The sequence below is a fragment of the Achromobacter pestifer genome (assembly GCF_902859625.1).
In the GTDB taxonomy this organism is placed as follows: Bacteria; Pseudomonadota; Gammaproteobacteria; order Burkholderiales; family Burkholderiaceae_B; genus Achromobacter; species Achromobacter pestifer.
Window position 1 is genome coordinate 112803 of record NZ_CADIJX010000008.1, and the last position, 50211, is coordinate 163013.

Here is a 50211-nt window from a genome sequence, read left to right on the forward strand (position 1 = left end):
GGCCAGCAGGGTCTGCGCTTGATCAAAATCCAGCATGGGTCAGTTGTCTTCTGGTTGAGGCTTGAAATGCGTGGCGAAATTGCAGGGCCGATGGCTGCTGTCGAGCTGTTCGCGCAGGATCTGCGCCCAAGCGGTTTCGCACGCATTGTTGGAACCGGGCAGGCAGAAGATCAGCGTCTGATTGGCTGAACCCGCGAACGCACGCGACTGGAGGGTGGAGCTGCCGATCTCGGTGTAGGAAATCTGGCGGAACAGTTCACCGAAGCCGGGGATTTCGCGGTCCAGCAGCGGCAGGATGGCTTCCGGCGTGTGGTCGCGATGCGAGAAGCCCGTGCCGCCCGTCGTCAGGATGATCTGCACTTCGGGGTCGGCGATCCAGTCGCTGATGACGCGGCGGATCTGATAGATGTCGTCGCGGACGATATCGCGGCGCACGCATTGGTGGCCAGCATGCGCCAGGCTGTGGGCAAGCAGGTTGCCAGACGTGTCGTCCCCCGCGCTGCGGGTGTCGCTGACGGTCAGCACGGCGCAAGCCAGCGACAGGGGGATGGGGCTTTCTTCGCTCATGGGTGTTCCTTCTTCGAAGCAGTGTCTGCATCCCAGGCATCCGTACGGTCCTGGTCGGATTGGCGCTGTTCGACCCAGAAGCTGTCGCCGCCCGAAAGCGTCTCGCGCTTCCAGAAGGGCGCGCGGGTCTTGAGCGCGTCAATGATGAATTCGCAGCCGCGGAAGGCGTCGCCACGGTGCGCGCTGGCCGCCGCGACGAACACGATCTGGGCATTGCGGGACAAGGCGCCCACCCGGTGCACGATCACCGTGCCGTCCAGGTTCCAGCGGTCGCGGGCGGTCGCGGCGATGGCTTCAAGCTCGCGTTCGCACATGCCGGGATAGTGCTCAAGAAAGAGCGTGTCGGTGGGCGAATCGGGCGCGTAGTCGCGTACATAGCCCACGAAGGTGACGATGCCGCCCACGCCGGGGCCTGCGCTCGCGCGGAGCGCAGCCGTCAGCGCGGCGCCGTCGAAATCGGCTTCCTGGACGCAGATCATGGCGCTCAACCTCCGGTCACGGGTTCAAACACCGCAACCTCGTCGCCGGGGCGGATCGGGGCAGTGGGCTTGGAGTGAGTTTGGTTGATGGCCAATTTCAGGCGCGAGGCGGGTGCCAGCTGGGGATAACGTTCGCCCAGCGCGGCCAGCAGTTGCGCGCCCGTGGATTCGCCATTCAGGGGCCAGTTTTCCGTGCGCTTGCCGACAAGCTCGGCCACGCGGGCGAAGTACAGAAGATTAATCGTTGCGCCATTCACCGCTTTTTCCTCCCGCCTTGTACTTAAGGCGTACTTGTTCGACCACGATGCCTTTGTCCGCGGCCTTGCACATGTCGTAGATGGTCAGCGCGGCCACGCTGCATGCCATCATGGCTTCCATTTCCACACCCGTTTTGTAGCTGGTGCGGCAGGTGGCCAGGATGTCGATGCGGTGCGCGGCATCGTCCAACGAGAAGTCGATGCCGACAAACGCCAGGGGCAGGCTATGGCACAGCGGAATCAGCTCGGCGCAGCGCTTGGCGGCCAGAACGGCGGCCACGCGCGCGGTGTTGAGCACTTCGCCCTTGCCTCGGCCCGGCTGAGTCAGCAGACCGTAGGCCACCGCGTTCATGCGCACGCTGGCGGTGGCGATCGCGACGCGCTCGGAATCCGTCTTGGCGATGACGTCGACCATGCGGACCTGGCCGGATTCATCCAGGTGACTCAAGGTGGGGGTGGAGGGTGGCATGGGAATCGGGATCGAGAATTGTTAATGTTTGAAAAGAGCGGTCCCGGCTGGCCGGGAGGGGCCGCTGTTACGCCTATGATAGACGAGCGCTAACCGGGGCGCGATAATCGCCTTCAACTCGTATCAGGAGACTCGCGATGCCCTTGCGGATGCCCAAGCTTCGGTTCACCCGCCGCGCCGGCAAGATCCTTCTGGGCATCGTGGCGTTCGCACTGATCCTGTGCGGCATTGCTGCCTGGCAAGTTCCCAAAGTCCTGCATAACGTCCTGACCGGGGACGTCTCAAAGATGATCGGCCGTGAGATTTCCGTCGGCAAGATCAGCTTCAACCCGTTCACCCTGACTGTCCGTGCCCGCGACCTGGCGGTGGCCCAGCCCGGGTCGCAGACGCCGTTGCTGTCGTTGTCCGAACTGGATGCCAGTGCGGCGTGGAGCTCCCTGTTCTGGTTCGCGCCGGTTGTCGATCGTTTGACGCTGCGTCAGCCTAACATCGCTATCGTTCGCGAAGACGTCACGCGCTTCAATTTCTCTGACATACAGCAACGAGTGGCCGAAATGACGGCCGCTCAGCCCGCCGAACCGCCCAAGCCGGATGCCGGCCCACCCCGGTTTTCGCTGAACAACATGGTGATCGAAGGCGGCACCATCACGCTGGACGACAAGGTCACGGGCCGCAAGCAGGTCATCGATGAATTGGGCGTGGGCGTGCCGTTCATCTCCACCTTCGGTTACGCCACCGATATCGACGTGCAGCCGCGGCTGCACCTGCGCATCAACGGCAGTCCGTTCGACCTGACCGGCGTGGCCCGCCCGTTCGACAAGGTGCCGTCTTCGACGCTGCGTGTCGCGTTCAATGGCCTGCAACTGGAGAAGTGGGCGGACGTCTGGCCGATGCCGCTGCCGTTCAAGCTGGACAGCGCGCTGTTGGACTCCAATCTGCAAGTCGTGTTCGAGCAACCCAAGGATGCGCCGCCCAAGATCCGCGTGGTGGGCGACCTGGGCCTGCGGCGCTTCGATCTGCGCGACACCGCTGGCGAAGGCCTGATCGCCTGGAGCGCCCTGACCGTCTCCCGACTGGAACTGGAGCCAATCGCGCGCCAGGTGTACGTGGGCGAAGTGGGGCTGTGGGCGCCGCAGATCAACGTGCGCCGCTACGCCAATGAGCACCTGAACTGGCAGGACGTGGTTGCCAAACTGAAGGAACTGGGCGGCGTGGCGCCGGAAGAAACGCCGGTGGCCGATAAGCTGAGGCGGGATGTCGGATTGAAGGTGGCGCCGAAGGCCGATGCGTCAAAGACGCCCGCCCAGGCCACGGCACCCGCTGAAACGCCGCCGGCTGCTCCCGCCGCCACCACCCCAGCCACCCCAGCCACCCCAGCCACCCCAGCCACCCCAGCCACGCCCGCCACGCCTGCCACAGCGGCTGCCTCCGCGCCGGCCAGCCCGGACGCCACCGTTCCGCCGGCACCGCCTGCCGCCCCGGCGGAATGGAAGGTCACGCTGGATGCCTTCAACCTGCATGAGGGCGAGCTCTACATCACCGATGCGATCAGCAAGCTGGACTACGTGATGACCGGCATGGCCGTGACGGTGGAAGGCGTGACGATTCCAGAGGTCAAGGACCAGCCCGTCAACCTGTGGTTGACCGTGGACAACAGCACCGATGGGGGCTGGATCCGCGCCAAGGGGCCGTTGGTCTTGAAGCCGCTGTCGCTGGAATTGGGCGTGAAATTGGGAAATGTGGCCTTGGCTCCCTTGGCGCCCGCGGTGCGCAGCGTGGCTCCGATCGTGCTGCTGGATGGCCGTCTGGGCGCGACGGCGCAGGTGCACGTGCTGGAGAAGAACGGCGTCGTGGATGCTTCCGCAACGGCCGTGCAGGCTGACTTGGCTCAATTCAAGGCGCGCGACGAATCGCTCAAGCCCGCGCTGGACATTGCCTTGCAAACGCTGCACGTCACCGCTGACCGGCTGGCGATGGGGCCTGGACAAACCAATTTCACGCTGGCCGCCGCGGGCATTCAAGGCAACGGCAAGCTGGATCTGAAAGGCATGTTCACGCCGCAACCGCTGACGCTGAAATCGTCCGTGGACCTGTCCGAACTGAACGTCGCATCCTTTGCGCCATATGCGGCTTCCAGCCTGAACGCCACGGTGCGTGCCATCACGCTGGGGGCGAAGGGCGATGTGGACTTTGCCGCTGCCGCGGGCAATGCGCCGATGAAGGTCAATTGGAAGGGCGGTGTCGAGGTCACGGGCGTCGACCTGCAAGATCGGGTCAACAACGACGACTTCCTGAACTGGAAGCGGCTGGGCTTTTCCGGCATGGACATCTCGGTGGCGGGCGACAAGATCGGTGCCAAGCTGGGCGACATCGCGCTGGAAGACTTTTACGGCCGGATCCTGCTGAATGCGCAGGGCCGCCTGAATGTCATGGACCTGGTGGCAGCGCCTGGGCAGGCGGGCGGCTCCATCACGCAAGATACGCAGACGCCGGGCAGACAGGCCGCTCCCCCCGCGCCGACGCCCGCCGCCAAGAGCAGCGCCAGCGCCGGCATGCCGGATATCTCGGTCAACAGTGTCACGCTGTCGCGCGGCCGCATGACGTTCACCGATCGCTTCGTCAAACCCAATTACGTGGCCGAGCTCTCGGCCATCGAGGGCGCGATCACGGCGGTGTCGTCCACCAATCCGCAGCCCGCCAAAGTCAAGGTCACGGGCCGCGTGTACACCACGGCGCCCCTGTCGATCAGCGGCATCGTGCAGCCCTTCGCCAAGTTCCTGACGCTGGACCTGAAGGCGTCGGCCAAGGGCGTGGACCTGCCTCGCTTCAATACCTATTCGGCCAAGTACGTGGGCTATCCGATCAAGCGCGGCAAGCTCTCGGTGGACCTGGAATACAAGATCAAGGACCGGGCGTTGCAGGCCTCCAACCACGTGGTGTTGAACCAGCTGACCTTCGGCGACAAGACCAACAGTCCGGATGCCACCAAGTTGCCGGTGTTGCTGGCCGTGGCGCTCTTGAAGGACTCGCGCGGCAATATTGACATCAATCTGCCGATCTCCGGTTCCCTGGACGACCCTGAATTCTCGGTGGGCGGCATTGTGGTGCGCGTGCTGTTGAATCTGGTGGTCAAGGCCGTGACGTCGCCGTTCAGCCTGTTGGCCTCGGCCTTCGGCGGCGGCGAAGAATTGTCCTATGTGGAATTCGCGCCGGGCAGCGCGGTGTTGACCGACGATTCCGTTCAGCGCATCGACACGCTGATCAAGGCGTTGACGGATCGTCCGGCGCTGAAGATGGACATCAGCGGCCGCGCCGATCCCAAGACCGACATGGAAGGCCTGCGTCAAGCCTGGGTCGACGGCCAGATCCGCGCCGCCAAGGCCGCCGCCACCACGCCGCGCGGCAAGAAGCCCAGTGCGGCAGGCGTGCAGGTGTCTGCCGCCGAACGGACCAAGTATCTGGAAGAGGTCTACGACGATACGGACATCAAGGACAAGCCGCGCAATTTCATCGGCATGTCCAAGTCTGTTCCTGCGGACCAGATGGAAGCAATGCTGCGCAGCGTGGCGCCGGTGGGTGACGAGCAGTTGCGCCAACTGGCGGATGCGCGCGCGCAGGCGGTGTATGAGAAGTTGCAAGCCCAGGAAGGACTCGCGGATCGAGTGTTCATCGTTGCGCCGCAGCTGGACGCGGACGGCATCAAGGACGAGGGGCAACCCTCGCGCGTGGACTTCTCCCTGAAGTGAAACCAGCAGGTCATCGGGGGTACGCGCCGCGTCCCCCGGCCACGCTTTTGCCAGGAGATTTTCAATGAAAGATCAGGACGCGCACTTCGACAGCCTGCTGCCGCCTCTGCGGCTGGACCGGCGAGGCTTCATTGCCACGACGGTGGCCGCGGGCTTTTCGCTGGCGGCCGGCACGGCCGTCGCCCAGACGGCGATAGCCACGGACGCCAAGGGGTTGTTGGCGGGCAAGATTGATATCCCGACGGCGGATGGCAAGATGCCCGCGTATCGCGCGGCGCCACAAGGCAAGAAGGGCCTGGCCACGGTGATTGTGGTGTCGGAGATTTTCGGCGTGCACGAGTACATTCAGGACGTGTGCCGCCGCTTGGCCCACCTGGGCTATCTGGCCATTGCGCCCGAGCTTTTCGCGCGCCAAGGCGATCCGTCGAAGTACACCGAGATTCCGAAGTTGCAGGCCGAGATCATCGGCAAGGTGCCGGATTCGCAGGTCCAGGGCGACCTGGACGCGACCGCCAAGTGGGCGGCGGCCAATGGCGGCGACGCGGACAAGCTCGGCATCGTGGGGTTCTGCTGGGGCGGCCGCCAGGTGTGGTTGTATGCGGCGCATAACCCGAAGCTCAAGGCGGGCGCGGCGTTCTACGGCCAATTGGCGGGCGAACCCAGCGAACTGAAGCCCAAGTCGGTGCTAAGCCTGGTGAATGATCTGAAGGCGCCCGTGCTGGGGGCTTACGGTGGCAAGGACGCCGGCATTCCGCAGACGGACGTGGACCGCATGCGGATCGAACTGGCCAAGGGGCCGGCGGCGGCGAAGGCGTCCAGGATCGATGTGTACCCAGACGCCCCGCATGCGTTTCATGCGGACTACCGGCCGTCTTATCGCAAGGCCGAGGCCGAGCAGGCGTGGACCCGCATGTTGGATTGGTTCAAGCAGAACGGGCTCTGATCGGGCGGGGCGGTGTACGCCGCCCCTATCCCTTTACCCCTATCCCTTTTCCCTATCTCCTCGCCAGATTCACTGCGCGCTCTCCCCTGGCAGGCCATCGCTGACTTCCGCCAGGGCATTCTTCATGTCCTCGTAGCTCATGACGCGCTCGTTCTGGAAGCTGCCCAGTACGCCCCGGCATCCATCCACGTTCGAGCGCTTCATCTCGTCCATCATGGTTTTGCCTTCGGCCAGGCCCTGTTGATAAAGGGTGTCGTAGCGGTTCGACGAAAAACCGTATTCCTTCGCGTACTGCGTCAGGTTCGTCTTCGACGTGGCCTGGTGCTGGGCCAGATCGGGTTCCGAGGCGCCGCAGGCGCGGGCTGCGCCATTGGAGGCGCCAGCGGCGGTCACGAAGGAATCATATTGGGCTTGTTCGGCGGCGTCGGGTGCGGCCCAGGTCGGAGCGGCGGCGGTGGCCAGAACCCAGGCCAGGCCTGTCAAGATCGTGCGCATTGGTGAATCTCCGCGTGATGCCCGCGAGCCAGCCAGCGGTTCGGACGGGCGAGGGTTACTGCAACATTATGGCAATCAGCCGTTTCCAGGCCGTGAGACTGGAGTGTTGAGTCGTTTCAGACTGTGCATCTTCTTTTCCCGGCGTCTTGCCGGCAGCAGGCCGGCCGCGCAGGAACTATGATGGAGGATGTGAGGCGCTCCTGCCTCAATGCATCACCCCCCAATTATTCTGGAGATCACCATGACGATCAAAGTCGGCGACCGCGTGCCGGATGGCACCCTGACCGAATTCATCGAAACCGAATCCGCCGGCTGCTCGCTGGGTCCCAATGCGTTCCAGGTTGCAGACCTGACCCGCGGCAAGACCATTGCCCTGTTCGCCCTGCCGGGCGCCTTCACCCCGACCTGCTCGGCCAAGCATCTGCCGGGCTACGTGGAGCAAGCTGCCGCGCTGAAGGCCAAGGGCGTGGACGAGATCTGGTGCGTGTCGGTCAACGACGCTTTCGTCATGGGCGCCTGGGGCCGCGAGCAAAAGACGGAAGGCAAGGTTCGCATGTTGGCCGACGGCTCGGCGCTGTGGACCAAGGAACTGGGTCTGGAACTGGACCTGATCGCGCGCGGCATGGGCGTGCGTTCGCAGCGCTACTCGGCGCTGATCGTCGACGGTGTGGTCAAGCACCTGAACGTGGAAGCGGCTGGCAAGTTTGAAGTCAGCGACGCCGCCACGATGTTGTCGCAAGCCTGATCCAACGTAGTTCCTGTTTTACCGCTCAACGCGGCGGGCAGCCTTTTGCCGCCCGCCGCGTGAATGCCAGCAGCGGTTGCCAACGCCATGCTCGCCACCATCTCCTCTTTCTCGTCGCTCTATTTCGCGACCTTGCTGATGCTTATCGGCACGGGTCTGTTCAACACCTACATGGGCTTGCGCCTGACGGCGCAGTCCGTCAGCGAAGTGTGGATCGGCGTTCTGATCGCCGGCTATTACCTGGGTCTGGTGTGTGGCGCGCGGCTCGGTCACCGGTTGATCATCCGCGTGGGTCACATCCGTGCGTTCGTCGCCTGTGCGGCCATCGCCACGAGCATGATCCTGGCGCAGACGCTGGTTGATTCCATGCCGCTGTGGCTGGTGTTCCGTCTGATTTCAGGCGTGGTGATGGTGACCGAATTCATGGTCATCGAAAGCTGGCTCAACGAGCAGACTGAAAACCATCAGCGGGGCCGGGTATTTTCGGTCTACATGGTGGTGTCGGGCCTGGGCACGGTGCTGGGGCAATTGGCGCTGACGGCCTATGCCACCCTGGACCTGCGCCCGCTGACGCTGGTGGCCATGTGCCTGGTGCTGTGCCTGGTGCCGATCGCCGTCACGGCGCGTTCCCACCCGCCCACGCCGCTGCCCGCGCCACTGGATATCCGCTTCTTCATGCGCCGGGTACCGCTATCCATGACGGTGCTGTTCGTGGCGGGCAATCTGTCCGGGGCCTTTTATGGGCTGGCGGCGGTCTACGGCGCCAAGCATGGCTTGTCCACGTCGCAGGCGGCGATCTTCGTGGCTGCGGCCGTCACTGCCGGCCTGTTGTCCCAATGGCCGATGGGCTGGCTGTCCGACCGCATCAACCGTGCCGGGCTGATCCGCTTCAACGCGATGCTGCTGGTGCTGCTGCCTACCGTGATGTGGGGCTGGCTGACCCTGCCGTACTGGGCGCTGGTGGCCATGTCCTGCGTCTTTGGCGTGTTGCAGTTCACGCTGTATCCGCTGGGCGCGGCATTCGCGAATGACCACGTCGAGTCCGAACGCCGCGTCAGCCTGTCTGCCGTGTTGCTCATGACCTATGGCGTGGGCGCTTGTATCGGCCCCATGGTCGCGGGCTTGTTGATGTCGCTGGCTGGTCCCAGCATGTATTACGTCTTCATTTCGGCTTGCGCCTTGATTCTGGTGTGGCAGGTGCGTCCGACGCGCGTCACCGGTGCGCATCAGGTGGATGAAGCTCCCACGCACTTTGTCGCCATGCCCGATACGCTGCAAAGCTCGCCGGCCTCGGCCGTGCTGGACCCGCGCGTGGACCCCGAAAACGATATCGCGATGGAAATGGTGCACCCCGACCCGTCGGCGGCGCCGACGCCTGCGCCCTCAGAACCCACGACTGCCGATGTGCCCGCAGCCGGCGCTGCCGAGCCCCAGGCCGACGACAGCGCCGAGCAAGAGCGCCGCACCGGCACCTGATCTGTCGTCTACCAGGGCGCCATCAGCACGATGGCGGCCAGTGCCAGCGCAATGCCCAGCGCGTTGATGCGTGTCAGCGGTTCGCGGAAGGCCAGTGCGCCAACCAGGGTGCCCAGCGTGATCACCCCCATGTTCATCGACGCAAACACCAGCGCGGGATGCTCGGGCAGCGACTGATGGGCGCGGATGTAGGTCAGGATATTGCCGAAGTTGGCCAGACCCAGCGCCACGCCCGCCAGCACATGCCGGCATTGCCAACGCACCCGGCGGTACAGCAGATAGGCCAGCATCAGCACACCTGACAGGACAAAGGCCAGCAACAAGCCTCCAGCGAAGGCGGTGCCGGCGCGCGCCACCTGCTTGAACAGAATGTCGATGACGCCATAGCCCGCCCAGACCACCAGGGGCCACAGCCAGGCTGCCCGGCTATCCGCGATGCCCTGCGAGGCGGCGGGGCGCCGCAGCAGGCAGGCCAGCGCGCTGAACGCCATCAGGATCGCCGCCAGCTTGCGGCCGCTGATGGATTCACCGAAGAGCAGGAAGGCCGCCAGCAGGGGAATGAAGAGCGACAGGCGTTGCGCGGCGTCGCTGCGCACGATGCCGGCATGGCGCACCGCCACGGCCATCGCCAGGAAGACGCTGGGCAGCAACACGCCCAGCGCCGCAAGCACGAGCCAGGGCGTCTGCGGCGTCACCAGCGTTGCGGGGTCCGGGCGCAGCACGCCCCAGCAGAGCAGGGCGGCCATCGCGTAATTCACGGTGATGGCCTGGCGCACGTCCACGTCGTACCGGCGAGCCAGCTTCAGCAGTACCGCGACGGTGACGCTGCACGCGACGCTTGCCAGCAGATACAGGACGCCAGGTGTCAGCGGCACGTGGCGCCGTCGGCGTGCTGATGTTGATGCTGGGACGCATCGACATGCATCCCCAAGCGTTGCAGCAGGCGCTGGTCGGCTTCCATTTGGGGATTGGCGGTGGTCAGCAGCGCGTCGCCGTAGAACATGGAGTTGGCGCCCGCCATGAAACACAACGCTTGCAGCGCGTCATCCATGGTTTCGCGACCGGCCGACAGACGCACCGCGGCGCGCGGCATGGTGATGCGCGCAACGGCGATGGTGCGCACGAACTCGAACGGGTCCAGGGCTTCGACGTTGGCCAGCGGCGTGCCTTCGACCTGCACCAGATTGTTGATCGGCACCGATTCGGGATAAGGCTCCATGCTGGCCAGTTGGGCGATCAGGCCGGCGCGCTCGCGCCGGGATTCGCCCATGCCCACGATGCCGCCGCAACAGACGTTGATGCCTGCATCGCGCACGCGGTCCAGCGTGTCCAGGCGGTCCTGGTAGGTCCGGGTGGAAATGATCTTGCCGTAGAACTCGGGCGAGGTGTCCAGATTGTGGTTGTAGTAGTCCAGCCCGGCTTCTTTCAGTTGTTCGGCCTGGCCATCGCGCAGCATGCCCAAGGTGACGCAGGTTTCCAGGCCCAGCGCCTTCACCGCCGTGACCATTTCGGCCACGGCCTCCAGGTGGTGCGGCTTGGGGCTGCGCCAGGCAGCGCCCATGCAGAAGCGTTGCGCACCGCCTGCCTGGGCGGCGCGGGCGGCAGTGACGACGTCTTCCAGCGGCATCAGCTTGTCGGCGTCCAGTCCGGTGTCGTAGTGCGAGGACTGAGGGCAGTACGCACAGTCCTCGGGGCAGCCACCGGTCTTGATCGACAGCAGGCTGGACAACTGGATGGCGTTCGGATCGAAATGGGCGCGGTGGGTTTGCTGGGCACGGTGCACCAGATCCATGAACGGCAGCTCGTAAAGCGCGATGACGTCAGCGGCGCTCCAGGCGGGGGCGGGCATGTGCTTGGTCGTCGTCGGAACGGGGATGTAGGCGGTCTGCATGAACGGGCTCCTGTCGGTCTTGCGGGAATCACGCCGCTTGCCGGAAAGCAAGGACGGGATCGGCGGATCGTAAGAAGCTGCGCCGGGTTTGCGCAATGCGGGCCAATGGGCTGGAAATGGAGGGGTTTAACGCGCCAATAAGCGAATATGAAGGATATTGGGCGCCGCCAATGACTAACGCGGCGTCATCTTCGTTGACGCCGCGACCTCGGATATTTTGCTTCCAATTGTAAAATTGGATCTGTCAGGCTTATTTCGAGGCTGGTTTGTCCCGAATACGGGTCGATTCATGGCCAGTGATGCCGCGGTCGCGTGCCCATACGATCGCCGCGCTGCGCCGGTGCACGCCAATCTTGCTGTAGATCGTGGCCACGTGGTTGCGCACGGTATTGCGCGACAGTTTCAGGCTCTTGGCGATGCCATCGTCATCATGGCCCTGGCACAGCAAGCCCAGCACTTCGCGTTCGCGCGTTGTCAGTTGCGCCAGTTCGGCCACGTCGCGGGTGGCGGGGGCGGGCTCGCGCAGTTGCGCCAGTTTTTCGATGATGCCCCGGCTGAACCAGGACGTGTCCTGCATGACGGCCTCGATCGCCGCCAATAGTTCCGTTTCGGAGCGTTTGCGCTCCGTGATGTCCTGCATCACGATCAGCAGACGCGGCTGGCCGCCGATCATCACTGGTTCGGCCGACACCAGGCAGTCCAGTTTGTCGCCGTCCTGCGTGCTTAGCGTGGCCTCGCGGTTGCGTGCGCTTTCGCCGCGCTTCAGGCTGGCGTTCATGCCCTCGTAGGGCTGCAAGCCCAAGTCCGTCAGCGCCTTGCCCGCGCTGTCTGTCGGCGATGCGCCGGTTGCCGCCGCGAATGCCTCGTTGATGTCCAGCACCAGCAGGGTGTCGCCTTCGCATACCGCCATTGGCACCGGAGCCAGGCGAAAGGCTTTGGAGAATCGTTCTTCGCTTTCACGCAGCGCCAGTTCAGTGCGCTTGCGCGCTTCCAGATCGATGAAGGTGAACAGCATGCAGGGCTCGTCCTGCATGTCGATGGGCTGGCCTGCGACCATCACGAATTTCGCGCCGCCGTCCGCCAGTTTCACCACGCCTTCGCGCTGTGTGATGGTTTGGCCTTCATTCAATTTGGCCACCGCGGATTCCTTGTCTTCGCCGCCGTCCAGCACGTCCAGTTCATAAGCTGACTTGCCCAGCACGGTGTCGCGCGTGTAGCCCGTCATTTCCAGAAAGCCCTGGTTCACCTTTACGTAGCGCAGATCGGACAGCCGGCAAATCAGCGCGGGGGCGGGATTGGCGGCGAAGGTGCGCTCAAAGCGTTGTTCGGCGTTCAGGTGCGCGGTCTGGTCGTGCAGGATCAGGACGCGGTAGTCGACGCCATTGCCGCCGTCCAGGTTCAGGCCGCGAGCACGCAGATTCCGCAGAAATTCATCATCGTCCTTGCGGCTCAGATCCAGCAGCAGGTCATCAAATGGCTCGCCGGCGGCCAGTCGGTCCAGCGGGTACTGGCGGGCGGATACGCGGTGATGGTTGCGATAGGTCAGCGTATAGCGCTTGCGATAGCCGGCGGGGGTGCCGCCCAGCTCTTGCAGCGTTTCCACGCCATGCAGTTCTAGTGCGCTGTCGTTGGCCCAGGTGATGGCGCCGTCAGGTTCGAGCACGATGATGCCTTCATTTAACCCCGCGATGATGCTTTGGAGGTGTTGGCGATGTGCTTGGGGTGCGGCGGCGTCTTCGGTCACGTAGGCCTCTTCGGTTCGCATGCATGAGCACACAGGATGAAGGCGCATGACGATGCTGTCCAGAGAGCAAAACGGACGAGTCTTCGCGGTGGGGGAGGAGGGTAGAGAGCGTGGCGGGCGCAGAAAAGCAAAAAGCTCCGGAATCCGGAGCTTCTGCGATGCACTGCCATGTGATCAAGCACAAGGTGCTTGGCGGAGCGGACGGGGCTCGAACCCGCGACCCCCGGCGTGACAGGCCGGTATTCTAACCAACTGAACTACCGCTCCGCAGCGGTGTACTCAACTTCATCACTACACTGCGGTGTCAAGGCAGCTTGGTACTACATGCCAAAAAAGCTGGCGTCCCCTAGGGGATTCGAACCCCTGTACTCACCGTGAAAGGGTGATGTCCTAGGCCTCTAGACGAAGGGGACCTGAACTTGAACAGAACTGCTAAAAACTTTACTACGGTACTGCGTACTGGTGGAGGTAAGCGGGATCGAACCGCTGACCTCTTGCATGCCATGCAAGCGCTCTCCCAGCTGAGCTATACCCCCCAGGGGTCCTATGTTGTTCCGGACTTCAAACAACAAGGTCTCACACTCTATAAAAGCAAAAAGCCCCGAAGACGGAGCTCTTGAAAGACTCAGAGCGAGAGAGCTTTTGGCGGAGCGGACGGGGCTCGAACCCGCGACCCCCGGCGTGACAGGCCGGTATTCTAACCAACTGAACTACCGCTCCGCAGCGGCTTACTCAACTACTTTGTCACTTCAACTGCATTTATCTACTGCGTATTTATGTACTGCTTTACTGCATTGGTACTGCAACTTGCTGCCAGTAAACTGGCGTCCCCTAGGGGATTCGAACCCCTGTACTCACCGTGAAAGGGTGATGTCCTAGGCCTCTAGACGAAGGGGACTTGGACTTGCAAATACTGGTACTACGTTCTTCGCTGTTGACTGGTGGAGGTAAGCGGGATCGAACCGCTGACCTCTTGCATGCCATGCAAGCGCTCTCCCAGCTGAGCTATACCCCCGTTTCTCTAATCAATTCCTGCTACGTTTTACGACTGAAACACACGTTTTATGGTGCGCTTTTTCGTAGTTCGTTGCCGGTTTTGTTTAGTGCCGTTGGCGAAGAAACGAGATTATGCACGAACAAAATGGGGTGTGCAAGTCGCTTGGGGGCAAAAAGCGTAAAACCGGTCAAAAAAAGGGGTCCGGAACGGTTTTTTTGCGCATTTCGTGCGCATTTTCACCACAGAGACATGCCAGGCGATTGGTGCAGATTTCAGGAAAATCAACGACTTGTGCGAATGCTATGGTGAGGATGAAATTTTTTATTCATCATGCGGCTTTCGCGTGAAAAAAGTGTGGTCGCATTCACATGGGCATTCCGGCATGAGCAACAAGACTTCGTTTCCCACTCGGCCGTTGGGGCGCAGCGGCATGGACATCACGCGCATTGGCCTGGGTGCGTGGGCAATGGGCGGCAACGGCTGGGCCGTGGGCTGGGGGCCGCAGGATGACGCGGATTCCATCGCCGCCATTCGCCTTGCGGTGGATCGCGGCATCAACTGGATTGATACCGCGGCGGTATACGGCCTGGGTCACTCCGAAGAGATCGTGCGCCGCGCACTGGCACAGATGGCTCCCGCCGACAGGCCCTATGTCTTCACGAAATGCGGACTTACCTGGTCGGCCGACAATCCGCTGGCGCCACCGCGGCGCACGGGTGCGCCCGCCAGTATCCGGCGCGAAATCGAGGATTCACTGCGACGGTTGGGGATAGAACGCATCGACCTTTATCAGATGCATTGGCCGGCAGGCGACGGCACGCCGATCGAAACCTATTGGCAGGAATTGCTGGACCTGAAGCAGGCGGGCAAGGTGGGCGCCATTGGCTTGTCGAACCACAACCTGGCGCAATTGCAGGACGCCGAAACGGTGGGACATGTGGATTCCCTGCAACCCCCGTTCTCGGCGATTCAGCGCACGGCGGGCGCGGACCTGATTCCGTGGTGCGCTGAGCATGACATCGGCGTCATCGTCTACAGCCCGATGCAATCCGGCCTGCTGACCGGCCGCTTTTCCGCCGAGCGGGCACGTGCGCTTCCGGCGGACGATTGGCGCTCGCGGCATGCGGAGTTCATGCCGCCCAATCTGGCGCGGAATCTGGCGTTGGCCGATGCGTTCAAGCCCATTGCCGAACGGCATGGCACGACCGTGGCGGCGGTGGCTGCCGCGTGGACGTTGGCATGGCCCGGGGTGACCGGCGCCATTGTCGGCGCGCGCAGCGCCGCGCAAGTCGATGGGCTGTTGGGCGCCGCGGAATTGGAGTTGGATGGCGACGATCTGGACGCCATCGCCGAGGCGATCGAACTGACGGGCGCTGGCACCGGGCCGGTGCGCCCGCCGGAAGACAGCGCCAAGCTGCCCGCCAACCTGTTCGCCTGAAACCGGATCAGGCGCGGCGTGTTTTGCGACCGCTGCCAATGGCGGCGATCAGCACCAGGCCCACGAGCGCCAGCGCGATCTTGTCGCCGAAGCGTGCATATGGCGTCAGGCCCGTCATGCCTTGCACGGACACGGGCAGCATGCCGGCTTGCAGCGGGGCAAGTTGCGCGGCGACATGACCCTTGGCGTCGATGGCGGCGGTGATGCCGGTATTGGTCGCCGTCAGCATGGGACGCGCGGTCTCCATGGTGCGTAGCCGACCGATTTGCAGATGCTGGCGCAAGGCCCAGGAATCGCCGAACCAGCCCAGATTGCTGACGTTGACCAGGATGGTCGCACCCGGCTCACCATCGGGGCTGGGCAGCAGCGCCGGCAGCAAGTCGGGGCCGAACAGGTCTTCGTAGCAGATGTTGAAGGCAATATGCTGGCCGCCCACGGCGAAGGGGGTCTGGCGTTCCGCGCCGCGATCGAAATCGCCCAGCGGGATGTTCAGCATGTCCACGAACCAGTGGAATCCTGGCGGCACGTATTCGCCCCAAGGCACCAGATGGCGTTTGTCGTAGCGCATGGTGGTGCTGCCGGCGACCAACTGTTCGACCGGCGTATTGCCGTCAAACCCCATCACGCTGTTGGTATAGCGTTCGCGGCCATTGACGCGGTCGTGCAGGGGTACGCCCATGGCAATGGTGAAGTTGCCTCGGGCGGCCACGCCGCGCCAGGCATCCCAGATGCGCGGATCAAGCTGATCCTGAAACACGGGCAATACCGTTTCGGGCAGGATCACCAATTCCGGCGCGGGGACGCCGGCGGGCGGCGCCATGGCCGTCATTTCCAGGTGGCGCACCAGGCTTTGTTCCAGCAGCGCCGGGTCGAATTTCTGTGATTGTTCAATGTTGCCCTGGATCAGGCGCACATTCAGCGGATCACCGGTGGGGGAAGACCAGTCCACGCGCGATAGCGGCCAACCGGCGACGGCCAGCGCCAACGCAATGCCGGCCGCCAGCGCTTGGCGCGAGTCTCTGGCCTTTTTGCGGGACGGCTGCCAAAGGCTGGCGATGGCGGCAGCGGCGAACGCGGCCACGAATGCCATGCCATGAACGCCCAGTATCGGCGCCCAGCCGGCAATCGGGCTGTCGACCTGCGCATACCCGATGTTCAGCCACGGGAAGCCGGTGAACAGCACGGCGCGCAGCCATTCAAAGCCGGCCCATAGCGCGGCCCAGGCCAAGGTGGCAGACAAGATGCCGGATGGCGTCGTGTCGTTCGTCAATGGGGTGAATCGACGCGCCAGCGCACTGGCCGTGGCAGGAAACAGCGCCAGGAACGAGGACAGGGCCAGCACGCCGGCCACCGCCAGCGGCGCGGCTAGATCGCCATAGCGATGCATGCTGATGTAGAGCCAGTACAGGCCCACGGCATAGGTGACGAAGGCGAACAGCCAGCCGCGCGCCCAGGCCTGCTTGGCCGACGGGGCGGTAAGCGTGACGCGCGCGGCGATGGCAAGCGCCAGGATCTGCGTGATGGCCAGCGCCCAGTCCGGCAAAGGGCCGGGCGCGAAGGTCAGGGCGTGCACGGCACCTGCCAGCGTCAAGCCGGCGGCGCCGCGCAGGAGTCGGCTGCGCGGGGTACGGCTCATGCGTCGTCGTGGGGGCGAGAAGTTTGGGTGGGCGTGTTGCGCTTGACGCGCAGCCAGATGGCGCGGCGGGCATCACCGCGCGCCACTTCCATGCGCAGTCCGTCGAATTCGGCGATATCGCCGCGGCGCGGGATGCGGCCCAACTGGCCTCCCATCCATCCGCCGACGCTGTCGTATTCGTCATCGGGCAAGCGGCAGCCGAACACCTCGTTGAAGTGCGAGATATCCGTGGCGGCCAGGACGCGCCATTGGTTTTCGCCTTCGGGGAAGATCGAGTCTTCTTCGGTTTCGTCGAATTCGTCTTCGATGTCGCCGACGATCTGCTCCAGCACGTCTTCCATCGTGACCAGGCCCGAAATGCCGCCATGCTCATCGATGACGATGGCCTGGTGGTTACGGCTGGCGCGGAACTCGTGCAGCAGCACATTCAGGCGCTTGGATTCCGGGATGAACACGGCGGGACGGACCAGCGTGCGCATTTCGATGTTGGGTTCCAACATGCAGCGCAGCAGATCCTTGGCCAGCAGGATGCCGATGATGTTGTCACGGTCGCCTTCGTAAACCGGGAAACGCGAATGCGCGGTTTCGATGACCGTGGCGACGAGATAGGGGATGGGCTGGGTGACGTCCAGCAGGTCCATGCGCGAGCGTGGAACCATGATGTCGCCGACGGTGCCCTCGGACACGGCCAGCGCGCCCTTGATCATCTTGTAGGACTCGGCGTCCAGCAGGTTGCGGTCGTGGGCGGCTTCCAGAATGGCCTTGATGCCTTCGCGGTCCTCGGGCTCTCGGCGCACAAGGGAAAGCAGGCGGTCTAGAAGGGATTTAGTGGCGGGTTTGGCTGAGCGAGCAGAGGTCGCTTCGGGGGCAGGGTAAGGGTCAGACATCGTCCGGGAGGACAAGTTATGGAGGGGCCAGCATAACCGAAACTGGCTTCCCGTTTGTAACCGCGACCGTGAAAAAGGGGCCAAACGACGTCATCTACGCCTTGCGTGGCGCCATTTTCCGGCAATTTCTAGGGGTAGACCCGCACTGCGGGCCTCCGGTGCCCCGGCTATTGCGCAGTGACGTAAGGATCGGCGATGCCCATCTTCGCCAGCGTGGCGGTTTCCAGCGCCTCCATGCGCTTGGCGTCACGTGCCTTGATGTGGTCGTAGCCTAGCGAGTGCAGCACGCCGTGGACGGTCAGATGGGCGGCATGGTCCAACAGCGCCTTGCGCTGTTCGCGGGCCTCGCGCACCAGCACGGGCACGCACATGACGATGTCGCCGCGCGCGACCCCCACCGGGTCCACGCCGTACTCGAACGTCAGCACATTGGTGGCGTAGTCGCGTTCGCGGAAATCCCGGTTCAGGCGGCGGCCTTCTGCCGTGCCGACCAGCCGCAGACTGAGTTCGGCGGCCGAAAAATCGACCAGACCGTCTTCCGCGGCTGCTGCCAGGGCGCGTTCCGCCCACCGGCGCAGACGCCAGCGGGGCAGACGGGCTTCTTCGATCCCGTACTGGACGGACAGGGACAGATCAGGCTTCATTTTCGGAGGCACGGTCATAGGCGTCGACGATGCGGGCGACCAGCGGGTGGCGCACGACATCGCGGCTGGTGAAACGAGTGGTGGCGATGCCCTGCACGTCGTGCAATACCTTGACCGCGTGAGCCAGGCCGCTGTCCTGCCCGCGGGGCAGGTCGACCTGGGAGGGGTCGCCGGTGATGACGGCCTTGCTGCCGAAGCCAATCCGCGTCAGGAACATCTTCATCTGTTCCGGCGTGGTGTTCTGCGCTTCGTCCAGGATGATGAAGGCATGGTTCAGCGTGCGTCCGCGCATATAGGCCAGCGGGGCGATTTCAATCGTCTGTTTCTCGAACAGGCGTTGCACCTTCTCGAAGCCCATCAGATCGTAGAGCGCGTCATACAGCGGGCGCAGGTAAGGGTCTACTTTCTGGGCCAGGTCGCCGGGCAGGAAGCCCAGGCGCTCGCCGGCTTCGACGGCCGGGCGGGTCAGCACCAGGCGCTGCACGGTGTCGCGTTCCATCGCGTCGATGGCGCAGGCCACGGCCAGCCACGTCTTGCCAGTGCCGGCGGGGCCGACACCGAAGGTGATGTCGTGCTTCAGGATGTTGTTCAGGTAGTCGCGCTGACGCGGCGTGCGTGGACGCAGGTCGCTGCGCTTGGTCCGCAGCGCGATGCTGTCGCTTTCGTCGTCCAAGGCGGGCAGCGGATCGGCTTCCCGCACCTGTTCTTCCTGGGGCTTTTCTTCCTGACGTCCCACGCCGATCTCGACCAGACCCAGTTGGATGTCGTCGACCGACAGGGCGCGGTGCACGGCCTGTTCGTGGAAGCGTCGCAGTACCCGGCCGGCCAGTTCGGCCTGTTCGCCTTCAATGGTGACGCGGCTGCCACGGCGAGAGAGCTTGACGCCCATGCCGTCGGCAAGCTGCCGCAGATTTTCGTCCAGCGGGCCGCACAGATTGGCCAGGTGGGTGTTGTCGCCGTCCAGATTGACGACGGCGGGCATGCTGCGGCGGGCGCGGGAACGGGGAGTGGTCATTCAGTCTCTTGGAGATCGCGGTCCACGTCAGCCACCCGGGCGCGCAACGAATTGGTGTGCGCTTCGGTGATGACGACGTCAACCATTTGTCCGATAAGCCGCGCGGGTGCGGCGAAGTTCACGATGCGGTTGTTCTCGGTGCGGCCCATCAGTTCGTTGGGGTCGCGGCGCGAGGGACCTTCCACCAGCAGGCGTTGGCGCGTGCCGACCATGTTGCGGGCGATGGTGGCCGCCTGTTCATTGATCAGCGCTTGCAGGCGCTGTAGGCGGCGCAGCTTCACGTCCTGCGGCGTGTCGTCCGTCAGGTCGGCCGCGGGCGTGCCGGGACGGCGTGAATAGACGAACGAGAACGAGGTGTCGAAGCCCACGTCCTGGATCAGCTTCATCGTCTTTTCAAAGTCTTCTTCGGTTTCGCCGGGGAAGCCCACGATGAAATCGGACGACAAGGTCAGGTCGGGGCGGGCCGCGCGCAGGCGACGGACCACCGACTTGAATTCCAGCGTGGTGTAGCCGCGTTTCATGCCGGCCAGCACCCGGTCGCTGCCCGCTTGCACGGGCAGGTGCAGGAACGACACGAGCTTGGGCAGGCGGGCGTAGGCGTCCACCATGCGCTGCGTCATTTCCTTGGGGTGCGAGGTGGTGTAGCGGATGCGTTCGATGCCGGGGATTTCGTGCACGTATTCCAGCAGCATGGCGAAGTCGGCGATGTCGTCCGTGCCTTCCATCTTGCCGCGGTAGGCGTTCACGTTCTGGCCCAGCAGCGTCACTTCCTTCACGCCTTGGTCGGCCAGGTCGGCGACTTCGATCAGCACGTCCTCGAACGGGCGCGAGACTTCTTCGCCGCGCGTGTAAGGCACGACACAGAAGCTGCAATACTTGCTACAGCCTTCCATGATCGAGACGAACGCCGTCGCGCCGTCCACGCGCGGGGGCGGCATGTTGTCGAACTTTTCGATCTCGGGAAAGCTGATGTCCACTTGCGAGCGGCCTTCCGAGCGGCGACGCGCGATCAGGTCGGGCAAGCGGTGCAGCGTTTGTGGGCCGAACACCACGTCCACGTAAGGCGCGCGCTTGACGATGGCTGCGCCTTCCTGGCTGGCCACGCAGCCGCCGACCCCGATCACCAGATTCGGGTTCGTTTTTTTCAGGTGCTGCACCCGGCCCAGGTCCGAGAAGACTTTTTCCTGCGCCTTCTCGCGCACCGAACAGGTATTGAACAGGATGACGTCGGCGTCTTCCGGGTTGTCGGTCAGTTCCAGCCCCTGGTCACCGCGCAGCACGTCGGCCATCTTGTCCGAGTCGTACTCGTTCATCTGGCAGCCGAAGGTGCGGATGTACAGTTTGCGGGGAGAGCTGGCGCCGGCGTCTGCGGGGGCGTCCGCGAGGGGGGTAGCAGCGGTGCCGCCGTCGTGCGGAGCGTTCACGCGCGCATTGTCGCGTTTCAGGGAGGTTTCTTGCATGATGGTCGCCGTGACGGGTGTAGATCCCGGGGGCTAAAGAGCTGGAAAGGCGGAATTTTAACCCTTGCGTGAAAATTGTTTCTTGGTCTGGCAGGCGGTCGCCGTTACGATAGCGATCCGGCCAGCTTTCAGCGGCTGGTAAATATTTCTCATTTTCCTTGAGCGGTACCGATGACTCCCAATCCCATGACGCCTCCGGTGGCCGCTCCCGTGACCCCCGCCGCGCCAGGCCTGCCCGCGCCAGACGAAGTCCGTAACCCGTTTTCGCTAGCTACCTGGCTGTCGCTGGGCGTTGCCCTGGCCTTGGTGGCCGGCGCCTGCGCGCGTTGGGTGGATCTGCCGCTGGCCATCTGGATCAAGCAGTCGGTATCCGATGGCGTGAACGAGTCCTTTGAATGGGTCGGGCAGTTGGGTGAAAGCGGCCCGTACATCGGGGTCGCGCTGGCCTTTTACGTCGTGGGCCTGATTGGCCTGGCGCGCGGCTGGCGCAACCCCTTGCGCATGAGCTACGCCAGCATGGCACGCGGCAGCCTGCTGATGCTGTCCACCATGGCGGTGGGTGGGCTGGTGGTGTTGGTGCTGAAGCGATCGGTGGCGCGGGCGCGTCCCGAGTTGTTCTTCGAGAAAGGCATCTACGGCCTGGGCGAATCCTTTTCGCGCGTGCAGCAGTTCAATTCCTTTCCGTCCAGCCACACCTACGCGGCGTTCGCGGTGGCCGTGGTGCTGGGCATCCTGGCCCCGCGCTGGCGCGTGGCCTTCCTGCTGTTGGCGGCGTTGGTCGCAATGAGCCGGCTGGTCAATCTGGACCACTACCTGTCCGACGTGATGACCGCGGCCGGCATCGCCGTGCTGGTCGGCCACGTGCTGGCCCCCCGCGTCTTGTGCAGCAAATACCAATGGCCGCTGCGCGCGCCGTGGCGCTGGTGGAAGAAGGCGTAGGGGCGAATACCGCCCTTGGCCGAGGCCGCAGGCCGCGCTTCGACGCTTCGCAGACGGCTTAGGCGAAGTTGATCACCACGCGCCGGTTGGTGCGGCTTTTCTTTTCGATCTTGGTGACGGCGATGGGGCCGATCTCGGCCGTGTTGCGCACATGCGTGCCGCCGCAGGGCTGGCGGTCGACGCCCGGGATCTCGATGATGCGGATGCTGGCGGTGCCGGCGGGCGGCGCGGCGCCCACGGTGCGGACCAGATCGGGTTGCGCGGCCAATTCCTCGGGCGTGATGCAATTCACGGCGACGTCGGTGCGGGCGTTGATCAGCGCGTTCAGGCGGTCGGTCAGGTCGGTCTTTTCCAGCGTGGATTCGGGCAGGTCGAAATCGATGCGGGCGGAATCGGGCGAGATACTGCATCCCGTCACGGGCGCCGGCACCAAGGAACCCAGCAAGTGCAAACAGGTGTGCAGGCGCATCAGCCGATGGCGGCGGGGCCAGTCGATGGCGACGACAACTCGGTCGCCCACTTGCGGGGCCGTGTCGCCATCCAGCACATGCAGGATGCGTTGGCGGTCGTCGGCGTAGACGGTGTCGCTCAAGGTCAGGACACGGCCGTCCGCTAGCGTAAGCGTGCCGGTGTCGCCTGCTTGCCCGCCGCTGCGCGCATAACAGACGGTTTCGTCCAGTTCGATGCCGTCGGGGCTGACGGCGATGACGGTGGCGTCGCACTGGCCCAGATAGGGTTCGTCATCGAATCGCTTGTACGTGGCGGGCATGGGGAGGTCTCCGGTCTGGGTTGCTGAGTTGTTGTTATGGATGTTCACGCCAGGGTCTTCAGGCCCTGCGGGGTCTCGATCTGCGCGCGCAGGCGCGGTGGCCCGTTGGTCTGTTCAAGGTCGATCAGGGTGTCTGCACCCATCCAGGTCAGCCCCTGGCGCAGTAATCCGGCCTGAGGGTGGCTGCCCGAAAGGCGCACGAGCTTCAGGGGTTGGCGTGGCAGGCTGACGCCGGGGTAGGCATCGACGTCCCATTGGATCAGCGTGGGCAGGAGGCCATCACCCGCGGCATGGCCGGCTTCGCGCCAGGCGGGCAGGCTGCCGTCAGCAGGCACGGTCAGCCGCCAGCGCAAGTCGCCGCGCGTCATGGGGATGACCGGGGCAATGCGGTCGGGATGGTCGGCCTGCATGCGGGTGAGGTCCATCGGCGCATCGACCCGCGCCGCCCAATGTGCCAGAAAGGGGCCTTGCTCCAGGCGGGCCCGCACATCACCCTGGTCCAATCCGAACCAGCGCGGCTGGTCCGGCTGCGGCGCATCCGGATCGATGGCGATCACTTCCAGATAAATGCCGTCCGCCATGCCCAGCACGCGGTTGTGAGTGCCCATGCGCGGGTGAGCGCCGCCGCCCTGGGGCGCGATGCCCAGGATGCTGGCTACGTATTCCGTGCCGCTGGCCAGATCGGCCGCAGCGATGACGAGATGATCGATGGATAGTTTCATGGTGTGCCTATGGTAGCGAAAGCGGGCGCGTTCGTACCCGTACACCGGTAACTGGACGAGCGGTACAGTCGCCGTCAAGCGGTGACGCCTTGGGTTGGGCCATGCGAAGCGGACAGGGCTTCAAAAAGCAAAAACCCGTCGCAAGCGACGGGTTTTGGTTTGAAGCGTCAGGCGGGTCAGGCGGCTTCGCCTTCTTCGCCGTCCTTCTTGACCGGCTTGATCAGGTCTTCGCGCTTGACGCCCATCCACATGGCCAGCGCGGCGGCGACGAACACCGACGAATAGATGCCGAACCAGATGCCGATGGTCAGGGCCATGGCGAAGTAGTGCAGGGTGGGGCCGCCGAAGAACAACATGGCCAGCACCATCATCTGCGTCGAACCGTGGGTGATGATGGTCCGGGAAATGGTCTGCGTGATGGCGCTGTTGATGACTTCGTGCACGTCCGCCTTGCGGTACTTGCGGAAGTTCTCGCGGATCCGGTCCATGATGACCACGGATTCGTTCACGGAGTAGCCCAGCACCGCCAGCACGCCCGCCAACACCGACAGCGAGAATTCCCACTGGAAGAAGGCGAAGAAGCCAAGAATGATGACCACGTCGTGCAAGTTGGCGATCACGCCGGCCACGGCGAACTTCCATTCAAAGCGGAAGCCCAGGTAGACCATGATGCCGATGACCACCACCAGCAGGGCCATCAGGCCGTTGTGCAGCAGCTCCTGGCCCACCTGCGGACCCACGAATTCCACGCGGCGCAGTTCGACGCCGGAATCGGCGGTCTTCAGCGCGGCCATGACGGTTTCGCTTTGGGTGGCCGACGTCTGGCCCTCTTGCAGCGGCAAGCGGATCATCACGTCGTGCGAGGTGCCGAAGTTCTGCACCTGGAAGTCGGTGTAGCCCAGCTTGGACACCACGCCGCGCACGTTTTCAAGCTGCGCCGTCTGGGCGTAGTTGACTTCCATGACCGTGCCGCCGGTGAATTCGATCGACAGGTGGAAGCCGCGGGTCAGGATGAAGAAGATCGCCAGGATGAACGTGACGAGACTGATGATGTTCAGCACCAATGCATGGCGCATGAACGGGATAGTGCGGTGAATACGGAAAAATTCCATTTTTCGCCTTCGGCTTTATCTGTGCCGGGCGGCTAGGCCGCCCGCGCGGATGTTCAGTTGGTCTTCGGCTTCCAGACTTCGCCGATGGAGATCGTGGAGAGCTTCTTCTTGCGGCCGTAGTACAGATTAGCCAAGGCGCGCACACCGACCACCGACGAGAACATCGACGTCAGAATGCCCAGGCAGTGCACCACCGCGAAGCCCCGGATCGGACCCGAGCCGAAGGCCAGCAGCGCCAGGCCGACGATGAGCGTCGTGAGGTTCGAGTCAAGAATCGTGCCCCAGGCGCGTTCAAACCCCTGATGGATCGCTTGCTGCGGAGAGGCCCCCGCGCGCAGTTCTTCCCGTATCCGCTCGTTGATCAGCACGTTCGAGTCAATGGCCATGCCCAGCGTCAGCGCGATAGCGGCGATGCCTGGCAGGGTGAGCGTGGCTTGCAGCATGGACAACAGCGCCAGCAGCAGCAGCACGTTCAGGGTCAGGCCGACCGTGGAGAACACGCCGAACAGGTGGTAGTACAGGATGATGAAGACCGCGATGGCCAGGAAACCGTACAGCGTCGAATGGAAGCCCTTCGAGATGTTGTCGGCGCCCAGGCTCGGGCCAATGGTGCGTTCTTCAATGATGGACATCGGCGCAGCCAGCGCGCCAGCGCGCAACAGCAGCGCGGTGTCGGCGGCTTCTTCCGAGCTCATGCTGCCCGAGATCTGCACTTGGCCGCCCGCGATTTCGCTGCGGATGACCGGCGCCGTGACCACTTCGCCCTTGCCGTTTTCAAACAGCAGGATGGCCATGCGCTTGCCGACGTTGTCGCGGGTGACGTCGCGGAAGATGCGGGCGCCCTTGGAGTCCAGCGTCAGGTGGACGGCGGCCTGCTGGGTTTGCGAGTCGCGGCCGGGCTGGGCGTCTTGCAGGTTTTCACCCGTCAGGACGACCTGGCGGCGCACCAGGATCGGACGGCCGTCGCGGTCGTTATAGCGTTCCAGGCCGAAGGGCACGGTGCCGCCCAGCAGCGCGGCTTGCGCGGTGGGGGTGTCGTCGACCATGCGGATTTCGAGCGTGGCGGTGCGGCCCAGCAGTTCCTTGGCCTTGGCCACGTCTTGCACGCCGGGCAGTTGCACCACGATGCGATCCGCGCCCTGCTGCTGGATGACCGGCTCGGCCACGCCCAGTTCGTTGATCCGGTTATGCAGGGTGTTGATGTTCTGCTTCAGTGCGGAATCCTGCACGCGCTGGACGGCGGCGGGGTTCAGCGCGCCAAGCAGCAACTGCTTGCCGTTTTCTTCGCGTTCGGTGAATTCGAGGTCGGGCAGGCGGGTGCGCAGGGTCGAGATGGCGCGGTCGCGGTCGTCCGTGTTGGCGAACGTGGCGGCAATGCCCATGCCGGAGCGTTCAACGCCGGCTACGTTGACCTTCTGGTCGCGCAGCACCGAGCGCACATCGGCGGCCAGCGAGTCGTAGCGGGCGGTCAGCGCGCCTTGCATGTCGACTTGCAGCAGGAAGTGCACGCCACCGCGCAAGTCCAGGCCCAGGTACATGGGCTTGGGGGCGAACCAGCCCATCGCGCGCATCCACGGAGGCGAGGCGGGCAGCAGGTTCAGCGCCACGGTGTAGTGGGGGTCGTCGGCGACGGTATTGAGGGATTTGTCGATCAGGTCGCGGGCCTGCAATTGCAGGTCGGTCGACGTGAAGCGCGCACGCACGGTGCCGAGCGTGCCATTTTGTTCGTAGTAGACGCCTTCGTTGGGGATCTTGGCGTCCGTCAGGATCTGTTCAACCCGGCTCAGCATGGCCGTGTCCACCTTGATGGTGGCCTTGGCGCTGGAAACCTGGACGGCAGGAGATTCGCCGTAGAAATTGGGAAGCGTGTACAGCAGGCCAATGATGACCGCGATCAGGACCGTAATGTACTTCCAGAGGGGATAGCGGTTCATTGCCGGCTACTTCATGTCAAAGAGATAAGGGGCCGCCCGAGCGGCAAGCGCAACGGGCGGCGGCAGGCGCCATCGTACAAAAGAGCCCGACAGGGCTCCTGTGGGACGCTTACAGGGCCTTGATGGTTCCCTTGGGCAGCACGGTCGAGACCGACGACTTCTGCATGATCACTTCGACCGGCTTGTCGGCCAGTTCGGAGACTTCAACGGTCACGTAGCTGTCGTTGACCTTGGTGACCTTGCCAAGCATGCCGCCGGCGGTGACCACTTCGTCGCCCTTGGCCAAGGCGGCGATCAGGTTACGGTGCTCTTTCTGGCGCTTCATCTGGGGACGGATCATCAGGAAGTAGAGGATCACGAACATCAGGACGATGGGCAGCATGCCCATCAGCGCATTGCCTTCAGGGGCGGCCTGGGCCACGACGAGGCTGGCGGTATCGATAACGGACATTGAATTCTCCTGCGTTTGAGTCTGTTTGGGTTGTTTGTTGCTATGGCTATATTGTTATAGCTGTCTTTTTATGCGCCCATCCCCGCGCGAGCCATGGATAGGGCAAGCCGACTATTGTATATAGGTTATTGCCGGCCTTTCACTAGGGGGGGATCCCAATCAATGGGGGCGATTTTCCATTAGAAAAGCCCCTACCCCGAAAAAGGCCAAATTACTCGATGCCGCGGGCCCGATCCGCCGCGAATTGCGCGCGCCAGGCATTGAAGCGCCCTTCGGCGATCGCTTCGCGCATTTCCTTCATGATAGTCAGGTAGAAATGCAGGTTGTGCAGCGTATTGAGCCGCGCGCCGGTGATTTCGTTCGCGCGTTGCAGATGGTGCAGATAGGCGCGCGAGAAATGGCCGCAGGTATGGCAGGCGCAGCTGGGGTCCAGCGGCCGGGTGTCGTCCCGGTACTTGGCGTTGCGGATCTTGACGTCGCCGAAACGGGTGAACAGCCAGCCGTTGCGGGCGTTGCGGGTGGGCATCACGCAGTCGAACATGTCGACCCCGCGTGAGACGCCTTCGACCAGGTCTTCCGGCGTGCCCACGCCCATCAGATAGCGGGGGGCCTGGGCGGGAAGCTTGGGCGTCACGTGCGCCAGGATGCGCATCATGTCTTCCTTGGGCTCGCCCACCGACAGGCCGCCGATGGCATAGCCGTGGAAACCGATGTCTTGCAGGCCTGCAAGGGACTCGTCGCGCAGCGATTCGTACATGCCGCCCTGAACAATGCCGAAGAGCGCGTTGGGATTGCCCAGCCGGTCGAATTCCTCGCGCGAGCGGCGGGCCCAGCGCAGGGACATGCGCATTGACCGGGCGGCTTCTTCCGTCGTGGCAGGGCGGCCATCGATTTCATAGGGCGTGCATTCGTCGAACACCATCACGATGTCGGAATTCAGCGACCGTTGGATGCGCATGGATTCTTCGGGCGTCAGGAACAGGCGCGCACCGTCGATGGGGGAGGCGAATTTCACGCCTTCCTCGGTGATCTTGCGCATGCCTTGCAGGCTGAACACCTGGAAACCGCCGGAATCGGTCAGGATCGGCTTGTCCCATTGCATGAAGCCGTGCAGGCCGCCGTGCTTTTCCATGATTTCCGTGCCCGGGCGCAGCCACAGGTGGAAGGTGTTGCCCAGCACGATCTGCGAGCCGATTTCTTTCAGCTCGTGCGGCATCATGGCCTTGACGCTGCCATAGGTGCCGACAGGCATGAAGATGGGGGTTTCGACCACGCCGTGGTTCAGCGTGATGCGGCCGCGGCGCGCGCCGCCGTCAGTGGCGAGCAGTTCGAAGTTCAGTCCGGTCATGGGGCAGGGGATTCGATGAACATGGCGTCGCCATAGCTGAAGAAACGGTAGCGCTGGGCCACCGCGTGGGCGTAGGCGCGGCGGATCGGCTCAACGCCGGCCAGCGCCGACACCAGCATCAGCAGGGTCGACTGGGGAAGGTGGAAGTTGGTGACCAGCGCGTCCACGACGCGGTACTGGTAGCCAGGGGTGATGAACAGGCGGGTGTCGCCCTGGGCGGCGGCCAGCGGCAGGCCGGGAGCCGTGCGGCCCTCGGTCTGGGCGGCGGCGGATTCCAGGGCGCGCACGCTGGTCGTGCCAACGGCAATCACGCGGCCCCCCTTGGCGCGGGCGGCCGCGATGGCGTCCACCGTGGCCTGGGGCACCGTGAACCACTCGGCGTGCATGATGTGGTCGGCCAGGTTGTCCACGCGCACCGGCTGGAACGTGCCGGCGCCCACGTGCAGGGTGACGAAGGCGCGCGCCACGCCCAGGCTGGCCAGGCGGTCCAGCGTGGGTTGGTCGAAGTGCAGGCCGGCGGTAGGAGCCGCCACCGCGCCGGGTTCGCGGGCGTAGACCGTCTGATAGCGGTCATCGTCGCCAGCGTCGGCCGCGTGCGTGATGTAGGGGGGCAGGGGCGTGGCGCCGTGGGCATCCAGCAAGTCCAGCACGGGGCCGGGGAAACGGATGTCGAAAAGCTCGCCCTCGCGCCCCAGGACCGTGGCGTCGAAAGCGTCGGCCAGACGCAGCACCATGCCGGCGCCGGGCGACTTGCTGGCGCGCACATGGGCCAGGACGCGGTCGGTGTCGGTGATGCGTTCGACCAGGACTTCGATCTTGCCGCCGGTGATCTTGTAGCCGGGCAGGCGGGCCTTGATGACGCGCGTGTCGTTGAAGATCAGCAGGTCGTCGGGGCGCAGCAGGCCGGTCAGGTCCGCGAACTGGCGGTCATGCAACTGGCTGGCGCCGTCCAGATGCAGCAGGCGGCTGCCCGTGCGTTCGGCGGCAGGCGTCTGCGCGATGAGTTCGGGCGGCAGCTCGTAATTGAAATCGGAAACGGTCAGGGACTGGGGCACGCGGGTATCTGTCTGTCAGGGGGGCGATCCGGGAAAAACCACGGGCCGCGCCGGCCGGGAGGGCTCAGGGCAACCCGATATTGTAAAGGGGACAGTTAATAGGGGCGGAACCATGGCGAAACGCCGCGTCCCGCCGTATAACTGCGTTCTACGCCGTAGCGGATCGGCGCAACCCAAAAACGATATCCGCGTACCCAAGGAGACACCGCATGACCCTTAGTCGCACCCTGATGGCCGCCGCTGTGACGGCTCTGTTGGCAACGGGCGCCGCGCCCGCGCTGGCACAAGTGAAGATCGGCGCCACCCTGTCCACCACCGGCCCGCAAGCGTCGCTGGGCATTCCCGAGCGCAACACCATCAGCCTGCTGCCCACCGAGATCGGGGGGGTGAAGGTCGAGTACGTGGTGCTGGATGATGCGTCGGACACCACCCGGGCGGTCAGCAACTCGCACAAGTTGATTTCCGAGAACAAGGTGGACCTGATCGTCGGGTCCACCACCACGCCCAACACGATGGCCATGCTGGACACGGTGGCAACGGGCACAACGCCGGTGATCACGCTGGCGTCGTCGGCCAGGTTGATCGAGCCGGTGGACGACAAGCGGCGCTGGGTGTTCAAGACCCCGCACTCCGATTCGTTGATGGCCGAGGGCATTGCGCGCCATGCCGCCGCCAATGGCGTGAAGAAGCTGGCTTTCATCGGTTTCAACAACGCCCTGGGCGAGACCTTCTGGGTGGAAATCGAGAAAGCCGCCAAAAAGCATGGCATCGAGGTGGTCGGGAAAGAGAGCTTTGCGCCGACGGATACGTCCGCCGTCGCCCAGACCCTGAAACTGGTCGGCTCGGCGCCCGACGCCGTGGTGGTTGGCGCGTCCGGCACGCCAGCCGCCATGCCGGCCCGCGCCCTGCGCGAGCGGGGCTTCAAGGGCAAGATCTATTTCAACCACGGGGTGGCCAACAACGACTTCCTGCGGGTATGCGGCGCGGCATGCGAGGGCGTCTGGGTGCCGGTGGGGCCGGTGATGGTGGCCGACCTGCTGCCCGACAACAACCCCGTCAAAGCGACGGCGCAGGCCTTTGCCAAGAAGTACGAGGCCGCCAACGGCGCGGGCAGCGTGTCGTTGTTCGCCGCCTACACCTGGGACGTGGGCCTGTTGTTGCAACAGGCGATTCCCGTGGCGCTGAAAACCGCCAAGCCCGGCACGCCCGAGTTCCGGGCCGCGCTGCGCGACGCGCTGGAAAACGTCAAAAACCTGCCCACGGCGACCGGCGTGGTCAACATGAGCCCCACCGACCACAACGGTCTGGACGAACGCGCGCTGGTCATGGCGACGGTCGCGTCCGGCAAGTGGCGGTTGCAGTAATCCGCGGGGCGGGCGGCCATCGCCGCCCGCAACCCTCCCAGGTTTTGTATGCTCTCGGTTTTGCAGGACTAGCAACTGGGTGGACGCGGCATGACGGGACAAGCGAAAAAGCGGGTGGGCGGGCTCAAGCAATGGCTGGCCGGCGGACTGCTGGCCCTGTCGGCCGGCGCGGCATGCGGGCAGGTCCAGGGCTTGCCGCCCAATGTGGTGAATGCGTGGAAGGCCACCAAGCTGCCCGATAGCTCCTTGTCGCTGGTGGTGCAGGAATTGGGCGGGCCGCGCATGGTGGCCCTGAACGCCAAGGAGTCCCGCAACCCGGCGTCGGTGATGAAACTGGTCACGACGTGGGCCGCGCTGTCTGAATTGGGGCCCAACTATGTCTGGCGCACCGAATTCATGACGGCACCGGGCGCCCGGCCCGACGCCAAGGGCGTGCTGGCCGGCCCGCTCTATCTGCGCGCCGGGGGCGATCCCCAATTCTTGATGCAGGATCTGTGGGCCTTGCTGCGCGAATTGCGCTTGCGCGGGGTCAAGCAGATCAATGACCTGGTGATCGACCGCAGCATTTTCGGCCAGGTCTCTACTGACCCCGGCGCCTTCGATGGGGCTCCGGATCGTGCCTATAACGCCAGCCCCGACGCCTTGATGGTGGGTTTCGGCGCGCTGCGCCTGCTGTTCACCCCAGACGCCGCTGCCCATAAATGGGTGCCGCTGATCGATCCGCCGCTGCCCGGCCTGAAAATCGAGGGCAATGTGGAATGGAGCGACGTACGCTGCCCAGGCCCGCCGGTGGTGACGACCGAGCCATTGATCACCCAGCAGGGCGTGACGATCCGCGTTGGCGGCAAAGTGGCCGGTTCTTGTGGCGAATTCAGCCTGTACCGTCTGGCGCTGTCGCAACCCGACTACGCCACCGAGATCTTCCGCATGCTCTGGAAAGAGCTGGGCGGCACATTCAAGGGGCAGGTCCGATCCGGCATGGTGCCCGCGGACGCCGTGGTGCTGGCCTCGCACGATTCGCCCACTCTGGCCGAGATCATTCGCCAGATCAACAAACGCAGCAACAATGTCATGGCGCGCACGCTGTTGCTGACGCTGGGCGCCGAACGCGGCCGTCGGCCGGCCACCGTGACCAGCAGCGAAACCGTGGCCAAGGGGCTATTGGCCAAGCAAGGGCTGGACATGCCCGAGCTGGTCATCGATAACGGCGCCGGCCTGTCGCGCGAGGCCCGGGTATCGGCCGACAGCCTGGCATCGATGCTGACGGTAGCCTGGAATTCGCCGGTGATGCCGGAATACATTTCTTCCTTTGCGATCGCCGGGGTGGACGGCACGGTGCGGCGCCGCCTGAAGGGCGACGGTACCGCCGGCATGGCCCACTTGAAGACCGGCTCGCTGCGCGATGTGCGCTCGATCGCGGGTTACGTGCTGGGCGCCAGCGGCAAGCGTTATGTGGTGGTCAGCATCGTCAACCACGAGCAGGCCGGCGCTGTCCGCGCCTTCGATGACGCCTTGATCGCCTGGCTGGCCGACCAATGAATGTTGCCCCCACGCGGCGCGCACGACGTGCGCTTGCTGCCCCCCGAGGGGGCTTCCTCCCCTTGGGGCGGCCCGGCGGGGAGGATGTTGCCCCCACGCGGCGCGCACTACGCGCGCTTGCTGCCCCCGGAGGGGGCTTCCTCCCCTTGGAGCGGCCCGGCGAGGAGGATGTCGCTCCCTCGCGGCGCGCACTGCGTGCGCTTGCTGCGCCCAATAGCCCCCAAACCGATTACGATCCTCAGATGTGACTCGCAAACAGGCGATGCAAATGCGGTCAACGCAAGGGCATCGTGCCGTTTGGGTTGCGCCTGAGGCGAAAAACCCTGTTCTATCAATATTCTGGAGTGTTACGCACATGCCTGTGCACGAAATCCGCCATCCGCTGATCCGCCATAAGCTCGGGATCATGCGTCGCGCCGACCTCAGCACCAAGAGCTTCCGAGAACTGTCGCAGGAAGTGGGCGCGCTGCTGACTTACGAAGCGTCCAAGGATTTGCCGCTGGCGCCGGCCACCGTGGAAGGCTGGTGTGGCGAGGTCAAGGTCGAGAAGATCGCTGGCAAAAAAGTCACCGTGGTCCCGATTCTGCGCGCCGGCATCGGCATGCTGGACGGCGTGCTCAGCCTGATTCCGGGCGCCAAGGTCAGCGTGGTGGGCGTGGCCCGCAACGAAGAAACCCTGGAAGCGCACACCTACCTGGAACGCCTGGTTGGGGAATTGGATCAGCGCTTGGCGCTGATCGTTGATCCGATGCTGGCAACGGGCGGCTCGATGGTTGCCGCCATTGACCTGCTCAAGCGCGCCGGTTGCAAGGAAATCCGCGCGTTGGTGCTGGTTGCCGCGCCTGTCGGCATCGACGCGGTGCTGGCCAAGCACCCGGATGTGCATATCTACACGGCCTCCATCGATGATGGCCTGAACGAGCACGGGTACATCATGCCTGGCTTGGGTGACGCGGGCGACCGGATTTTTGGTACGACGCAAAAGGCGGAGTAAGGCGGTTCTGGTGATGGGTTGCGCGCGTTTACCGTTGGGGTTCTTGACGGCTTCATCCGCGCGCTACACCCATCCTACGAGCCACATCCGCAACCCATCACACCGCCAGCCACGGCCGTCCCCCGTAGGATGGGTGTAGCGCGCGGCCGCCCGTCGCAATGGCGATGCCGCCCAACGCGCGCAACCCATCACACCGCCGGCCACAGCCGTCACCCGTAGGATGGGTGTAGCGCGCCACCACCCAGCGCAATGGCAACGACGCCCAACGCGCGCAACCCATCACGCCGCCAGCCGCTGCCTCCGGCCATCAATATGCTGGCCGAACCACTGCAACTGCGGCGCCAGTCCGGCGACTTCGCCCACGATCAGCAGGGCGGGGGACTGGATGCCATGTTCGGCAGCCAGGCGTGGTAATTCCTCCAACGTGCCCGACAGCACGCGCTGTTCAGGCCGGCTGCCGTTTTCGATCAGCGCGAACGGCGTTTGCGCCGACCGGCCATGCCGCAGCAGGCGCTGGGTCAGCAGGTCCAACTGACCCACTCCCATGTAGAACGCCAGTGTCTGCCGCTCGCGCGCCAGCGCCGGCCAGTCCAGGTTGTCTTCGTCTTCACGGCAATGCGCGGTGATCAACCGCACCGACTGCGCATGTTCGCGATGCGTCAGCGGAATGCCGGCATAGGCCGCACAGGCCAGCGCGGCGGTGATGCCGGGCACCACTTCATAGCGCACGCCATGCGCACGCAGATATTCCAGTTCTTCCCCGCCCCGCCCAAAGATGAAGGCGTCGCCTCCCTTCAAGCGCACCACGCGGCGCCCCGCACGCGCGTGCTCCACCAGCAGGGCATGGATGCGCGCCTGGGTGGCATGGTGATTCTCACCGGGTAACTTGCCCACCGGCACGCGGTCGGCGTCACGGCGTGCCAATGACATGACCTCGTCGCTGACCAGGCGGTCGTACAGGATGACGTCGGCTTCATTCAGTGCGCGAAGCGCCTTCAGCGTCAACAGGCCAGGGTCGCCCGGCCCAGCGCCCACCAGCACCACGCTGCCGTCGGCGGGCGTCAGCGGCGCGGCCAGGGCATCGGCCAGCGCGGCTTCGGCTCGCGTAGGCTGTTGTTGACGCAGGAAGCCCGCCACGGGGCCATCCAGCAGCCAGTCATAGAAGCGGCGGCGCGCACCCAGGTCCGGGTGGCTGGCCCGGATGCGTTTGCGGTAGGTGGCGGCCAGCCCGGCCAGTTGGCCCAGCGTATGGTCGAACAGGGATTCGATGCGCTCACGGATGCGGCGTGCCAGCACGGGCGCGACGCCCGAAGACGAAATGGCCACAATGACGGGCGAACGATCCACGATGGACGGCACCTGGAAGGACGACAGTTCCGGGTCGTCCACCACGTTGCTGAAGATGCGGCGCGCGCCGGCCGCCTCGGAGACGGCGGCGTTGGCGCTGCGGTCGTCGGTGGCGGCAACCACCAGCCAGACCTCGTCCAGCCAGGCCGGGTCGAAGCGGCCAGCCAGATGACGGATGCGGCCTTCGGCGGCCAGGGTGCTCAGTGCGGGCGTCAGCTCGGGGGCGCCCACGACAACATCGGCGGCGGCTTCCAGCAACGCAAGCGCCTTGCGCTCAGCGACCGCGCCACCGCCCACCACCAGCACTCGCCGGTCTTTCAGGTCAGCAAAAATCGGGAAAAGCTTCATCACATGCCCGCCTCGGGCGTACCCGGCTAAATATCAAACGATCATAGGGAGCGGGTTACATCCCCACAACTTTTGATTTCTTGAATCCATATACCTAAAACTTATTTAGCTAGCCACGGCCCAGCCATTGGCTCATTTCGACGACTTCGCGGGCGACTTCGCCCAGCCGCTTCTGACTTTGCATGGCGCGTTCGCGCAACAGACGGTGCGCTTCGTCTTCCGGGATGGCGCGCGCCTTCATCAATATCCCTTTGGCTTTTTCCACCCATTGCCGGTCAGCCAGGCGCTGCTGCGCATCGCGCAGTTCCTCGCGACGCGACTTTTCCATGGCGAAGCGTTCGATCGCCACCGTCAGCAGTGGTTCGATTCGGGCCGCCGGCACGTCACCCACCACGTAGGCCGCCACGCCCGCCCGCAAGGCGGTGCGGATGGTGTCCCGGTTGCCGTTGTCAGTGAACATCACGACGGGCCGGTCGCTGTGTTCGCTGGCCACACAGACGTTCTCCAGCGTGTCGCGCCCGGGGGCGTCGCTGTCGATCAACACGACGTCGGGTGCGGCTTGGGCGATGGCGGCAGCCAGGTCCACGCCGGGCGCGACTTCCGAGACGATGCGCACGCCCGCCGCAGCCAACGTCTGCCGCAGCGACGCCGCGCGTCCTTCGCCATCGTTCAACAGCATGACTTTCAGCATGAGATCCCCTTGATGATTCCATCCATGCAAGTTCCGTGCCATCTTCTTGGCACGCCGAATGCGGCTTGGGGGCACGGCGGCAGGGCGCAAGTCGCACAGGGATGGTGCGCTGCCGCATCGGGCGGCGCACCAACTTGGTTCATGCCTCGATTTCGCGTCGTGCGTTCGTGACGCGCGCAGCTGGCCAACAGCCAATGCTGGCGCGGGGTTCGGACGCAAAGCAGTGAAAATCCGCCTGCCTGGCACGGCGATTGCTTAAGTGGAAACGGGAGGCCAACGATGGTCGCCCGATGCAACGCGCCGCGATACGCGGCAAGGAACAACGACGTTCCGCAGCGCCAATGGGCAGGGGTCCATGGCGTGCGGAACGTTTTTTTTTGCCAGGAGCCATGCATGACGCCAGTGACACGTAGCCCCTCCTTTGACAGTGCGGTCAGCACCAACCAGGCCGCCGATGCGGGCCGCCGCAAGTGGTTGAGCGGAACGGCGCGCGCGGTGGCGGGCGCCAGCCTGTTGTCCTTGGTCGACCCGCTGGTGCGCGCGGGGGCATGGGCCGCCGGCACCGATGCGCCCGAGAAGACCGAGGTCAAGATCGGCTTCATTCCGCTGACCGATTGCGCCTCGGTCGTGATGGCGTCGGTACTGGGCATCGACAAGAAGTACGGCGTGAAGATCACCGTCTCCAAAGAAGCGTCGTGGGCCGCGGTGCGCGACAAACTCATGAACGGCGAACTGGACATGGCGCATGTGCTGTATGGGCTGCTCTATGGCGTGCATCTGGGCATCGGCGGCCCGAAGAAGGACATGGCCGTGCTGATGAACCTGAACCAGAACGGCCAGGCGATCACGCTGTCGAGCAAGCTGCTGCAAGCCGGCGCCCGCGATGGCGAATCGCTGGCCAAGTTGATGGCATCCGACAAACGCGAATACACCTTTGCCCAGACCTTCCCGACCGGCACGCACGCCATGTGGCTGTATTACTGGCTGGCGTCCTACGGCATCAATCCGATGCAGGACGCGAAGGTCATCACGGTGCCGCCGCCGCAAATGGTGGCGAACATGCGCGTGGGCAATATGGATGGCTTCTGCGTGGGCGAGCCCTGGGGGGCGCGCGCCATCATGGACAAGATCGGCTTCACCGCCGTGACCACGCAGGGCATTTGGCAGGACCATCCCGAAAAGGTGCTGGGCACCAGCGCGGCTTTCGTATCGCGCAATCCAAACACGGCGCGCGCCGTCACCGCCGCGATTCTTGAAGCTGGCAAATGGATCGATGCGTCGCCCGCCAACCGTCAGAAGACGGCCGAGACCATCGCCGCCAAATCCTATGTGAACACTGATGCCAGCGGCATCGTGGACCGCATGCAGGGCCGGTACGAAGACGGCCTGGGCAAGACGTGGACGGATGAGCATGCCATGCGTTTCTATGCCGATGGCGCGGCCAGTTTTCCGTACCTGAGCGACGGCATGTGGTTCCTGACACAGCACAAGCGCTGGGGCCTGTTGAAAGAGCACCCCGACTATCTGGCGGTGGCCAAGAGCATCAACCGGATCGAGCTCTACAAGCAGGCCGCGCAGGCCGCCGGCGTGGCGCTGCCCGCGAGCGAGACGCGCAGCTCCAAACTCATCGACGGCGTGGTGTGGGACGGCAGCAACCCGGCCGCCTACGCCGACGGATTCAAGGTCAAGGCCTGATCGGCTGCAATCCATAGGGGGATGCAATGTCTACCGTAACGAATATGAGCCGTGTCGATGCAATCCTTGCGGCCGGGCGCGAACGGCTGGAAGCCGCACTGAAGGCCGTGGCCGGCCCGGTGGCGGGTTTCGCCTTGTTCGTCCTGGTGTGGCAGGTGGTGGCCATGCGGATTCCGGAGATCCCGACGCCAGGCGTCACCTGGCATGCGGCCGTGGAATTGTTCTCGGATCCGTTCTATGACAACGGGCCCAATGACAAGGGCATCGGCTGGAACCTGCTGGCCTCGTTGGAACGGGTGGCGGTGGGCTTCGGGCTGGCGGCCGTGATCGGCATCCCGGCGGGCTTTGCCATCGGCCGCTACGCCGCGATCAACGCCATGTTTTCGCCGATCGTCAGCCTGCTGCGTCCGGTGTCGCCGTTGGCCTGGCTGCCGCTGGGGCTGCTGCTGTTCAAGGCAGCCAACCCGGCAGCCATCTGGGCCATTTTCATCTGTTCGATCTGGCCGATGATCATTAACACCGCGGTGGGCGTGTCGCGCGTCCCGCAAGACTATCTGAACGTGGCGCGGGTGTTGAACCTGTCGGAATGGAAAGTCACGACCAAGGTGCTGTTGCCTGCGGTGCTGCCCTACATGTTGACGGGCGTTCGCTTGTCGATCGGCACGGCGTGGCTGGTGATCGTGGCGGCCGAGATGCTGACGGGCGGCACGGGTATCGGCTTCTGGCTGTGGGACGAGTGGAACAACCTGAAGGTGGAGCACATCGTCATCGCCATCTTTGTGATCGGCATCGTGGGCTTGTTGTTGGAAACCCTGCTGGTCGCGCTGGCCCGCCGATTCACCTACACCGAGGAATAGCGCCATGAAGAAATTCGTACGCATTGAAAGCGTGGGTCAGACGTTCAGCACCCGCAAGGGCGCCTTCGTGGCGTTGCGAGATATAGATTTGACGGTGGAGCAGGGCGAGTTCATCACGCTGATCGGCCATTCGGGTTGCGGCAAGTCCACCTTGTTGAATCTGATCGCCGGGCTGACGCGCCCGACCAGCGGCGTGCTGTTGTGCGCCGAACGCGAGATCTCCGGCCCGGGTCCGGATCGCGCCGTCGTGTTTCAGAACCACTCGCTGCTGCCGTGGCTGACTTGCTTTCAGAACGTGTATCTGGCGGTCGAGCGGGTCTTCGGCGGCAAGGAAAAGCGTCCACAGTTGGCCGAACGCACGCGCGCCGCTCTGGAGTTGGTGGGATTGTTGTCGGCGCAGAACAAGCTGCCTCGGGAAATCTCCGGTGGCATGAAGCAGCGCGTGGGCATTGCCCGGGCGTTGGCGATCGAACCCGGTGTGCTGCTGATGGACGAACCGTTTGGCGCGCTGGATGCGCTGACGCGCGCGCACCTTCAGGATGAACTGCTGAAGATCGTGGCCAAGACGCGCACGACCACCATCATGGTCACGCACGATGTCGACGAAGCGGTGCTGCTGTCCGACCGCATAGTCATGCTGACGAACGGCCCGGCGGCGACCATCGGCGAGATCCTGCCCGTGCCGCTGCCGCGTCCGCGCGACCGCGTCCGGCTGACCAACGACGCGACCTATCTGGCATGCCGCGCGTCGGTGGTGGATTTCCTGCATCGCCGTCACGGCAATCCCGAACGTTCGCAGGCGGCGGCGCAGGCCAACGCGGTCTTGAGCGCAGAGCCGGAGGCTATGGACGGCAGCCGCGCCGAGGCTGCCACACGCGCTGCGGCCTGACGGACAGCATCAGGATCGCCATGAGTGCGAAGCAGAAACTGGTGGTGGTGGGCAACGGCATGGCGGGCATCCGCACGGTGGAGGAATTGCTGTCGCTGGCGCCCGACCTGTACGACATCACGGTGTTTGGCGCCGAGCCTCACACCAACTACAACCGAATTCTGCTGTCGCCCGTGCTGGCGGGCGAACGGACCTTGCAAGACATCGTGTTGAACGATGAAGACTGGTACGCCCGTCACGGCATCCGGCTGTTGCGCAACCGCAAGGTGACGCGCGTGGACCGTGTGCGCCGCGTCGTGCACGCGGACGACGGCACCGAAGCGCCGTATGACCGGCTGCTGCTGGCCACCGGGTCGAACCCGTTCATGCTGCCCGTGCCGGGGAGCGATCTGGATGGCGTGGTCGCTTTTCGCGATATCGGCGATGTGCACCAGATGATCGAAGCGTCGTCGCGCTACCGGCACGCCGTCGTGATTGGCGGCGGCTTGCTGGGCCTGGAGGCCGCCACAGGTTTGGCGGTGCGTGGCATGGACGTGTCGGTGGTGCATCTGGGCCACGCATTGCTGGACCGCCAGCTGGACGGCGAAGCGTCGGCATTGCTGCGGCAATGCCTGGAGGCACGCGGCCTGAAATTCCTGTTGCGGCATCAGACCCAGGCGATCATCGCCGGTGATGACGGGCGCGTTCGCGCGCTGCGCTTTGCTGACGGCCAGGAGATTCCGGCGGACCTGGTGGTGATGGCCGTGGGGGTGCGCCCCAACACGGCTCTGGCCGAACGTTGCGGGTTGCATGTGGACCGTGGCGTGGTGGTCAGTGACACCTTGCAGACTTACGACCCGCGCATTTATGCGGTGGGCGAATGCGTCAGCCATCGTGGCACGGCTTACGGCCTGGTCGCGCCGTTGTTTGAGCAAGCCAGGGTGGCGGCGAACCATCTGGCCCTGCACGGCATCGGCCGCTACGAAGGCAGCGTGACATCCGCCAAGTTGAAGGTCACCGGCATCGATCTTTTTTCAGCCGGAGATTTCGCGGGCGGCGAGCAGACCGAATCCATCACGTTGGCCGATACGCAGGGCGGCGTCTACAAGAAGCTGGTGATTCGCGGCGACAAGCTGGTGGGGGCCTGTCTATATGGCGACACGGCGGACGGCGCGTGGTATGTCCGGCTGATCCGTGACGGGCAGGACATCGGCGCCCTGCGCGACGAATTAATGGCCGGCGAAAGCGCGGCGGGCGGGTGAAGCATGCATAAGCCGTCGGGAAACCCGATTCCGATCGTCGACGTCAGCGCAGGCCGCGACGTGCCCTCGGTGTGCTGCTATTGCGGCACGGGGTGTGGCGTGCGCGTGCAGGTGCGGGACGGCGCGGTGTTGGCGGTACGCGGCGACGAACGCCACCCCGCCAATCACGGCAAGCTGTGCAGCAAGGGGCTGGCGCTGGGCGACACGGTGCGGCGTGATGGCGCGCGCGTGCTGTCGGCCCAATGGCGCGAGGCCCGTGATCAGCCGATGCGAGACATCGCGCTTGATCGGGCGCTGGATATCGCGGCGGACACGCTGGCTCGCACGATCCTGTCGCATGGCCCGGATGCCGTGGGGTTCTATCTGTCGGGCCAGTTGCTGACCGAAGACTATGCCGTCTTCAACAAGCTGGCGCGCGCCCTGGCGGGCACCAATAATATCGACACCAATTCCAGGCTATGCATGTCCAGCGCCGTGTCGGGCTACAAGCGCACGCTGGGTGCGGATGCGCCACCCGCCTGCTATGAAGACCTGGATCTGGCGGACACCGTGCTGATCGCCGGGTCCAACATGGCGTATGCGCATCCGGTGCTGTTTCGCCGCCTGGAGGCGGCGCGCGCGCGGCGTCCGGACATGAAGGTGATCGCCGTGGACCCGCGGCGCACGGACACGACCGCGTTCGCCGACCTGCACCTGCCAATCGCGCCGGGCACCGACGTGGCCCTGTTCCACGCGATGCTGCATGTCATGGTGCGTGAAGGCCTGGTCGACCATGGCTATATCCAGCGCCACACGGAAGGCTTCGACGCCTTGCAGGCACGCCTGGATGCATTCCCGCCCGAGGCGGCGCAACGCCTCTGCGGCGTGCCCGCGCGGGACATCATTCAGGCAGCCCGTTGGTTCGGCGGTGCGAACGCGGCGTTGTCGCTCTACACGATGGGACTGAACCAGTCGACCAGCGGCACTGACAAGAACGCGGCGCTGATTCATCTGCATCTGGCGACCGGCCAGATCGGCCGGCCAGGGGCGGGGCCATTTTCACTGACGGGCCAACCCAACGCGATGGGCGGCCGCGAGGCCGGTGGCATGGCGACCTTGCTGCCGGGCCATCGGGATCCGGCCTACGCTGCCGATCGCGCCGACGTGGCGGCGTTGTGGGGCGTGGAGCGCCTGCCCGACGCGCCTGGAACCACCGCTTTGGATATGTTCGATGCGGTGCTGGAAGGACGCATCAAGGTGCTGTGGATCGCGGCGACCAATCCCGCCCAGTCGCTACCGGACCAGGCCAGGGTGCGCGCTGCGCTGGAACGTGCCGAATGCGTCATCGTGCAGGAGGCATTCGCCAACACCGAGACGCTGGCCTACGCTGATCTGGTGCTGCCCGCCGCAACGTGGCCAGAGAAGTCTGGCACGGTGACGAATTCCGAGCGTCGCATCAGCCGCGTGCAGGCTGCGATTGCGCCGCCTGGCGACGCGCAGCCGGACTGGCGGCTGGCGCAGGCGGTGGCGCAGCGGCTGGCTGGCCGCATCGCGCCGGACAAGGAGGCGCGTTTTGCCTATCGCGATGAAAGCGAGGTGTTCGCCGAGCACGCGCGCATGACGGCCGGGCGCGATCTGGACTACAGCGCACTGGATTACGACGCGCTGCGCCGCGACGGGCCACAGCAATGGCCGTATCGCGCAGGACAGGGCACGGCGCGTTTGTACGCCGACGGCGTGTTTCCCACGCCCAGTGGCCGCGCCCGCTTTATCGACGTGGACTATCGGCCGCCCGCAGACCTGCTGACGCCCGACTTCCCGTTGCAGCTTACGACGGGCCGCCTGCGTGACCATTGGCACACCATGGCGCGCACCTCGCTATCTCGCGTGCTGACACAGCATGTCGAAGAACCCTGGGTGTCGTTGCATCCGGAAGACATGCGCCGCCTGAAACTGGAAGCGGGTGCGCTTGCGCGGTTGCGTTCCCGGCGCGGCAGCGTGGTGCTGCCGGTGCGCGCCGATGATGGCGTGCAGGCCGGGCACGCTTTCCTGCCGATGCATTGGGGCAGTGCCTTCATGGCGGGCCTGGGCGTCAATGCGTTGACCAGTCCGGCCACGGACCCGATTTCGAGGCAGCCTGAACTGAAGTTCAGTGCCATCGCTGCCGAGCCCGCCGGTCTGGCCTGGCAGGCGGCGGGGTGGCTGCAAGGTGATGGCGCGACCTTGCGCGCGCGCCTGGCCCCCTGGCTGCGCCGCTTTGATTACGCGGTGCTGCTGCCGGTTGGCGCGGGCGGCGTGCGGCTTCGGCTGGCGGCCGCCGACACGCCCAGTCCGGCGGTGCTGGCGGAGCTGGCCGATGCGTTCGGCCTGGCGCGGGCCGATGTGGTGTTCGATGATCTGGCGCGGGGCAAGCTGCGGCGGGTGGCGGTGGCTCAGGGGGTCTTGCGTGCGTTTCTGCTGGCCGGCGATTGGCGGGCGCAGGACGCGCTGCTGTCCTGGGCGGCGGGTGCCGACGCGCCCGCCAGCATTTCCGCATTGTTGTTGGGCCGGATATCAGGGCCGGCGCGCTCGCGCACGGTCTGCGTCTGCAATGGCGTCAACGAGGCGGCGATCCTGGCCGGCATCGCCAGCGGGTGCGACTTGGCCGCCCTGAAATCCACCTTGGGTTGCGGCACGGGTTGCGGCTCCTGCGTGCCCGAGATCCAATCCCTGATCGCCCGGATACCGGCCGTGGCGGTCACGAGTGGACATACGCCGGGCACGGCAACCGGTGTAGTATCAAGCCAGCCGTCGCGGGTAGCGGACGGCGTTTTCTGAATTCTGGAGTGGCTTGTGACGATGCGAAAAATGGCATCCCTGATTTTGGCGGCTGGCGCGCTGGGCGCCGCCGCTTCGGCGCAGGCCGGTGTTTGCGATGCGCAGTTCATGCATGATGGCGGCGCGGTGCAACTGACCGGCTCCGGCAATCTATCGCTGGGCGCGGACCTGAGCTTCGCAGAGGTTACAAAAAGCAATGGCGACAATTGCCGTGCGCGCGTGCAAGGCGTTGCCACGTTCAGCTACGCGGGTTTGCCGCCGGGCAAGTCCAAGCTGGACTACCTGATGACGGTGAAGGGCGGCCAAGCCACTTTCCTGCGGTACGCCAGCGCCGGTGAAGCGCCCAAGCCTTCCGAAGGCCAGTTCGACCTGCGCATGCTGGGCCTGTTCGCCTACGACGGCAACTTGAACGCCGGGCAGAAGCTGCCTGGCTCGTCCTTCCGCTTGAAGATCGGCAAGGAAGCGCCTGTGGGTGGACAACCCAGCACCACGGTGCGCATCGGCGAAAAGACCGTGGGCCAGAAAAAGCCGGTGAGCACGGCGCTGGGCCAGCAGTCCTGCCACCCGATTACCTACACCCGTAATTCGGATCCCACGATGGCCACGTTTCAGGGCCTGACCATTCCGATCCCCGGCATGAACACCACGGTCACCGACTGGTATTGTCCCGCCGTGAACCTGGTGATGAAGCAGGACATTGATCAAGGCGGCGTGAAGTCTGCCGTTGAGATTACGCAGATCAAGTAGCACACGGTAGCAAGCACGCCATGCTGCGGGCATGGCGGCTGGTATGATGGTTTTGTCATAGACACACAACAGGAGCTCAAAAAATGGCCACGAGAAAATCCGAAGAAGTCGCAAAAGAAAAACTCATCGACAGTGTCAAGACCAGTTTGAATGACGCGGAAAACCTGCTGCGTGAAGCGGCGGGCACCACCGGCGAAAAGGCAAACGAATTGCGCGACCGCGCCATGACGTCGCTCAAGCGCACACGTGAAGCGCTCTATGAGGCTCAAGACGCCGTGCTGGAACGCGGCCGCAAAGCCGCCCGTGCCACGGACGACTACGTGCACGACAATCCCTGGCAAGCCATCGGCATCGCAGGCGTGACCGGCCTGCTGCTCGGCTTGCTGATCAGCCGCCGCTGATAAGGCTTGAGCGTCCGGGCGGGCGGCGCCGGCATTGCGCCGCGTTGCCCGCCCGGCGTTCTTGACGCCATGGGTCTACGAAAATCTGTTTTCGGAGTTGCGTCCAGCCTGGTCGGGCTGACGCGCACGCGCCTGGAGCTGCTGGCTCTTGAAGCCGCCGACGAAAAGGCGCGCTTGCTCAAACTGCTGGGCATGGCCTTTGCCGCGTTGCTATTCCTGACGCTGGCGGTGCTGGTGTTCACGGTGACGGTCGCGGTGCTGTTCTGGCCGACCGAAGACCGCTATCTGGCCCTGGGCCTGTTGGCGGCTTTCTACGGTCTGCTCGGGGTGGGGCTGCTGCTGGCTGTGCGCCACGCCCTGGTGTATGGCGCTCCGCCGTTCGCGGCCACCCTGGAAGAGCTGGGCCGTGATGCGGAACTGCTGGAACGGGTGCGCGATGCGCAAAGCGACGACGATGCACCGTCGGCGCGTCGGCGCGAGGAGGACTGAACCATGTCGAAAAGGTCTCCTACCGTTGATCGTGCCGTGCGCATTGAACTGTTGCGCGCCCGTGCGGCGATCGAACGCGAATCGCTGGCGCAGAACATCGTGACCACCGGCCGCAAGCTGGAGCCGGCCTCGATCATCCGGGGTCTGCTGCCCAGGTTGGCATCGGGCGGCGCGTCGCGTTGGGCATTGCAGGCCATCACGCTGGCCCGCCGCTATCCACTGGTCAGTTCGTCCTTGTCCACCTTGCTCATGCGGGGCGGCAAGCGCTTCAAACTGCTCAAGGTCGCCGGCGGCGCCTTGGTGGGCTGGCAGTTGTACAAGCTTTGGCAAAGCTCAAGGGAAGACAGCGAGCCGGATGGGCGTTAGCAGACGCGCGTTAGCAGACGCGCGTTAGCAGACGCGCGTTAGCAGACGCGCGTAGCAGACGCGCGTAGCAGATGCGCATCTTGTCCCGCCCAACAAAAAACCCGCCAATGACACTGGCGGGTTTTTTCATGACGGCGGCAGACGGTCTACAGGCCCAATTGGCCCCATAGATCGTTCACGCGCTTCTTGACGTCGGCATCCATCGTGATGGGAGTGCCCCATTCACGATGGGTTTCGCCGGGCCACTTGTTGGTGGCGTCCAGGCCCATCTTGCCGCCCAGTCCGGACACGGGGGACGCGAAGTCCAGGTAGTCGATCGGCGTGTTCTCGACCAGCAGCGTGTCGCGCACGGGGTCCATGCGGGTGGTCATTGCCCACACCACTTCCTTCCAGTCGCGCGGGTCGATGTCTTCGTCGACCACCACGATGAACTTGGTATACATGAACTGGCGCAGGATGCTCCACAGGCCGAACATGACCCGCTTGGCGTGGCCGGCGTACTGCTTGCGGATCGACACCACGGCCAGCCGGTAGCTGCACCCTTCGGGCGGCAGGTAGAAGTCCACGATTTCCGGCAGTTGGCGCCGCAGCAGTGGCACGAACACTTCGTTGAGCGCGACGCCCAGCACGGCGGGTTCGTCGGGCGGTTTGCCGGTGTAGGTCGAGTGATAGATAGGGTTGCGGCGCATGGTGATGCGCTCGACCGTGAACACGGGGAACCAGTCCTGCTCGTTGTAGTAGCCGGTATGGTCGCCGTAGGGGCCTTCCAGCGCCATTTCATAGTCGCTGTTGGGCGGCGGGTTGACGCCTTCGGGCACGACGGGTTTCACGGCACGCGGGTCGGACGACGGCAGCAGATGGCCTTCCAGCACGATCTCGGCCCAGGCGGGCACCGATAGATTGCTGCCCAGCGCCTGTGCGACTTCGGTGCGCGAACCGCGCAGCAGCCCGGCGAACTGGTATTCGGACAGGCTGTCCGGCACCGGGGTGACGGCGCCCAGCGTGGTGGCCGGGTCGGCGCCCAGCGCGACGGCGATGGGGAAGGGCGTGCCGGGATTGGCCAGCGCGTGGTCGCGGAAATCCAGCGCGCCGCCGCGGTGCGACAGCCAGCGCATGATCAGTTTGTTCGGCCCCAGCAATTGCTGGCGGTAGATGCCCAGGTTTTGCCGCTTGGCGTTGGGGCCGCGCGTGATCACCAGGCCCCAGGTCAGCAGCGGCGCCACATCGCCAGGCCAGCAGGTCTGGATCGGCAGACGGGTCAGGTCCACGTCCTTGCCTTCCCAGACCACTTCCTGGCAGGCCGGGCTTTTGACGTTCTTGGGGCTCATGTCCCACAACGCGGCCTTCAGCATGGATACCTTGGCCAGCGCGTCACGCAGGCCCTTGGGCGCCTCGGGTTCGCGCAGGGACGCCAGCAATTCGCCGATGTCGCGCAGCGCGCTGACGTTGTCGGCGCCCATGCCGCGAGCCACGCGCGACGGGGTGCCGAACAGATTGGTCAGCACCGGCATCTGTGCCGGATTGCCGTCATGCTGTGCTTTTTCAAACAGCAAGGCCGGGCCTTCGGCGCGCAGAACACGGTCGGAAATTTCAGTCATTTCCAGCCGTGTCGACACCGGCGCGGTGATGCGTTTGAGGTCGCCCATCCGTTCAAGTTGGGCGAGGAAGTCTCTAAGGTCGCGGTATTTCACTACAGATCCCAGCAATTTAGTTACATTTTGGGGAGAAAGAGAGGTTAACATTGACTCCCTCTTTTTCACGCAGGAGGTTTTTATGCCCGATGCGTCAGTGGCCAGCCTGTTCAGGAATATGGCCCAAGGAGTGCACGAATATCTTGCCGAGTCCTTGCGTATTTGCTCAGTCTATCTGGGCATCGCAGTGATTGTGACGGTAAGCATGGGATTTGCCTTGCCTGGTTTGCGCGACCAGGCGTTGCAAGTGCACAAAGCCTTGTTGACCGCTCTAGCGCCTTCATCCATGCAATCCGGCACCGAATCCGATACCGGTTCCGAATTGGGTTCCGACACTGCGTCGGCAATTGCCATGGCCGTTCCAACCGCTCCCGCCAGCAATGCCACCGGCATGCTGGGGCCAGCCCGTATTGCGCCTCCGGTACCGAAAAAACCCGCCACCGTGGCGACCGGGCCGCAGGCGGAAGCTCTGCGCAACTATATCTCGCGCAAATACAAGGTGGCGTATGACGCCACCGGCCCGCTGTTGAATACCGTGTACAAGGTCAGCCGCGACAAGCAGCTTGACCCCTTGCTGGTCTTGGCCGTGATCGCTATTGAATCCCGCTACAACCCGTTGGCCGAAAGTCATGTGGGCGCGCAGGGTCTGATGCAGGTCATGACCAGTGTGCACCAAGAGAAGTTCGACGCTATCGGCAAGACCGCGTTGGACCCGATCGCCAATATCGGCGTCGGGGCCACGATCTTGCGCGACTGTATCAACCGTCGAGGTTCCGTCGATGGCGGCCTGGCCTGCTACGTCGGCTCCACGGGGCCGGACGACAACGGCTATGGCGCCAAGGTACAGGCTGAACGCCGCCGCCTGGCGTTGGCCTCAGGCATCGCTTTGGCTCGGGACTGACCTCGAGGCAAGGCGGAACGGCATGGCTGGACGACAAAACGCGCCCCAACGGGGCGCGTTTTGTCGTGGGCGACTGGCGCCGAGGGCTTAGCGTTGCAGCAGCCGGCCGATGCGGTCCACCGCGACTTCCAGGCGGTCCAAGCCCGTGGCATAGGAAAAGCGCATGGTGTGGTGGCCATGGGCCGGTCCAAAGTCCAGCCCCGGCACGGCGGCCACGCCGGCCTCCAGCAGCAGGCGCTGCGAGAACGTGGCGCTATCCATGCCCAGGCTGCTGATATCCGCATAGATATAGAACGCGCCGTCTGGCTTGACCGGCACCTGGATTCCCAGGCGCTCGAATTCGGGCAGAAGATAGTCGCGGCGCTGCTTGAAGGCTTCGCGGCGATGCTCAAAGGTCTTCATTGCCTGGTCCGTGAAGCAGGCCAGGGCGGCGTGTTGGGCCAGGGTGGGCGCGCAGATCGCCAGGCTGGACGCAATTTTCTCCACCGGGGCGACCATGTCTTCGGGCACGATCATCCAGCCCAGGCGCCAACCCGTCATGTGGAAGTACTTCGAGAAACTGTTGATGACGATGATGTCGTCGTCCAGCGTCAAGGCCGAGCGGCGTTCACCCTCGTAGGACAGACCCAGGTAGATTTCATCGACGATGGCGAAACCGTCGCGGGCGCGCACCTGCGCCAGCAGGTCGGCCATTTCGCCGGGGGCGATCGAGGTGCCGGTGGGGTTGCTGGGAGACGCCACCAACACGCCCTGGGTGGCGGGGGTCCAGTGCTGGGCGACATCCTGCGCCGACAACTGAAAGCGCTTTTCCGCCGAACTGGGAATCAGGCGCGGCACGCCGCCCGCGGCCAGCACGAAATTGCTGTTGGCGGGGTAGGACGGATCCGGCATCAGGACTTCGCCGCCGCTGTTGACCAGCGCCGCGCAGGCCAGCGTCAACGCGCCAGAGGCACCGGCTGTCACGATGACACGCGCCGGGTTGATCTTGGCGCCGAATTTGTCATGGTAGAACTGCGCGATGGCTTCGCGCAGCGGCATCAGGCCGGCTGGCGGGCTGTAGCCGCTGAGGCCGGCGCGCGCCGCGCGTTCCAGCGCTTCCACGACCTGGGGCGGCGCGGTAAAGTCCGGTTCGCCGATGCCCAGGCTGATAATGTCCTTGCCCGCCGCTTGCAGCGCTTGCGCCTGCTTGAAGAGTTCGACTACCCGGAAAGGCAGAAAATCATGGGTGCGTGTGGCTAGGCGGGGCATTGGATTCTCGACAGCGTCTTGTAGCGAAAAAGGAATTGTAGTCATGCAGCCATCTCGGCGCGCTTTCCTGCTGGGCCGCAGGCCAGCCCAGACCCCTTGGGCGGCCTTCATGCAGCGCTTGAAGCTGCTGTGCCAGGGGCAGGTCGATGATTTGGGCGAAGACGGTCCCGGTGGGGCGCAGGCCATCCTGACCCCTTTGCGCGATGCCGATATCGCGCATGCGCGCACGCTGTGTGCGGAATACCGCATCGTCATGGCTCTTGAAGGCGCGACGGGGCCTTACGCGCCGGCCGTGGCCCCGCGCCTGCGCATTGACCCGTCACGGATGGCGGGCCTGGCCCGTCTGGCCGGTGATGCGCCTCGCTGGCGAGCGCAGGCGGGCGTGCCGCTGGCGGCGCTGACTCAAGCCGGATTACGGCAGTTCGATGGTTTCCCTGGTTCGATGACACTGGCGGAATGGTTGGCGGCCCCGGCGCCCTGGCCCGCCGGCCGCTGCGCGGCATCGGGGGTCCTGTCGGTGGACGTGATGCTGGCCGATGGCATCGAGGAAACCTTCGGGCCGTTCGGCGAGGCCGACGTGCAGCCGCTGCGATCGGCCACGGTGCAAAGCCTGGTGCCCGCGCTGTTCCAGTTGGCCTCGGGGGGCGACGCCTTTGCCACTCGCGCCGGCCCTCAATGGCTGGGCCGCTATCGGCTGGACGCCCTGAAGCCCGACGCCCCGGACACCGTGAACCTGGCGCATCTGCTCCTGGGCCACGGCGGCACGCTGGCCTGGGTGCAAAGCGTGATGCTGACCGACGCGCCGGCATGGACCGAGATGGGCGCCGCGCCCGAAACCCCTGGATTGGCCACGTTCCGGCTGGACGGACGGGTCAAGACGCTGTTCGACCCCGATGGTCGTTTTCCCCTATTCATGCCCCAAGACACCTGACAGTCTTTAAGCTTGTTGTAAGATTTCGCCGCTCGTCTCGTCGGAGTAGAGGCATCGTAGACGTATCGCGTAGCCCGTCATGGGAATAGAATTCCTCCCTCTCCGTGTCTCACCTCATTAGCCAGTAGCCGCCATATGGATGCCAACCTTCGCAAAGCCGCCCTTGAATATCACGAGCATGGGCGCCCCGGCAAAATCTCGGTCACGCCGACCAAGCAGCTGACCAACCAGCGCGATCTGGCGCTGGCGTACTCGCCCGGCGTGGCGGCGGCCTGTGAGGAGATCGTGGCCGACCCGGCCAACGTGTTCCGATACACCGCCCGGGGCAACCTCGTGGGGGTGATCACCAACGGCACGGCCGTGCTGGGCCTGGGCAACATTGGCGCGCTGGCCTCCAAGCCGGTCATGGAAGGCAAGGCGGTGCTGTTCAAGAAGTTCGCCGGCCTGGACGTGTTCG

At 64.6% G+C, this 50211-nt stretch carries 44 protein-coding genes, 6 tRNA genes and 2 pseudogenes (1 of these 52 cut by a window edge); 21 read left to right on the forward strand and 31 right to left on the reverse strand.

Annotated features, from left to right (window positions below):
• The 5 genes in view from HV753_RS25440 to moaC are tightly spaced (at most 5 nt apart) and all read right to left on the reverse strand, a layout consistent with a single transcriptional unit that may run on beyond the window.
• On the reverse strand, window positions 1-36 hold the 5' portion of the coding sequence (locus HV753_RS25440) for a molybdopterin molybdotransferase MoeA (protein ID WP_175177365.1). It extends 1170 nt beyond the left edge of the window; only the first 36 of its 1206 coding nucleotides appear in the window; the start codon lies at window positions 34-36; its stop codon lies off the left edge, out of view.
• A gap of 3 nt (window positions 37-39) precedes the next feature.
• Window positions 40-567: a molybdenum cofactor biosynthesis protein B gene (moaB, locus tag HV753_RS25445; RefSeq protein ID WP_175177366.1), complete on the reverse strand. Its 528-nt coding sequence runs from the start codon at window positions 565-567 to the stop codon at window positions 40-42.
• A complete protein-coding gene (locus HV753_RS25450) occupies window positions 564-1046 on the reverse strand; it encodes a molybdenum cofactor biosynthesis protein MoaE (protein WP_175177367.1) in 483 nt (160 codons plus the stop codon). The genes moaB and HV753_RS25450 overlap by 4 nt, the downstream gene beginning before the upstream one ends.
• 5 nt (window positions 1047-1051) lie before the next feature.
• Complete coding sequence (locus HV753_RS25455; protein WP_175177368.1) at window positions 1052-1303, reverse strand: MoaD/ThiS family protein; 252 nt, start codon at window positions 1301-1303, stop codon at window positions 1052-1054.
• Window positions 1284-1772 (reverse strand): cyclic pyranopterin monophosphate synthase MoaC, encoded by a 489-nt coding sequence (gene moaC, locus HV753_RS25460; RefSeq protein ID WP_175177369.1) that lies wholly within the window; start codon window positions 1770-1772, stop codon window positions 1284-1286. Before moaC ends, HV753_RS25455 begins: the two co-directional genes overlap by 20 nt.
• Before the next feature lie 137 nt (window positions 1773-1909).
• On the opposite strand from moaC, the gene HV753_RS25465 reads away from it, so the two are divergent.
• Window positions 1910-5518, forward strand: coding sequence for a DUF748 domain-containing protein (locus HV753_RS25465; protein ID WP_175177370.1), 3609 nt, complete (start codon window positions 1910-1912; stop codon window positions 5516-5518).
• A gap of 64 nt (window positions 5519-5582) precedes the next feature.
• Entirely contained in the window at window positions 5583-6461 is an 879-nt protein-coding gene (locus HV753_RS25470) for a dienelactone hydrolase family protein (RefSeq protein ID WP_175177371.1), read from the forward strand.
• Between the two features lie 69 nt (window positions 6462-6530).
• Here the strand turns inward: HV753_RS25470 and HV753_RS25475 are convergent, their stop codons facing one another.
• Window positions 6531-6956 carry a hypothetical protein gene (locus HV753_RS25475; protein ID WP_175177372.1) on the reverse strand — a complete coding sequence of 142 codons (426 nt, stop codon included), beginning with the start codon at window positions 6954-6956 and terminating at the stop codon, window positions 6531-6533.
• A gap of 241 nt (window positions 6957-7197) precedes the next feature.
• On the opposite strand from HV753_RS25475, the gene HV753_RS25480 reads away from it, so the two are divergent.
• Together HV753_RS25480 and HV753_RS25485 are read left to right on the forward strand one after the other, a co-directional pair.
• Window positions 7198-7701 (forward strand): peroxiredoxin, encoded by a 504-nt coding sequence (locus tag HV753_RS25480; protein WP_175177373.1) that lies wholly within the window; start codon window positions 7198-7200, stop codon window positions 7699-7701.
• An 87-nt stretch (window positions 7702-7788) separates the two neighbouring features.
• Window positions 7789-9177: an MFS transporter gene (locus tag HV753_RS25485; RefSeq protein WP_175177374.1), complete on the forward strand. Its 1389-nt coding sequence runs from the start codon at window positions 7789-7791 to the stop codon at window positions 9175-9177.
• Window positions 9178-9185: 8 nt separating this feature from the next.
• Here the strand turns inward: HV753_RS25485 and HV753_RS25490 are convergent, their stop codons facing one another.
• The 9 genes from HV753_RS25490 to HV753_RS25530 all read right to left on the reverse strand — a co-directional run bounded on the left by HV753_RS25490 (window position 9186) and on the right by HV753_RS25530 (window position 13827).
• The gene (locus HV753_RS25490) at window positions 9186-10046 is read right to left on the reverse strand and encodes an EamA family transporter (protein ID WP_175177414.1); all 861 of its coding nucleotides are present in this window, start codon (window positions 10044-10046) and stop codon (window positions 9186-9188) included.
• Window positions 10043-11068 carry a biotin synthase BioB gene (bioB, locus tag HV753_RS25495; protein ID WP_175177375.1) on the reverse strand — a complete coding sequence of 342 codons (1026 nt, stop codon included), beginning with the start codon at window positions 11066-11068 and terminating at the stop codon, window positions 10043-10045. The genes HV753_RS25490 and bioB overlap by 4 nt, the downstream gene beginning before the upstream one ends.
• A 250-nt stretch (window positions 11069-11318) precedes the next feature.
• Window positions 11319-12833 carry a helix-turn-helix transcriptional regulator gene (locus tag HV753_RS25500; protein WP_175177376.1) on the reverse strand — a complete coding sequence of 505 codons (1515 nt, stop codon included), beginning with the start codon at window positions 12831-12833 and terminating at the stop codon, window positions 11319-11321.
• A 169-nt stretch (window positions 12834-13002) separates the two neighbouring features.
• Window positions 13003-13079 (reverse strand) — tRNA-Asp (locus tag HV753_RS25505).
• 70 nt (window positions 13080-13149) lie between these two features.
• Window positions 13150-13225: transfer RNA gene (locus tag HV753_RS25510), tRNA-Glu, on the reverse strand.
• 47 nt (window positions 13226-13272) lie between these two features.
• Window positions 13273-13348, reverse strand: a tRNA-Ala gene (locus HV753_RS25515).
• 107 nt (window positions 13349-13455) lie between these two features.
• Window positions 13456-13532: transfer RNA gene (locus tag HV753_RS25520), tRNA-Asp, on the reverse strand.
• A 102-nt stretch (window positions 13533-13634) separates the two neighbouring features.
• A tRNA-Glu gene (locus HV753_RS25525) sits at window positions 13635-13710 on the reverse strand.
• Between the two features lie 41 nt (window positions 13711-13751).
• Window positions 13752-13827, reverse strand: a tRNA-Ala gene (locus HV753_RS25530).
• 364 nt (window positions 13828-14191) lie between these two features.
• On the opposite strand from HV753_RS25530, the gene HV753_RS25535 reads away from it, so the two are divergent.
• Complete coding sequence (locus tag HV753_RS25535) at window positions 14192-15247, forward strand: aldo/keto reductase (RefSeq protein WP_175177377.1); 1056 nt, start codon at window positions 14192-14194, stop codon at window positions 15245-15247.
• A 7-nt stretch (window positions 15248-15254) separates the two neighbouring features.
• On the opposite strand, the gene lnt is transcribed toward HV753_RS25535, so the two are convergent.
• The 5 genes from lnt to miaB form a co-directional block, all read right to left on the reverse strand.
• Window positions 15255-16883 carry an apolipoprotein N-acyltransferase gene (gene lnt, locus HV753_RS25540; protein ID WP_175177378.1) on the reverse strand — a complete coding sequence of 543 codons (1629 nt, stop codon included), beginning with the start codon at window positions 16881-16883 and terminating at the stop codon, window positions 15255-15257.
• Entirely contained in the window at window positions 16880-17770 is an 891-nt protein-coding gene (locus tag HV753_RS25545) for a CorC family transporter (RefSeq protein ID WP_175177379.1), read from the reverse strand. Before HV753_RS25545 ends, lnt begins: the two co-directional genes overlap by 4 nt.
• A gap of 167 nt (window positions 17771-17937) precedes the next feature.
• Window positions 17938-18414 (reverse strand): rRNA maturation RNase YbeY, encoded by a 477-nt coding sequence (gene ybeY / locus HV753_RS25550; RefSeq protein ID WP_175177380.1) that lies wholly within the window; start codon window positions 18412-18414, stop codon window positions 17938-17940.
• A complete protein-coding gene (locus HV753_RS25555; protein WP_175177381.1) occupies window positions 18404-19429 on the reverse strand; it encodes a PhoH family protein in 1026 nt (341 codons plus the stop codon). The genes ybeY and HV753_RS25555 overlap by 11 nt, the downstream gene beginning before the upstream one ends.
• The gene (miaB, locus tag HV753_RS25560) at window positions 19426-20889 is read right to left on the reverse strand and encodes a tRNA (N6-isopentenyl adenosine(37)-C2)-methylthiotransferase MiaB (RefSeq protein ID WP_175177382.1); all 1464 of its coding nucleotides are present in this window, start codon (window positions 20887-20889) and stop codon (window positions 19426-19428) included. Before miaB ends, HV753_RS25555 begins: the two co-directional genes overlap by 4 nt.
• 171 nt (window positions 20890-21060) lie before the next feature.
• On the opposite strand from miaB, the gene HV753_RS25565 reads away from it, so the two are divergent.
• Window positions 21061-21828 (forward strand): phosphatase PAP2 family protein, encoded by a 768-nt coding sequence (locus HV753_RS25565; protein WP_175177383.1) that lies wholly within the window; start codon window positions 21061-21063, stop codon window positions 21826-21828.
• A gap of 58 nt (window positions 21829-21886) precedes the next feature.
• Here the strand turns inward: HV753_RS25565 and HV753_RS25570 are convergent, their stop codons facing one another.
• The 7 genes from HV753_RS25570 to queA form a co-directional block, all read right to left on the reverse strand.
• Entirely contained in the window at window positions 21887-22597 is a 711-nt protein-coding gene (locus HV753_RS25570; protein ID WP_175177384.1) for an alanyl-tRNA editing protein, read from the reverse strand.
• Window positions 22598-22641: 44 nt separating this feature from the next.
• Window positions 22642-23319: a VOC family protein gene (locus HV753_RS25575; RefSeq protein WP_175177385.1), complete on the reverse strand. Its 678-nt coding sequence runs from the start codon at window positions 23317-23319 to the stop codon at window positions 22642-22644.
• Window positions 23320-23495: 176 nt separating this feature from the next.
• Window positions 23496-24431, reverse strand: coding sequence for a protein translocase subunit SecF (gene secF / locus HV753_RS25580; protein WP_175177386.1), 936 nt, complete (start codon window positions 24429-24431; stop codon window positions 23496-23498).
• A 53-nt stretch (window positions 24432-24484) separates the two neighbouring features.
• Window positions 24485-26365: a protein translocase subunit SecD gene (gene secD / locus HV753_RS25585; RefSeq protein ID WP_175177387.1), complete on the reverse strand. Its 1881-nt coding sequence runs from the start codon at window positions 26363-26365 to the stop codon at window positions 24485-24487.
• 109 nt (window positions 26366-26474) lie between these two features.
• Window positions 26475-26816, reverse strand: coding sequence for a preprotein translocase subunit YajC (gene yajC, locus HV753_RS25590; protein ID WP_175177388.1), 342 nt, complete (start codon window positions 26814-26816; stop codon window positions 26475-26477).
• 211 nt (window positions 26817-27027) lie between these two features.
• Complete coding sequence (gene tgt, locus HV753_RS25595; protein WP_175177389.1) at window positions 27028-28164, reverse strand: tRNA guanosine(34) transglycosylase Tgt; 1137 nt, start codon at window positions 28162-28164, stop codon at window positions 27028-27030.
• Complete coding sequence (gene queA, locus HV753_RS25600) at window positions 28161-29219, reverse strand: tRNA preQ1(34) S-adenosylmethionine ribosyltransferase-isomerase QueA (RefSeq protein ID WP_175177390.1); 1059 nt, start codon at window positions 29217-29219, stop codon at window positions 28161-28163. The genes tgt and queA overlap by 4 nt, the downstream gene beginning before the upstream one ends.
• 209 nt (window positions 29220-29428) lie before the next feature.
• Between queA and HV753_RS25605 the strand changes: the two genes are divergently transcribed.
• The 3 genes from HV753_RS25605 (at window position 29429) to upp (ending at window position 33116) form a co-directional block, all read left to right on the forward strand.
• A complete protein-coding gene (locus tag HV753_RS25605) occupies window positions 29429-30583 on the forward strand; it encodes an ABC transporter substrate-binding protein (protein ID WP_175177391.1) in 1155 nt (384 codons plus the stop codon).
• 90 nt (window positions 30584-30673) lie between these two features.
• On the forward strand, window positions 30674-32122 hold the full coding sequence (gene dacB / locus HV753_RS25610; protein WP_175177392.1) for a D-alanyl-D-alanine carboxypeptidase/D-alanyl-D-alanine endopeptidase: 1449 nt from the start codon (window positions 30674-30676) through the stop codon (window positions 32120-32122).
• A 355-nt stretch (window positions 32123-32477) separates the two neighbouring features.
• Window positions 32478-33116 (forward strand): uracil phosphoribosyltransferase, encoded by a 639-nt coding sequence (gene upp, locus HV753_RS25615; protein ID WP_175177393.1) that lies wholly within the window; start codon window positions 32478-32480, stop codon window positions 33114-33116.
• A gap of 279 nt (window positions 33117-33395) precedes the next feature.
• On the opposite strand, the gene cysG is transcribed toward upp, so the two are convergent.
• A complete protein-coding gene (cysG, locus tag HV753_RS25620) occupies window positions 33396-34811 on the reverse strand; it encodes a siroheme synthase CysG (RefSeq protein WP_175177394.1) in 1416 nt (471 codons plus the stop codon).
• 109 nt (window positions 34812-34920) lie between these two features.
• Entirely contained in the window at window positions 34921-35502 is a 582-nt protein-coding gene (locus HV753_RS25625) for an ANTAR domain-containing response regulator (protein WP_175177395.1), read from the reverse strand.
• A 393-nt stretch (window positions 35503-35895) separates the two neighbouring features.
• Between HV753_RS25625 and HV753_RS25630 the strand changes: the two genes are divergently transcribed.
• The 9 genes and pseudogenes from HV753_RS25630 (at window position 35896) to HV753_RS25670 (ending at window position 44983) form a co-directional block, all read left to right on the forward strand.
• Window positions 35896-37197: a CmpA/NrtA family ABC transporter substrate-binding protein gene (locus HV753_RS25630; RefSeq protein ID WP_175177396.1), complete on the forward strand. Its 1302-nt coding sequence runs from the start codon at window positions 35896-35898 to the stop codon at window positions 37195-37197.
• 26 nt (window positions 37198-37223) lie between these two features.
• Window positions 37224-38054: a nitrate ABC transporter permease gene (gene ntrB, locus HV753_RS25635; protein ID WP_175177397.1), complete on the forward strand. Its 831-nt coding sequence runs from the start codon at window positions 37224-37226 to the stop codon at window positions 38052-38054.
• Window positions 38055-38058: 4 nt separating this feature from the next.
• Window positions 38059-38943 carry an ABC transporter ATP-binding protein gene (locus HV753_RS25640; RefSeq protein ID WP_175177398.1) on the forward strand — a complete coding sequence of 295 codons (885 nt, stop codon included), beginning with the start codon at window positions 38059-38061 and terminating at the stop codon, window positions 38941-38943.
• Between the two features lie 20 nt (window positions 38944-38963).
• A pseudogene (locus tag HV753_RS25645) lies at window positions 38964-40178 on the forward strand (NAD(P)/FAD-dependent oxidoreductase); the annotation flags it as partial.
• Window positions 40179-40187: 9 nt separating this feature from the next.
• Window positions 40188-42980, forward strand: coding sequence for a nitrate reductase (locus HV753_RS25650; RefSeq protein WP_175177400.1), 2793 nt, complete (start codon window positions 40188-40190; stop codon window positions 42978-42980).
• A gap of 21 nt (window positions 42981-43001) precedes the next feature.
• Window positions 43002-43727 (forward strand): hypothetical protein, encoded by a 726-nt coding sequence (locus HV753_RS25655; RefSeq protein ID WP_425485935.1) that lies wholly within the window; start codon window positions 43002-43004, stop codon window positions 43725-43727.
• 83 nt (window positions 43728-43810) lie between these two features.
• Entirely contained in the window at window positions 43811-44128 is a 318-nt protein-coding gene (locus tag HV753_RS25660; protein ID WP_006221213.1) for an ElaB/YgaM/YqjD family protein, read from the forward strand.
• 69 nt (window positions 44129-44197) lie between these two features.
• A complete protein-coding gene (locus tag HV753_RS25665) occupies window positions 44198-44617 on the forward strand; it encodes a phage holin family protein (protein ID WP_175177402.1) in 420 nt (139 codons plus the stop codon).
• A gap of 3 nt (window positions 44618-44620) precedes the next feature.
• The gene (locus HV753_RS25670; RefSeq protein WP_175177403.1) at window positions 44621-44983 is read left to right on the forward strand and encodes a hypothetical protein; all 363 of its coding nucleotides are present in this window, start codon (window positions 44621-44623) and stop codon (window positions 44981-44983) included.
• A gap of 146 nt (window positions 44984-45129) precedes the next feature.
• Here the strand turns inward: HV753_RS25670 and ubiD are convergent, their stop codons facing one another.
• Entirely contained in the window at window positions 45130-46674 is a 1545-nt protein-coding gene (gene ubiD / locus HV753_RS25675; protein ID WP_175177404.1) for a 4-hydroxy-3-polyprenylbenzoate decarboxylase, read from the reverse strand.
• Window positions 46675-46756: 82 nt separating this feature from the next.
• On the opposite strand from ubiD, the gene HV753_RS25680 reads away from it, so the two are divergent.
• Window positions 46757-47575 (forward strand): lytic transglycosylase domain-containing protein, encoded by an 819-nt coding sequence (locus HV753_RS25680; protein ID WP_175177405.1) that lies wholly within the window; start codon window positions 46757-46759, stop codon window positions 47573-47575.
• An 87-nt stretch (window positions 47576-47662) separates the two neighbouring features.
• Here the strand turns inward: HV753_RS25680 and HV753_RS25685 are convergent, their stop codons facing one another.
• The gene (locus HV753_RS25685; protein ID WP_175177406.1) at window positions 47663-48823 is read right to left on the reverse strand and encodes a pyridoxal phosphate-dependent aminotransferase; all 1161 of its coding nucleotides are present in this window, start codon (window positions 48821-48823) and stop codon (window positions 47663-47665) included.
• 43 nt (window positions 48824-48866) lie between these two features.
• Here HV753_RS25685 and HV753_RS25690 point away from each other — a divergent pair, with 43 nt between their 5' ends.
• The gene (locus HV753_RS25690; RefSeq protein ID WP_175177407.1) at window positions 48867-49754 is read left to right on the forward strand and encodes an FAD-binding protein; all 888 of its coding nucleotides are present in this window, start codon (window positions 48867-48869) and stop codon (window positions 49752-49754) included.
• 135 nt (window positions 49755-49889) lie between these two features.
• A pseudogene (locus tag HV753_RS25695) lies at window positions 49890-50211 on the forward strand (NADP-dependent malic enzyme); the annotation flags it as partial.

Excerpts from the sequence above, each read along its gene's own strand:
- moaB (WP_175177366.1), bottom strand. The coding sequence starts at position 567 with ATGAGCGAAGAAAGCCCCATCCCCCTGTCGCTGGCTTGCGCCGTGCTG.
- HV753_RS25450 (WP_175177367.1), bottom strand. The coding sequence starts at position 1,046 with ATGATCTGCGTCCAGGAAGCCGATTTCGACGGCGCCGCGCTGACGGCT.
- moaC (WP_175177369.1), bottom strand. The coding sequence starts at position 1,772 with ATGCCACCCTCCACCCCCACCTTGAGTCACCTGGATGAATCCGGCCAG.
- HV753_RS25465 (WP_175177370.1), top strand. The coding sequence starts at position 1,910 with ATGCCCTTGCGGATGCCCAAGCTTCGGTTCACCCGCCGCGCCGGCAAG.
- HV753_RS25470 (WP_175177371.1), top strand. The coding sequence starts at position 5,583 with ATGAAAGATCAGGACGCGCACTTCGACAGCCTGCTGCCGCCTCTGCGG.
- HV753_RS25475 (WP_175177372.1), bottom strand. The coding sequence starts at position 6,956 with ATGCGCACGATCTTGACAGGCCTGGCCTGGGTTCTGGCCACCGCCGCC.
- HV753_RS25480 (WP_175177373.1), top strand. The coding sequence starts at position 7,198 with ATGACGATCAAAGTCGGCGACCGCGTGCCGGATGGCACCCTGACCGAA.
- HV753_RS25485 (WP_175177374.1), top strand. The coding sequence starts at position 7,789 with ATGCTCGCCACCATCTCCTCTTTCTCGTCGCTCTATTTCGCGACCTTG.
- bioB (WP_175177375.1), bottom strand. The coding sequence starts at position 11,068 with ATGCAGACCGCCTACATCCCCGTTCCGACGACGACCAAGCACATGCCC.
- HV753_RS25500 (WP_175177376.1), bottom strand. The coding sequence starts at position 12,833 with ATGCGAACCGAAGAGGCCTACGTGACCGAAGACGCCGCCGCACCCCAA.
- HV753_RS25535 (WP_175177377.1), top strand. The coding sequence starts at position 14,192 with ATGAGCAACAAGACTTCGTTTCCCACTCGGCCGTTGGGGCGCAGCGGC.
- lnt (WP_175177378.1), bottom strand. The coding sequence starts at position 16,883 with ATGAGCCGTACCCCGCGCAGCCGACTCCTGCGCGGCGCCGCCGGCTTG.
- HV753_RS25545 (WP_175177379.1), bottom strand. The coding sequence starts at position 17,770 with ATGTCTGACCCTTACCCTGCCCCCGAAGCGACCTCTGCTCGCTCAGCC.
- ybeY (WP_175177380.1), bottom strand. The coding sequence starts at position 18,414 with ATGAAGCCTGATCTGTCCCTGTCCGTCCAGTACGGGATCGAAGAAGCC.
- HV753_RS25555 (WP_175177381.1), bottom strand. The coding sequence starts at position 19,429 with ATGACCACTCCCCGTTCCCGCGCCCGCCGCAGCATGCCCGCCGTCGTC.
- miaB (WP_175177382.1), bottom strand. The coding sequence starts at position 20,889 with ATGCAAGAAACCTCCCTGAAACGCGACAATGCGCGCGTGAACGCTCCG.
- HV753_RS25565 (WP_175177383.1), top strand. The coding sequence starts at position 21,061 with ATGACTCCCAATCCCATGACGCCTCCGGTGGCCGCTCCCGTGACCCCC.
- HV753_RS25570 (WP_175177384.1), bottom strand. The coding sequence starts at position 22,597 with ATGCCCGCCACGTACAAGCGATTCGATGACGAACCCTATCTGGGCCAG.
- HV753_RS25575 (WP_175177385.1), bottom strand. The coding sequence starts at position 23,319 with ATGAAACTATCCATCGATCATCTCGTCATCGCTGCGGCCGATCTGGCC.
- secF (WP_175177386.1), bottom strand. The coding sequence starts at position 24,431 with ATGGAATTTTTCCGTATTCACCGCACTATCCCGTTCATGCGCCATGCA.
- secD (WP_175177387.1), bottom strand. The coding sequence starts at position 26,365 with ATGAACCGCTATCCCCTCTGGAAGTACATTACGGTCCTGATCGCGGTC.
- yajC (WP_175177388.1), bottom strand. The coding sequence starts at position 26,816 with ATGTCCGTTATCGATACCGCCAGCCTCGTCGTGGCCCAGGCCGCCCCT.
- tgt (WP_175177389.1), bottom strand. The coding sequence starts at position 28,164 with ATGACCGGACTGAACTTCGAACTGCTCGCCACTGACGGCGGCGCGCGC.
- HV753_RS25605 (WP_175177391.1), top strand. The coding sequence starts at position 29,429 with ATGACCCTTAGTCGCACCCTGATGGCCGCCGCTGTGACGGCTCTGTTG.
- dacB (WP_175177392.1), top strand. The coding sequence starts at position 30,674 with ATGACGGGACAAGCGAAAAAGCGGGTGGGCGGGCTCAAGCAATGGCTG.
- upp (WP_175177393.1), top strand. The coding sequence starts at position 32,478 with ATGCCTGTGCACGAAATCCGCCATCCGCTGATCCGCCATAAGCTCGGG.
- cysG (WP_175177394.1), bottom strand. The coding sequence starts at position 34,811 with ATGAAGCTTTTCCCGATTTTTGCTGACCTGAAAGACCGGCGAGTGCTG.
- HV753_RS25625 (WP_175177395.1), bottom strand. The coding sequence starts at position 35,502 with ATGCTGAAAGTCATGCTGTTGAACGATGGCGAAGGACGCGCGGCGTCG.
- HV753_RS25630 (WP_175177396.1), top strand. The coding sequence starts at position 35,896 with ATGACGCCAGTGACACGTAGCCCCTCCTTTGACAGTGCGGTCAGCACC.
- ntrB (WP_175177397.1), top strand. The coding sequence starts at position 37,224 with ATGTCTACCGTAACGAATATGAGCCGTGTCGATGCAATCCTTGCGGCC.
- HV753_RS25640 (WP_175177398.1), top strand. The coding sequence starts at position 38,059 with ATGAAGAAATTCGTACGCATTGAAAGCGTGGGTCAGACGTTCAGCACC.
- HV753_RS25650 (WP_175177400.1), top strand. The coding sequence starts at position 40,188 with ATGCATAAGCCGTCGGGAAACCCGATTCCGATCGTCGACGTCAGCGCA.
- HV753_RS25655 (WP_425485935.1), top strand. The coding sequence starts at position 43,002 with ATGCGAAAAATGGCATCCCTGATTTTGGCGGCTGGCGCGCTGGGCGCC.
- HV753_RS25660 (WP_006221213.1), top strand. The coding sequence starts at position 43,811 with ATGGCCACGAGAAAATCCGAAGAAGTCGCAAAAGAAAAACTCATCGAC.
- HV753_RS25665 (WP_175177402.1), top strand. The coding sequence starts at position 44,198 with ATGGGTCTACGAAAATCTGTTTTCGGAGTTGCGTCCAGCCTGGTCGGG.
- HV753_RS25670 (WP_175177403.1), top strand. The coding sequence starts at position 44,621 with ATGTCGAAAAGGTCTCCTACCGTTGATCGTGCCGTGCGCATTGAACTG.
- HV753_RS25680 (WP_175177405.1), top strand. The coding sequence starts at position 46,757 with ATGCCCGATGCGTCAGTGGCCAGCCTGTTCAGGAATATGGCCCAAGGA.
- HV753_RS25685 (WP_175177406.1), bottom strand. The coding sequence starts at position 48,823 with ATGCCCCGCCTAGCCACACGCACCCATGATTTTCTGCCTTTCCGGGTA.
- HV753_RS25690 (WP_175177407.1), top strand. The coding sequence starts at position 48,867 with ATGCAGCCATCTCGGCGCGCTTTCCTGCTGGGCCGCAGGCCAGCCCAG.